The sequence below is a fragment of the Actinospineispora spinosispora DSM 44797 genome (assembly GCF_000429025.1).
Lineage (GTDB): Bacteria > Actinomycetota > Actinomycetes > Mycobacteriales > Pseudonocardiaceae > Pseudonocardia > Pseudonocardia spinosispora.
Genome location: NZ_KE386838.1, coordinates 162,029 through 219,004, shown reverse-complemented (window position 1 = coordinate 219,004; position 56,976 = coordinate 162,029). Strand labels below are relative to the sequence as shown.

Annotated in this window: 54 protein-coding genes (2 of these 54 only partly in view); 26 read left to right on the top strand and 28 right to left on the bottom strand. The window is 70.6% G+C overall.

Annotated features, from left to right (window positions below; translation table 11 throughout):
* From G406_RS0141690 to G406_RS0141680, 3 genes are all read left to right on the top strand, one after another.
* A protein-coding gene (locus G406_RS0141690; protein WP_028938493.1) for a dihydrolipoyl dehydrogenase family protein crosses the window boundary here: on the top strand, positions 1-1,274 show its 3' portion. 124 nt of this gene lie to the left of the window's left edge; 1,274 of the gene's 1,398 nt are visible here — the last part of the coding sequence; the start codon falls outside the window, past its left edge; the stop codon is at positions 1,272-1,274.
* 83 nt (positions 1,275-1,357) lie between these two features.
* Positions 1,358-2,809 carry an aromatic amino acid ammonia-lyase gene (locus tag G406_RS0141685; protein WP_028938492.1) on the top strand — a complete coding sequence of 484 codons (1,452 nt, stop codon included), beginning with the start codon at positions 1,358-1,360 and terminating at the stop codon, positions 2,807-2,809.
* Positions 2,810-2,901: 92 nt separating this feature from the next.
* Positions 2,902-3,720 (top strand): proline dehydrogenase family protein, encoded by an 819-nt coding sequence (locus tag G406_RS0141680; protein WP_245607416.1) that lies wholly within the window; start codon positions 2,902-2,904, stop codon positions 3,718-3,720.
* Between the two features lie 213 nt (positions 3,721-3,933).
* Here G406_RS0141680 and G406_RS0141675 read toward each other — a convergent pair whose 3' ends face one another.
* The 6 genes from G406_RS0141675 to G406_RS0141650 all read right to left on the bottom strand — a co-directional run bounded on the left by G406_RS0141675 (position 3,934) and on the right by G406_RS0141650 (position 8,141).
* Positions 3,934-4,773 (bottom strand): fumarylacetoacetate hydrolase family protein, encoded by an 840-nt coding sequence (locus G406_RS0141675; RefSeq protein ID WP_028938490.1) that lies wholly within the window; start codon positions 4,771-4,773, stop codon positions 3,934-3,936.
* Positions 4,774-4,858: 85 nt separating this feature from the next.
* Positions 4,859-5,395: a copper resistance CopC family protein gene (locus G406_RS0141670; protein ID WP_028938489.1), complete on the bottom strand. Its 537-nt coding sequence runs from the start codon at positions 5,393-5,395 to the stop codon at positions 4,859-4,861.
* Positions 5,392-6,171 carry a YcnI family copper-binding membrane protein gene (locus tag G406_RS0141665; RefSeq protein ID WP_028938488.1) on the bottom strand — a complete coding sequence of 260 codons (780 nt, stop codon included), beginning with the start codon at positions 6,169-6,171 and terminating at the stop codon, positions 5,392-5,394. Before G406_RS0141665 ends, G406_RS0141670 begins: the two co-directional genes overlap by 4 nt.
* A 77-nt stretch (positions 6,172-6,248) precedes the next feature.
* Positions 6,249-6,758 (bottom strand): hypothetical protein, encoded by a 510-nt coding sequence (locus G406_RS57645; RefSeq protein ID WP_051343386.1) that lies wholly within the window; start codon positions 6,756-6,758, stop codon positions 6,249-6,251.
* Positions 6,759-6,848: 90 nt separating this feature from the next.
* Positions 6,849-7,325 (bottom strand): DUF6474 family protein, encoded by a 477-nt coding sequence (locus tag G406_RS53055; RefSeq protein ID WP_051343385.1) that lies wholly within the window; start codon positions 7,323-7,325, stop codon positions 6,849-6,851.
* Positions 7,326-7,436: 111 nt separating this feature from the next.
* The gene (locus tag G406_RS0141650) at positions 7,437-8,141 is read right to left on the bottom strand and encodes a TetR/AcrR family transcriptional regulator (protein WP_028938487.1); all 705 of its coding nucleotides are present in this window, start codon (positions 8,139-8,141) and stop codon (positions 7,437-7,439) included.
* A gap of 81 nt (positions 8,142-8,222) precedes the next feature.
* Between G406_RS0141650 and G406_RS0141645 the strand changes: the two genes are divergently transcribed.
* From G406_RS0141645 to G406_RS0141635, 3 genes are all read left to right on the top strand, one after another.
* A complete protein-coding gene (locus tag G406_RS0141645) occupies positions 8,223-8,927 on the top strand; it encodes an NAD(P)-dependent oxidoreductase (RefSeq protein WP_211241423.1) in 705 nt (234 codons plus the stop codon).
* A gap of 523 nt (positions 8,928-9,450) precedes the next feature.
* The gene (locus G406_RS0141640; RefSeq protein ID WP_028938485.1) at positions 9,451-10,293 is read left to right on the top strand and encodes a helix-turn-helix domain-containing protein; all 843 of its coding nucleotides are present in this window, start codon (positions 9,451-9,453) and stop codon (positions 10,291-10,293) included.
* An 11-nt stretch (positions 10,294-10,304) separates the two neighbouring features.
* Positions 10,305-10,505 carry a DUF397 domain-containing protein gene (locus G406_RS0141635; protein ID WP_028938484.1) on the top strand — a complete coding sequence of 67 codons (201 nt, stop codon included), beginning with the start codon at positions 10,305-10,307 and terminating at the stop codon, positions 10,503-10,505.
* Here the strand turns inward: G406_RS0141635 and G406_RS0141630 are convergent.
* From G406_RS0141630 to G406_RS0141590, 9 genes are all read right to left on the bottom strand, one after another.
* Positions 10,479-11,321: a nitrilase-related carbon-nitrogen hydrolase gene (locus G406_RS0141630; protein ID WP_028938483.1), complete on the bottom strand. Its 843-nt coding sequence runs from the start codon at positions 11,319-11,321 to the stop codon at positions 10,479-10,481. The genes G406_RS0141635 and G406_RS0141630 overlap by 27 nt on opposite strands.
* Positions 11,322-11,342: 21 nt before the next feature.
* Complete coding sequence (locus G406_RS0141625; protein WP_156935446.1) at positions 11,343-13,403, bottom strand: serine/threonine-protein kinase; 2,061 nt, start codon at positions 13,401-13,403, stop codon at positions 11,343-11,345.
* A gap of 85 nt (positions 13,404-13,488) precedes the next feature.
* Positions 13,489-14,058, bottom strand: a complete 570-nt coding sequence (locus G406_RS0141620) for a hypothetical protein (protein ID WP_028938481.1) — start codon at positions 14,056-14,058, stop codon at positions 13,489-13,491.
* Positions 14,001-15,479 carry a hypothetical protein gene (locus tag G406_RS0141615; RefSeq protein ID WP_156935445.1) on the bottom strand — a complete coding sequence of 493 codons (1,479 nt, stop codon included), beginning with the start codon at positions 15,477-15,479 and terminating at the stop codon, positions 14,001-14,003. Before G406_RS0141615 ends, G406_RS0141620 begins: the two co-directional genes overlap by 58 nt.
* A gap of 53 nt (positions 15,480-15,532) precedes the next feature.
* The gene (locus G406_RS0141610) at positions 15,533-16,462 is read right to left on the bottom strand and encodes a glycine betaine ABC transporter substrate-binding protein (protein ID WP_028938479.1); all 930 of its coding nucleotides are present in this window, start codon (positions 16,460-16,462) and stop codon (positions 15,533-15,535) included.
* Positions 16,463-17,425, bottom strand: a complete 963-nt coding sequence (locus G406_RS0141605) for a glycine betaine ABC transporter substrate-binding protein (RefSeq protein ID WP_051343384.1) — start codon at positions 17,423-17,425, stop codon at positions 16,463-16,465.
* A 26-nt stretch (positions 17,426-17,451) separates the two neighbouring features.
* Positions 17,452-18,216, bottom strand: coding sequence for an ABC transporter permease (locus G406_RS0141600; protein ID WP_051343383.1), 765 nt, complete (start codon positions 18,214-18,216; stop codon positions 17,452-17,454).
* Positions 18,213-19,403: a betaine/proline/choline family ABC transporter ATP-binding protein gene (locus G406_RS53050; RefSeq protein ID WP_051343382.1), complete on the bottom strand. Its 1,191-nt coding sequence runs from the start codon at positions 19,401-19,403 to the stop codon at positions 18,213-18,215. The genes G406_RS0141600 and G406_RS53050 overlap by 4 nt, the downstream gene beginning before the upstream one ends.
* Positions 19,400-20,050 (bottom strand): ABC transporter permease, encoded by a 651-nt coding sequence (locus G406_RS0141590; RefSeq protein WP_245607414.1) that lies wholly within the window; start codon positions 20,048-20,050, stop codon positions 19,400-19,402. The genes G406_RS53050 and G406_RS0141590 overlap by 4 nt, the downstream gene beginning before the upstream one ends.
* A 597-nt stretch (positions 20,051-20,647) precedes the next feature.
* On the opposite strand from G406_RS0141590, the gene G406_RS0141585 reads away from it, so the two are divergent.
* Positions 20,648-22,309, top strand: a complete 1,662-nt coding sequence (locus G406_RS0141585) for a TM0106 family RecB-like putative nuclease (protein ID WP_037081318.1) — start codon at positions 20,648-20,650, stop codon at positions 22,307-22,309.
* Between the two features lie 85 nt (positions 22,310-22,394).
* Entirely contained in the window at positions 22,395-23,219 is an 825-nt protein-coding gene (locus G406_RS55095; RefSeq protein WP_051343381.1) for a hypothetical protein, read from the top strand.
* A gap of 52 nt (positions 23,220-23,271) precedes the next feature.
* On the opposite strand, the gene msrA is transcribed toward G406_RS55095, so the two are convergent.
* Complete coding sequence (gene msrA / locus G406_RS0141575) at positions 23,272-23,787, bottom strand: peptide-methionine (S)-S-oxide reductase MsrA (protein ID WP_028938474.1); 516 nt, start codon at positions 23,785-23,787, stop codon at positions 23,272-23,274.
* Between the two features lie 113 nt (positions 23,788-23,900).
* Here msrA and G406_RS0141570 point away from each other — a divergent pair, with 113 nt between their 5' ends.
* The gene (locus G406_RS0141570; protein ID WP_245607413.1) at positions 23,901-25,433 is read left to right on the top strand and encodes a GMC family oxidoreductase; all 1,533 of its coding nucleotides are present in this window, start codon (positions 23,901-23,903) and stop codon (positions 25,431-25,433) included.
* Here G406_RS0141570 and G406_RS0141565 read toward each other — a convergent pair.
* The gene (locus tag G406_RS0141565) at positions 25,414-26,892 is read right to left on the bottom strand and encodes a flavin-containing monooxygenase (RefSeq protein ID WP_028938472.1); all 1,479 of its coding nucleotides are present in this window, start codon (positions 26,890-26,892) and stop codon (positions 25,414-25,416) included. The two genes, G406_RS0141570 and G406_RS0141565, sit on opposite strands and share 20 nt — an antisense overlap.
* Positions 26,893-26,963: 71 nt before the next feature.
* Here G406_RS0141565 and G406_RS0141560 point away from each other — a divergent pair, with 71 nt between their 5' ends.
* The 7 genes from G406_RS0141560 to G406_RS0141530 all read left to right on the top strand — a co-directional run bounded on the left by G406_RS0141560 (position 26,964) and on the right by G406_RS0141530 (position 34,972).
* Positions 26,964-27,992, top strand: coding sequence for an AraC family transcriptional regulator (locus G406_RS0141560; protein WP_028938471.1), 1,029 nt, complete (start codon positions 26,964-26,966; stop codon positions 27,990-27,992).
* 146 nt (positions 27,993-28,138) lie between these two features.
* Positions 28,139-29,422, top strand: coding sequence for a glycosyltransferase (locus G406_RS0141555; RefSeq protein WP_028938470.1), 1,284 nt, complete (start codon positions 28,139-28,141; stop codon positions 29,420-29,422).
* Positions 29,419-30,279 (top strand): alpha/beta fold hydrolase, encoded by an 861-nt coding sequence (locus G406_RS53040; protein ID WP_084216819.1) that lies wholly within the window; start codon positions 29,419-29,421, stop codon positions 30,277-30,279. The genes G406_RS0141555 and G406_RS53040 overlap by 4 nt, the downstream gene beginning before the upstream one ends.
* Positions 30,276-31,517, top strand: a complete 1,242-nt coding sequence (locus G406_RS0141545) for a cytochrome P450 (protein ID WP_028938469.1) — start codon at positions 30,276-30,278, stop codon at positions 31,515-31,517. The genes G406_RS53040 and G406_RS0141545 overlap by 4 nt, the downstream gene beginning before the upstream one ends.
* A gap of 217 nt (positions 31,518-31,734) precedes the next feature.
* Complete coding sequence (locus G406_RS0141540) at positions 31,735-32,790, top strand: thiamine pyrophosphate-dependent dehydrogenase E1 component subunit alpha (protein WP_028938468.1); 1,056 nt, start codon at positions 31,735-31,737, stop codon at positions 32,788-32,790.
* Between the two features lie 10 nt (positions 32,791-32,800).
* On the top strand, positions 32,801-33,766 hold the full coding sequence (locus tag G406_RS0141535) for an alpha-ketoacid dehydrogenase subunit beta (RefSeq protein ID WP_028938467.1): 966 nt from the start codon (positions 32,801-32,803) through the stop codon (positions 33,764-33,766).
* Positions 33,767-33,769: 3 nt separating this feature from the next.
* Positions 33,770-34,972, top strand: a complete 1,203-nt coding sequence (locus G406_RS0141530; RefSeq protein ID WP_028938466.1) for a dihydrolipoamide acetyltransferase family protein — start codon at positions 33,770-33,772, stop codon at positions 34,970-34,972.
* On the opposite strand, the gene G406_RS53035 is transcribed toward G406_RS0141530, so the two are convergent.
* The 3 genes from G406_RS53035 to G406_RS0141515 all read right to left on the bottom strand — a co-directional run bounded on the left by G406_RS53035 (position 34,969) and on the right by G406_RS0141515 (position 36,841).
* The gene (locus tag G406_RS53035) at positions 34,969-35,445 is read right to left on the bottom strand and encodes an Lrp/AsnC family transcriptional regulator (RefSeq protein ID WP_051343379.1); all 477 of its coding nucleotides are present in this window, start codon (positions 35,443-35,445) and stop codon (positions 34,969-34,971) included. The two genes, G406_RS0141530 and G406_RS53035, sit on opposite strands and share 4 nt — an antisense overlap.
* Positions 35,446-35,685: 240 nt before the next feature.
* Entirely contained in the window at positions 35,686-36,024 is a 339-nt protein-coding gene (locus tag G406_RS0141520; RefSeq protein WP_156935444.1) for a hypothetical protein, read from the bottom strand.
* Positions 36,025-36,049: 25 nt separating this feature from the next.
* A complete protein-coding gene (locus tag G406_RS0141515) occupies positions 36,050-36,841 on the bottom strand; it encodes an alpha/beta fold hydrolase (protein ID WP_028938464.1) in 792 nt (263 codons plus the stop codon).
* A gap of 72 nt (positions 36,842-36,913) precedes the next feature.
* On the opposite strand from G406_RS0141515, the gene G406_RS0141510 reads away from it, so the two are divergent.
* A complete protein-coding gene (locus G406_RS0141510; RefSeq protein WP_028938463.1) occupies positions 36,914-37,921 on the top strand; it encodes a sigma-70 family RNA polymerase sigma factor in 1,008 nt (335 codons plus the stop codon).
* 12 nt (positions 37,922-37,933) lie between these two features.
* Here the strand turns inward: G406_RS0141510 and G406_RS59495 are convergent, their stop codons facing one another.
* Positions 37,934-38,056 carry a helix-turn-helix domain-containing protein gene (locus G406_RS59495; protein WP_281172628.1) on the bottom strand — a complete coding sequence of 41 codons (123 nt, stop codon included), beginning with the start codon at positions 38,054-38,056 and terminating at the stop codon, positions 37,934-37,936.
* Here G406_RS59495 and G406_RS0141500 point away from each other — a divergent pair.
* Complete coding sequence (locus G406_RS0141500; protein ID WP_028938462.1) at positions 38,055-38,315, top strand: hypothetical protein; 261 nt, start codon at positions 38,055-38,057, stop codon at positions 38,313-38,315. The two genes, G406_RS59495 and G406_RS0141500, sit on opposite strands and share 2 nt — an antisense overlap.
* A gap of 231 nt (positions 38,316-38,546) precedes the next feature.
* Entirely contained in the window at positions 38,547-39,332 is a 786-nt protein-coding gene (locus G406_RS0141490) for an ABC transporter ATP-binding protein (protein WP_028938461.1), read from the top strand.
* A gap of 569 nt (positions 39,333-39,901) precedes the next feature.
* On the opposite strand, the gene G406_RS0141485 is transcribed toward G406_RS0141490, so the two are convergent.
* Positions 39,902-40,339: an Lrp/AsnC family transcriptional regulator gene (locus G406_RS0141485; protein WP_028938460.1), complete on the bottom strand. Its 438-nt coding sequence runs from the start codon at positions 40,337-40,339 to the stop codon at positions 39,902-39,904.
* 148 nt (positions 40,340-40,487) lie between these two features.
* Between G406_RS0141485 and G406_RS0141480 the strand changes: the two genes are divergently transcribed.
* Both G406_RS0141480 and G406_RS0141475 read left to right on the top strand, forming a co-directional pair.
* Positions 40,488-43,943, top strand: a complete 3,456-nt coding sequence (locus tag G406_RS0141480) for an indolepyruvate ferredoxin oxidoreductase family protein (protein ID WP_028938459.1) — start codon at positions 40,488-40,490, stop codon at positions 43,941-43,943.
* A complete protein-coding gene (locus G406_RS0141475) occupies positions 43,940-45,031 on the top strand; it encodes a branched-chain amino acid aminotransferase (RefSeq protein ID WP_028938458.1) in 1,092 nt (363 codons plus the stop codon). The genes G406_RS0141480 and G406_RS0141475 overlap by 4 nt, the downstream gene beginning before the upstream one ends.
* A gap of 298 nt (positions 45,032-45,329) precedes the next feature.
* Here G406_RS0141475 and G406_RS0141470 read toward each other — a convergent pair whose 3' ends face one another.
* Positions 45,330-46,817: a CoA transferase gene (locus G406_RS0141470; protein WP_028938457.1), complete on the bottom strand. Its 1,488-nt coding sequence runs from the start codon at positions 46,815-46,817 to the stop codon at positions 45,330-45,332.
* Positions 46,817-48,589, bottom strand: a complete 1,773-nt coding sequence (locus tag G406_RS0141465) for an acyclic terpene utilization AtuA family protein (RefSeq protein WP_028938456.1) — start codon at positions 48,587-48,589, stop codon at positions 46,817-46,819. Before G406_RS0141465 ends, G406_RS0141470 begins: the two co-directional genes overlap by 1 nt.
* A 90-nt stretch (positions 48,590-48,679) precedes the next feature.
* Between G406_RS0141465 and G406_RS55090 the strand changes: the two genes are divergently transcribed.
* Positions 48,680-49,555: a LysR family transcriptional regulator gene (locus G406_RS55090; protein WP_281172635.1), complete on the top strand. Its 876-nt coding sequence runs from the start codon at positions 48,680-48,682 to the stop codon at positions 49,553-49,555.
* Positions 49,556-49,609: 54 nt separating this feature from the next.
* Positions 49,610-50,248 carry a rhomboid family intramembrane serine protease gene (locus tag G406_RS0141455; RefSeq protein ID WP_245607412.1) on the top strand — a complete coding sequence of 213 codons (639 nt, stop codon included), beginning with the start codon at positions 49,610-49,612 and terminating at the stop codon, positions 50,246-50,248.
* Here the strand turns inward: G406_RS0141455 and G406_RS0141450 are convergent.
* Positions 50,209-51,093 (bottom strand): SDR family NAD(P)-dependent oxidoreductase, encoded by an 885-nt coding sequence (locus tag G406_RS0141450; RefSeq protein WP_028938454.1) that lies wholly within the window; start codon positions 51,091-51,093, stop codon positions 50,209-50,211. The genes G406_RS0141455 and G406_RS0141450 overlap by 40 nt on opposite strands.
* Positions 51,094-51,164: 71 nt before the next feature.
* On the opposite strand from G406_RS0141450, the gene G406_RS0141445 reads away from it, so the two are divergent.
* From G406_RS0141445 to G406_RS0141435, 3 genes are all read left to right on the top strand, one after another.
* Positions 51,165-52,061, top strand: coding sequence for a LysR family transcriptional regulator (locus tag G406_RS0141445; RefSeq protein WP_028938453.1), 897 nt, complete (start codon positions 51,165-51,167; stop codon positions 52,059-52,061).
* 120 nt (positions 52,062-52,181) lie between these two features.
* Positions 52,182-53,198 (top strand): zinc-dependent alcohol dehydrogenase family protein, encoded by a 1,017-nt coding sequence (locus G406_RS0141440; RefSeq protein WP_028938452.1) that lies wholly within the window; start codon positions 52,182-52,184, stop codon positions 53,196-53,198.
* Positions 53,195-53,947: a GntR family transcriptional regulator gene (locus tag G406_RS0141435; RefSeq protein ID WP_037081231.1), complete on the top strand. Its 753-nt coding sequence runs from the start codon at positions 53,195-53,197 to the stop codon at positions 53,945-53,947. The genes G406_RS0141440 and G406_RS0141435 overlap by 4 nt, the downstream gene beginning before the upstream one ends.
* Positions 53,948-54,270: 323 nt before the next feature.
* Here G406_RS0141435 and G406_RS0141430 read toward each other — a convergent pair whose 3' ends face one another.
* The 3 genes in view from G406_RS0141430 to G406_RS0141420 are tightly spaced (at most 23 nt apart) and all read right to left on the bottom strand, a layout consistent with a single transcriptional unit that may run on beyond the window.
* Complete coding sequence (locus tag G406_RS0141430; RefSeq protein ID WP_037081229.1) at positions 54,271-55,221, bottom strand: phosphotriesterase family protein; 951 nt, start codon at positions 55,219-55,221, stop codon at positions 54,271-54,273.
* Complete coding sequence (gene xylB, locus G406_RS0141425; protein WP_028938449.1) at positions 55,218-56,699, bottom strand: xylulokinase; 1,482 nt, start codon at positions 56,697-56,699, stop codon at positions 55,218-55,220. The genes G406_RS0141430 and xylB overlap by 4 nt, the downstream gene beginning before the upstream one ends.
* A 23-nt stretch (positions 56,700-56,722) precedes the next feature.
* Positions 56,723-56,976, bottom strand: the 3' end of a protein-coding gene (locus G406_RS0141420) for an SDR family NAD(P)-dependent oxidoreductase (protein WP_028938448.1). Its footprint extends 484 nt past the window's final position; only the last 254 of its 738 coding nucleotides appear in the window; its start codon lies beyond the right edge, outside the window; the stop codon is at positions 56,723-56,725.

The window sequence follows — 56,976 nt, the reverse complement described above, 5'->3', positions numbered from 1 at the left end:
CCTACTGGGCGTGCATGCCGTCCAAGGCGTTGCTGCGCACCGGTCACGCGGTCGCCGCCGCCCGCCGCCTGCCGGGTGTCACCGCGACCTACGACCCGGCCGCCGTGCTGACCCGCCGGGACGAGATCGCGGCGCACTGGCACGACGACGGCCAGGTCCGCTGGGCCGAGGGCGCCGGGATCACGGTGCTGCGCGGCGTCGGCCGGGTGGCCGGGGAACGCACCGTGTCCGTCACCTCGGCCGACGGGACCGTGACGACCGTGACCGCCGAGCACGCGGTGGCCGTGTGCACCGGCAGCGTGCCGACGAGCCCGCCGATCCCCGGTCTGGACAGCATCCGGCCCTGGTACTCGCGGGATGCGACGTCGGCGCACGAGGTCCCGGGCAGCCTCGCCGTCCTCGGCGGCGGTGTCGTCGGGGTCGAGATGGCGCAGGCCTGGGCGCGGCTGGGTGCGAAGGTCACGATGCTGGTGCGGGACCCTCGGCTGCTGCCGAACCAGGAGCCGATCGCCAGTGAGCTGATCGTCGACGGACTGCGCGCGGACGGTGTGGACGTGCGGCTGGAAGCCGGTCTGGACTCCGTCGAGCCGGACGGCGACGGCGTGGTGCTGTCGGTGGGCGGTGAGAAGCTGCGGGTGGACAAGTTCCTGATCGCCACCGGACGGCGGCCCAACACTAGTGACGTGGGGCTCGCCTCGGTCGGGCTCGACGAGAAGGGGCCGCTGACCGTCGACGACTCCGGCCGGGTTGCGGGCCACGACTGGCTGTACGGCGCGGGTGACGTCACCGGGCGCGCACCGCTGACGCACCAGGGCAAGTACGAGGCGCGGATCGCCGCCGCGGCGATCGTGGCGCGCGCGAAGGGGCAGACCGCCGAACCGGAGCCGTGGAGCGAGTACGCCGCCACGGCCGACCACCACGCGGTGCCGCAGGTCGTGTTCACCGATCCCGAGCTGGCGTTCGTCGGACGCACCGAGGCACAGGCCACGCAGGAGGGCTTCGCAGTTCGGACGGTCGACCTGGACATCTCGACCGCGGGCAGCTACCTGCACGCCGAGAACTACACCGGCAAGGCGCGCATGGTCGTCGACACCGAGCGGGACGTGCTGCTCGGTGTCACGTTCGTCGGCCCGGACGTCGCGGAACTGCTGCACGCCGCGACGATCGCGGTCGTCGGCGAGGTGCCGCTGTCCCGGCTGTGGCACGCGGTGCCCGCCTATCCGACGATCAGCGAGATCTGGCTGCGGCTGCTGGAGACCTACCGGAGCGGCTGATCGAGCGCTGGCAGCGGCTGGGAGGCCTACCGCACACCCGTGAGTGTTGCGGCCGCCCATAGGCGGCCGCAACACTCACGGGTGTGCTTGATCGCAGTCGGATTCTGTTGGATGGGACGAGCCTCGGCTGTGCCGACGTGGCTCGGGTGGCGCGGCGCAGCGCGTCGGTGGAGCTGAGCTCGGACGCGGTGGAGCGGGCCGAGAAGGCGTACCTGCTCGCCGGTGAGATGGGTGCGAAGCGAGCCGTCTACGGGCGGACCACCGGTGTCGGCGCGAACCGGCACGCGGTGGTCGACCCGGAGTCCATCGACCAGCACGGGTTGCGGTTGCTGCGCAGCCACGCGGGCGGCAGCGGCGATCCGTTCCCGGACTCGACGGTCCGCGCCACGCTGCTGATCCGGCTGAACCAGCTCGCCGCCGCGGGCAGCGGCGTGCACCCGCGTTTACTGCTCGCGCTGGAGACGGCGCTGCGGGTCGGCGCCGTGCCGCACGTGCACTCCCGGGGCGCGATCGGTACCGGTGACCTGAGTGCGCTCGCCGAGATCGCGCTGACCATCGCCGGGCAACAGCCGTGGAGCGTCGGCTGGCTCGACCCGGTCCCGATCAGTCCCGGCGACGCGCTCGCGTTCATCTCCAGCAACGCCGCGACGCTCGCCGAGGCGACCCTGGCCTGGCACGAGCTGAGCAGGCTGCTGCGCGCCAGCATCGTGATCACCGCGCTGTCCTACTCCGCGCTCGGCGGTTCACCGGAGGCGTTCGCCGAGGTGGTGCACGCGGCGCGGCCGCATCCGGGCACGGTGCGTTGCGCCGCCGAGATTCGCCGGATCCTCATGCCGGACGGCGACCCGCCGCCGGGCCGTCGGCTGCAGGACCCATTCGGGCTGCGCGCGTTTCCGCAGGTCCACGGCCCGGCACTGGATGCCGTCGATGCGTTGGAACGCGTACTGACGATCGACCTCAACGCGGCCGCCGAGAACCCGCTGATCGACATCGGCACCGAACGGGTCTATCACCACGGCCAGTTCTCCACCGCCTACGTCGCGCTCGCGCTGGACAGCCTGCGCGCGGCGCTGCACCACGTCGCGGAGCTGGCGACGGCCCGGCTGAGCAACCTCGTCGAGCCGGAGCTGACCGGGTTGAGCCCGTTCCTCGCGTCCGGACCGGTCGGCAGCTCGGGGATCATGATCCTGGAGTACGTGGCGCACGACGCACTCGGTCAGCTACGGCATGCCGCATCGCCGGTGACGCTGGGCACGGCGGTCATCTCCCGGGGGCTGGAGGACCACGCGAGCTTCTCGACGCAGGCCGCGCGCAGCACGGCGGCCGCCGCGAAGGCCTACCGGACGGTGCTGGCCTGCGAGCTGCTGGGCGCGGTGCGTGCGCTGCGCCTCGCCGGTACGGAGCTGCCGGACGCGCCGGTCGCGCAGGCGTTGCGCCGCGCGACGACGCTGCTGCCGATGATTGAGGAGGACCATCCGCTGAGTGCGGAGATCGCGCGGGCCGAGCAGGTCGTCGACGAGTTCGCCGACTACTAGCGGCTACTTGTCCATACAAGTGGTTGACTGGTGGGGTGCGTGTTGACCGTGTGGTTTTGTTCCGTTTGGCAACCAATGATCGTGTCGAACAGGTGGCACGAGTCCTTCCCGGGGGAGAGCAGGCGGCGTGGCGGGCGGCGTCCCGGTACGTGGCGGGGCGGAACAGGCAGGACGCGTTGCGCGCGGCGGCCGACGTGCTGGCGCGGGGCCACGGGGTGAGCATCGACCTGTTCGGCGAGCGGGTCAGCGACAGCGCGCAGGCGGCGAGGGCCGGTCGGGACTATCTCGCGCTGGTCGAGGCGTTGCCGGAGGCGCCGGCGGACGTGTGGTTGTCGGTCGACCTGTCGCATTTCGCGGTGTCGGTCGACCCGGCCGGCGCCGCGGATCTGCTCGCCGAAGTGGCGAAGGCGCTGCCCGCCGGGCGGCGGATCCAGATCGGCGCCGAGGAGGCCGACCTCACCGATGCCGTGCTCGGGTGCGCGCTCGAGGTGGCCGGGCGTGGCCTTGCCGACCGGCTCGGTGTGACGGTCCAGGCGAACCTGATGCGCTCGCCCGGTGACATCGCGCGGCTGACCGGCACCGGGGTGCACGTCCGGCTGGTCAAGGGGGCCTACCTGGAGCGCGCCGGTTCCTACCGGTACGGGGAGCCGACCGACATCGCCTACCTGCGGCTGGCGCACCAGCTGGCCGAGGCCGACGTCCCCTGGTCGATGTCGACCCACGACGGCACGCTGCGCGAGGCGGTCCTGCTCGCTCACCCGACCGTGCCGGTGGAGCACCTCCTCGGCGTCCGCCCCGAGGTACTGGACGAGCTGTGCCGAAGAGGCGTCCCCACGAGGGTCTACCTCCCGTACGGCCCCGACTGGTTCCGCTACTGGATGCGCCGCGTCGCGGAGTCTCGAGGCGCCTGACGAATCCCTCGACTCGCCCTGACGAATCCCGCGACTCGCCGGCGGGTGCGCGCGCCCACCTCCCGCGAGTCGGGGTTCTGGGCACACTGAGTTGCGGGTTTCGGCACATCGGCGTGTGTTGTGGTGCCCGACTCGGTGTGCTGAGAGCCCCGACTCGCGGTGCTGTGGTGCCCGACTCGCGGTGCTGGGGTGCCCGACTCGCGGGGTGGGGGCCTAGGCGAAGGTCTGGCGGAGTTCGCCGATTCCTGTCACGTAGCTGACCAGCTCGTCGCCTGGCTGCAGCCAGCGCTGCGGCGTGCGGCCAAGACCCACACCGGCCGGGGTGCCGGTGAAGATCACGTCGCCTGGGAAGAGTGGCATGACGGCGCTGAGGCCGGCGATGACCTGGGGCACCGGGAAGATCAGCTGGCTGGTGCGGGCGTGCTGCACGGTCTCGCCGTCGATGGCGCAGCCGAGTTCCAGGTCGTCGGGGTCGGCGAACTCGTCCGGGGTGACCAGCCACGGGCCCATCGGGGCGAACCCGGGGAACGACTTGCCGACGCTGAACTGCGCAGCGGGTCCGGCGGTCTGCCGGATCCGCTCGGACAGGTCCTGGCCGACGGTGAGCCCGGCGACGTGGCCCCAGGCGTCCTCGGCGGAGACCTTCTCGGCGCGCCGGCCGATGATCACGACCAGCTCGACCTCCCAGTCGGTGTGCCCGCCGGGCGGCAGGTTCACCGTGCTGATCGGGCCGGAGATCGCGCTGCGGAACTTCGTGAACACCGGCGGGAACGAGTCCGGGATGCCGAGTTTCGACTCGGCCGCGTGGTCGGAGTAGTTCAGCCCGATGCCGAACAGCTGCGCGGGCGCGGGAGCAGGTGCGCCGAGCGCGGCCACGTCAAAGGACTGCGCCGCGCTCAGGTCAGCACCGCGTGCCCAGTCCAGGAACTCCGTCCAATCCTGGTAGACGCCCTGCGGGTCGGCGCCGAAGCGGCCACCGCTCGCCTTCTCGACGTCCACCGCGCCCTGCTCACTGAACAGCGTCAACCGGCCGGACAGATTCCCGATGCGCACAAAAGCTCCCTGACAGCTCGTGAGTGTTGAGTATGGCTATAGCCATACTCAACACTCACGAGCTGTTCGCTGCTACTCGTCCCGGTCAGTCGTCGCTGCCTCGGCCCATGCGCAGCGCGAACGCCGCACCCGCCGCCACCAGCAGCACCCCGCCGAGGATCCACGGCCAGGCCGGGATGCCGCCGGACTCGGAGTCCTGGCTGTCGGCGGAATCGCCCTCAGGCTGGGCCGCCGCGGCCGGAACGCCCTTGCCGGTGCCGGCCTGGGTCAGGGTGAAGCTGATCGACCCGCTGACCGGGTGCCCGTCATCGGACACGATCCGGTAGCCGACGGTGTACTTGCCCGCCGCGCCGAGCGGGTTGACCGGCGCGCTCACACTGTTGCCGTCGACCTGCGAAGGCCCGCCCTCGTAGTGCAGCCCGTCCGGACCGAGCACGGTGACCGTGCTGAACGACTGCTGCACCGGCAGGTCGAACTTCAACGTCACCTTCGCCGGCCCGGCCGCCACGCTCGACCCGTTCACCGGATCGCTGTTGACCAGCACGTTGTGTGCCCACGCGGTTCCGGTACCGATCAGCAGTCCGATGACGGCGACCGACCAGATCAGAAGCTGCCGTCTCACTTGGTGGCACCCGAGCGACGGTTGCGCGCGACCGAGCCGATCCCCAGACCGAGGCCGAGCGCACCGAGCACCAGACCGATGCCGCCGAGCCAGCGAGCGGTGTTGTCGGTCCCCTCGGAGGCCTCGTCGTGGCCCGCGTCCGAGCTGGTGGACGTCGCCGAACCGTGCGCGGCGGCGGACATGTCACCGTGGCTGTGCCCACCGTGCGCGCCACCGGCGGGCGGAACGAGCTTCAGGGTCGGCGCCGGGTGCTCCGGCTCGTCGGCACCGTCGGCCTGGACCTGGTCCCAGTTGACGACCGTGCCGTCGTCGTAGGTCTGTTGGGCGGGCATGACGAGCTTGTCGGTGTTGTCCGGCAGCGCGCCGAGGGACACCTCGAAGTCGGCGAACTCGGTCGGGCCGAGCCGGGTGCCGGGCTGCGCGGTCCAGGTGATGGTGCGGACCGCCTCGGTGATCTTCGTTCCGTGCGACTCGATCGGCGGGTTGATCGGGCCCTTCGTGACCTCGGCGGTCCAGCCCGGCAGCGGCGCCGTCCGGACGGACGCGATCGGATGGTCGGCGGGCAGTGTGACCTGCAGCTTCACCGTCCCGGCCGTGGGCAGCTCGGACGGCACCCGGAACGCGACCTTCGCGTAGCTGCCCTGCTCGGCGGTGCCGGGCTGGGCGGTGACGTGGGCGGAGGCGATGCCGGTTCCGGCGAGGGTGAGCGCGGCGGCCGCGGCGACGGTCGCGGCGGCGCGCACGAGGGCGCGACGGGTCGAGCGGGAGGTACTCATGGGGGGGTTCCTGTTCGGGACGAGGGCGCGCGGGAGGACCGCGCGAGAGGGGAGCGGCGCGAGCGCCGGTGGAGGTTTCAGGCGTGCACGACGGCGCGCGGTGGCCCTCGGCGCCGGTGGAACCGTCGCCCGAGCATTCCGCTCGGCCGGTCCTCCACGGGCGCATCGGGCAGTGCGGCCCGGCGCGGCGGCTGCGCGGCGGGCTGCCCGACCGGGATCAGTGCCACTCCGCTGACCAGCGCGGACGCGACGACGAAGACGGCGGACTCGGCGCCGGTCAGTATCGCGGCGGTGATCACCGTGGCCAGCGCGTGCGCGCAGAACATCGCCAGCGGCCGGCCGGTCGAGTGGTGCATCCCGGTGCCGAGCACCTGCAGCAACTCGTGCAGCGCCAGCTGCGATCCGCCGACCAGGGCGAGGATGGCGACGGGGCCACGTCTGCGGTCGGCGAGGCTGGTGAGGAACCCGGCGAGCAGCAGACCGAGAACGACGAGAAGGCCGAGGTTCGGTCGTGCGCCATCGGCGCTGACGTGCCCGGCGAACGAGAGAAGCGTGCACACGAACGCCGCTGTCAGACCACGAGCCACCCGAGGGGCTCCCTGATCCGGCGATGCGTTCACCCTCGGCAGCCTAGAGTGTCCACCTCGACTTGCTGTAGTGAGTCTCTTAACACCAGCTCACGGACGCGAATTCACACCAAGAAGCTCAAGAAGCTGAGGCTCGATCGCGTCCAGCTCGACCGCGACGGCCCGGTGCGCGGCCCGGCGACGCTCGGTGGGCATCTGCTCGGCGGCGTGCACGGCGGCCGACAGGTCGATCAGCCGGGGCTCGGTCGCGGTGATGAAGTTGGTGACCTGCAGCGCCCGGTCCCCGGTGACGCCGAGTGCCTGCAGCTGGGCCAGGGTCTGTGCGATGCCGGCGATCCGGGCGTGCAGCGCACCGCCCTTGCCGCTGAAGTTCTGCAGCTCACCGGGGGCGACACCCAGCCGGCGGGCCTTGCGTTCGTCCCATGCGCCGCGCGCCACCGCCGCCGCGCGCATCGCCACCGGGATGAGTACCGGCGCCAGCACCTTGCCCACCGCGATGGCCCGCTTGGCGTTGCTGGGCGTCACGAGCTGGCGAGGAACGTCGCCCGAGGTCTTCCGCAGCTTCATGCCGGGCACTCTAGTGCCCGACGATCACATCAGCTCGCACAGACCGACTACACGCCGCACAGAGGCTCCAGCCTCTGTGCGGCGTGTGGGCGCTCTGTGCGAGCTGCTCGGTCACGGACGGCCGAGGGAACTGATCAGGTCGACGAGCTCTGAGTCGTAGAGCTTCGCGGGGGTTGTCGTGAGGTTGCGCAGGTGGCCGTAGACCTCCAGGGTCACCAGGCCGTGCATGCGGCCCCAGACCCGGATGGCCAGGCCCACGGCGTCGGGGGGCAGCTCCGGGTGGTTCTCGCGGACGAGAGCCACCAGGCCGGGGTCGAAGTCCGACCAGCGGTACCGGCCGGTCGGTTGCACGGTCGACGCGTCGGCCCAGGTCGCGGCGACCAGCTGGGTCAGCATCGCACAGACCCGGTGCGCCGCGACCGTGATCGGACCGTCCTTCGGCTGCTCGTACCCGGGCACCGGGTCGCCGTACAGCAGCTGGAACTCCTCGGGGTTGCCGACCGCCCACGCCCGGTAGGCGAGACCGACGGCGACCAGCCTGCCCCATGGATCCTCGACCGGGACGGACCGGCGGGCCGCCTCCTCACGATCGGCGAGACGGTTGTACACGTCGGTGGCCAGCGCGGTGATCAGTGCGTCGCGCGTGTCGAAGTAACCGTAGATCGCGCCCGCGGTCATGCCCATGTCGCGGGCGATGGCGCGCAGCGAGATGGCCGAGGGTCCGGCTGCGGCCATCTGCCGGGTGGCGATGTCCTTGATCTCCCGGACCGTCTGCTGCCGGAGGCGCTGTCGCCGGCTCGCGATCTGGTCGGTCATCCCGGCAGGGTATCCGGGAATCAATCGCCGGCCCGGCGCGTATGACTACACGGCGTGTAGTTACTGAACACTGTGGAGGACATGATGCGTATCGGAGTCATCGGCGCGAGCGGCAACATCGGCCAACGCGTCGTCACCGAGGCCGTCCAACGCGGCCACCAGGTCACCGCGTTCACCCGTCCCACATCGGCGCTGCCGGACAGCACCGAGAACGTGCGGTGGCACCCGGTCGACGTGCTCGACACTCAGGACCTCACGGCGTCGATCGGTGGCCTGGACGTCCTGATCAGCGGTTACCAGCCGGGCAACGCGGCCACCGACCTCGGCGACACCCTCCGGCGCTCGATCAGCGACCCGACGGTCTACGTGACGGCGGCGAACGCCCTGCTGAAAGCCATGGAGAGCTATCCGGCACTGCGGCTGATCGTGATCGGCGGCGCGGGCAGCCTGGAGATCCGGCCGGGCGTCACCGGCATCGACTCCCCGGAAGAACTGCGGCAGGGCCTCGTCGCGCTGGGGCTGCCCGAGGAGTACGAGGCCGCGGTGCGCGGGCACCGCGACGCGCTGAACACCTACCGCCTGTCGAACCGGCTCTGGACCTACGCGAGCCCGGCGCTGCGCATCGAACCGGGAACCCGCACCGGACGGTTCCGTCTAGGCGGTGACCAGGTGATCGTCGACGCGAACGGGGAGAGCAGCATCTCCTACGAGGACTTCGCGGTCGCGCTGCTCGACGAGGCCGAGCTGCCCAGGTACGTCCAGCGCAGGTTCACCGTCGGCTACTGAGTCAGAGGTCCAGCAGCCAGTCGGCGTTCCCTCGGGGGACAGCAGTCGGCGCGCCTGGTCGAGCGTTTCGGACGGGAGGAAATCTCGCCAGGCGATGCCCGGCGCGGGGTCGGTGTCTGCGGCGTTGAGCATGATCTCGAGGGCTTGGGCGAGGCCGTCGACATGTCCCTCGTAGCGGGGCGGTAGGTAAGGGAGCGTCTGGTGCGCGCGGGCGGCCGTGACGCACAGGGCGTAGCGGATGGTGGGGGCGGCCTGCTGGTAGAGGGGTCTGCGCCGGTCGAGGGGATCCTCGACGGCGTTCACGAGCCGGCAGTCCTTCCCGATCACGAGCTTGCTCGCCCGGGTGATCGCGACGCTGAGCGCGAGGTTCGGGTAGCTGTACGGACGCGGATCCTCTGTGGGTCTACGACCCAGAAGGGTGACCGTTCCATTCGACCTGTGTAGGTAGACAGCCAAGTCCACGTAGACTTCCCCCTGAGATACAATATATCGTATCTATGTAATTTATCATGAGAAGGTACACATGGCGACTGCGGCACCTCATGTAGCTCCGATCCGCTGGCTGGTCGGCACCGAGCTGATCCGGGCCAGGAAGGAAGCGCGGCTCTCGGTGGCCAAGGCCGCCGCGCTGACCGGGATCAACAGCCCGAAGATCGGGCACATGGAGAACGGCCGGCAGCAGCAGACCGAGGAGGACATCACGACGTTGCTGTCTGCCTACGGCGCCGACGCGCGCAGCATCGGCCGATTGATCGAGCTGTCGGCCCGAGTCGAAGAGGCGAACTGGTGGAAACCGTGGTCGGACGTGGTCGATACCTGGTTCTCGTCGTTCGTGGGGCTGGAGCGGGTGGCGGATCGGGAATTCGCCTACGAGCGCGATGCTGTGCCCGGCCTGCTGCAGACGCCGGAGTACGCCACCGCACTCACTGAGAGGTCGATGCTGGTCAGAGCTGATCGAGTCCAGCGAGTCGTGGACTTTCGCATGGCCCGCGCGGAGAGACTGACGGAAGCGGGTAGACCGCTTCGGTTGCACACGGTGATCACCTCATGGGCACTGGAGGTCGCCATCGGCACCCGGGAGGTTCGGCGCGCTCAGCTGGAACATCTGATCCGAATGGCCGACCTGCCCAACGTGACGATCCAGATACTCCGGCCGGAGGACGGGATTCCGGCCGTCCACATAGGCAAGTTCACGCTGCTCAGCTTCAATGCGACGAGCCAGCTCTGCTACATCCAGCTCTTGGATGATGCCCTCTACTACTACGATGAACAGCGGCTCCGGACGTACCAGCACGGCGTCAGCGACCTTGAACGCGTCGCGGCCAGCCCGGAGCGCTCGGTGGAGCTGATCCGCAAGATGTTGTAGGAGGTGTCCAGGTGGCGGAGCCACGCTGGCGGACCAGCAGCTACAGCACTCACAACGGTGAGTGCGTCGAGGTGGCTGCGCTGGGGGACGACATCGTGGGCATCCGGGACACCAAGAACCGTGCGGCCGGGACTCTCGTGGTCACCCAGGCTGCGATGAGTGCTCTGATCGTCTCGCTGAGAGGGTCAGAGGTCGCCACCCTCGTCGACTAGCCGGGCCACCTCGCGCTGGATCAGGCCCAGCCGGGCTTCCTTGACCAGGGGGATTTCGCGGCGACGGCGGCGCACCTCGGCCAGGTCGACCTCGGCGGTCGACACGTGTTCGGTGACCAAGGGTGCTTCGGCGAGCACGTCGCCCCACGGGTCGATGATGTGCGAACCGCCCCAGAACCGCAGGCCGTCCTCGACGCCGACCCGGTTGACGAACACCACGTACAGCTCGTACATACGCCCGTAGAACCGGGTGATGCCGTGCCAGTAGCCCGCCGAGTCGTAGCGGCGCGGGAAGTTCGACTGGGCGCTCGCGGTGGGCACGAGCAGTACGCGGGCGCCGTCCTGGGTGGCGATGAACGCGAGCTGCGGCTGCCAGGCGTCGTTGCAGATGAGCGTCGCCATGCGGCCGTACTCGGTGTCGAAGGCGCGCAGCGACGGGCCGGGCGTGAAGTGTTTGCGTTCCTCGTAGGTACGGTAGGTCGGCAGGTACAGCTTGCGGTGCAGGTGCACCAGCTCACCGTCCTGGTAGTAACCCGAGCTGTTGTAGGTGTGCACCCCCTTGCCGGTCTCGACGAAACTCAGCAGCACACCGGCCTTGCCCGCCGCCTTGGACAGCCGGATGAGCCGCTCGTCGTCGGGCGTGATGGACAGGTCCTGGTCGACCCCGCCGATCGCGTAGCCGCTGATGTGCAGCTCGGGGAAGACGATCAGGTCGGTGCCCTGCGCGACCGCCTCGGCGATCACCCGTTCAGCGTGTTCCACGTTCGCGTCGATGTCGCCCAGCTGCACGTCGACCTGGGCCATGGTGATTCGCACCGGCACACGGTATCGGCTACGTCACTCCGGTCCGGCGCCCGAGCGCCACCAGGCGAGCAGCGCCCCACGATCCGGGCTGAACGCCATGACCCGGATGTCGGTGCGCTCGTCGGTCCAGGCCAGTGCGAACGTTGCGGCGTCGGCGACGGTCGGGCCGCACTGCAGCGTGCCGGTGGAGCCGTTCGGGCGGGTGTAGCGGGCCGAACCGAAGAACCCGGGTGGGTCGCTGAGACAGTCCGGCCCGCCGCTGGGGCCGCCGGCGGCGAGTAGCTCGTTGTGGTCGGCGTACTGGTAGTAGAAGACCGAGCCGCCGCGCAGGGTGGACACGAGACAGGCCGCCCCGACGACCCGTGCGCCCTTGACGTTCAGGCCAACCTGCTTCTCCGTCGGTCGGGTGCAGATGCTCGGCGAACCTGCCGGGATGTGGTCGAGGAGCTGGCGTTCCTGGGCGGTCGGGAACTGCGACCGCTGGTTGAGCGAGCCCACCAGCGGGGCCACGCGGGGGCTCGAGGCATGGCTGAGCCAGTTGACGAGTGCCGTCCGATCCGGACCGGAGGCGATGCCCATGAGCATGAGCGAGTCGATGCTCATGGTGAGCGTGGGTGCGCCGGGCCCCGGTCGGCAGGCGAGCCGGCCGAACGGAACGGACAGGACGTAGGTGACGGAGTCACCCAGGAACGTGGGTTCCTTGGGGTCGCTGCAGTCGACGCCGTCGTGGCCGCCTGCCTTCTCGACGTCCGAGCGGTAGGCGCGGTCCAGGTGCTCGGAGTCGGAGAACCGCAGGTAGCGGACCGTGCTCGCTCCGGTCCCGAGTGGTGTGCAGTCGACCGAGGCGACCGCGCCGTCCACCGCGTCGATCGCGCCGGCCGGGGCGCGGCGGCAGTCGGTCTCGACCAGCAGCGCCATCAGGTCCTTCTCCTGCGCGGCGGGGAAGGCCGGGATCTCGACCCAACGGGCCCAGGCCTGGTACAGCGCGAGCGCGTCGCCGTCGGACCTGGTGGCGGTCGACACCGTGCGGTCGGTCCGGTTCAGCCAGACCATGCGGGCGCCGGTGTTGTCCCGCACACACAGCACCCGCCCGGTCGGAGCGCCGACGCCGGGGTAGGAGTGCTCCCAGCCGGGGCTGTTCGAGCAGTCGCCGTCGCCGGTTCGCGCCGAGGGGGTGGCGGCGACCGCCGCGCGGTAACCGGCCTCGGCGTCGGCGGCCGAGTCGTACAGCCCGGCGGTCATGTCCTGACCGTCCGCGCCGTGGCAGCGCAGCTGCCGGTCGGAGCCAGGTGGCAGGCCCTCCGGCCCGGCGAGTGCGCACGCACCGCGGACGGCGGCTGGCATCCGGGTCAGCTCGCCGTCCGTCGGGCCGAACGACGCCACGATGTGCGGCGTCGCGATCACTCCGGCGGCGACCGCGACCACCAGCGCCAACGCGGCGCCGATCACGGTCCGGCGACGCCGGGTGCGCTTCGGGGACGGTGCGGGCGCCTCGGCGGGCAGCGCCGCTCTCGCCGCGTCGACGAGGGCGCGACACGTCGGGTAGCGCGCCGCGTACGCCGCCTGCAGCACGTCGGCGAGCGCGGGCCGGTGCGGCGGGAGGCAGTGCGCGAGCACCGCGCCGAGGCTGCGCTGGTCGTTCGCCGGGCCGACCGGGGTCCCCGGTGGGTACAGCCCGAACCCGGCCAGGCAGACGTGGCCGGTGCGCACGTCGACCAGCGCGTCCTCCGCGCGGAGGTCCCCGTGCACCGCCCCGACCCGGTGAGCGGCGTCCAACGCGTCCGCGACCTGCGTCAACACCGCGAGCTCTGCGGACGGCGACCCGCCGTTCGGGGCGAACGCGACCAGGTCGGCGCCGTCCGGTACCTGCGCCGACAACATGCCCGGCCCGGCCGTACGCAGCGGCAGGATGTGCGGATGGCCGAGCGCGGCGACCGCGTCGCTCGACGCCGGGCTCAGCTCCGGCCCGAACGTGACGAACACCGACCGCTTCCCCGTCTGCCGGTGCTCGGCCAGCACGGTCAGCCGGGTCGGCCCCGCCGCCAGTCGGCGGACCACCCGCTGGTCGGCCGGCAGCTCGCGCACCTCGTCCACACCCATCCCCCTCGACCGAACCGCGACACCTGTGGATCAACGGTAAGCGGTGGACGGCGTCGATGGGTATGAAACGGCGGATCCGCTAGTTGACGTTCGCTGTCCACCAGGCGATCAGCTCGGCCTGCTTCGCGGGGTTCGCCGGGACCGCCGTGGCGGCCAGGACCCCGGTTCGGTCGTCCGACCAGACCAGCACGGACACCTTCGACTCGGTGGTGAAGCAGGTCAGTACACCCGTCGCGCCGCTCGGCTTGCTGTAGCGCGCGGTGCCGAGGAAACCAGGCGGGTTCGTCTCGCAGCTGCGGGCGCCGCCGCTGCCCACATCCTTAGCGAGTCGCTGGGGATCGGCGTACCGGTAGAAGTAGACCGGTGTCGGCGTCTTGTCGTCCCAGCAGGCGACCGCGACGACCTGCGCGTCGAGAACATCGTTGCGGATCTTCTCCTCGGAAGGCCGCACGCAGATCTTCCCGGTGCTCAGCGTCAGTCCGGCGATGATCGCGGCCTCGTCCGGAGTGGGGAACGGCGGCGTCGCCTGCCGGTTGAGCTCGGCGAACAGCACAGCGGGATTCGGCTGGCCCTCGTCCACGAACCATCTGTTCAGCTGGCCCCGGTCGCTCGCGGTGGCGACACCCAGGAGCCGGAGCGGATCCAGCATCCAGACGAATGTCGGCTCGCCAGCGGTCTGGCCGCAGGCGAGCTTGCCCACCTTGGCGGTCCCGCCCTTCCAGTCGTCGTCGCCGACATCGGTCGGCAGCGCACAGGACGAGGCGCCTGCTGATCGATGACCGCCTTCTCCTCCGAGGTCGGGAACTCCGGGATCTGTACCCAACGGGCCCATGCCTGGTACAGGGCGACGGCGTTGCCGTCCGGTCTGGTCGCGGTGGACACCGTGCGGTTGGCCCGGTCCAGCCAGACCACCCGCGCACCGGTGTCGTTGCGCACGCACAACACCCGCCCGGCCGCCGCGCCGACACCGGGGTAGACGTGCTCCCAGCCCGGGCTCGCGGCGCAGTCACCGTCGCCGTTGCGCGCGCCGGGAGTCGCCGCGACCGCGGCGCGGTACCCGGCCTCGGCTTCCGGCTCGGAGTCGTACAACCCGGCGATCAGCTCCTGACCCGCCAGGTCCTTGCACCGCAGCTGACGCGAGGCGTTCGGGACCGGGCCCTTCGGGTCGGTGAGGTCACAGTCGACCCGGACCGTGGCGGGCATCCGGGCCAGCTCGGCGCTGGTGGGACTCCAGTGGGACAGCCCCCAGGCACCGCCCGTCACGGCGACGACCAGCAACAGCACGACCGCCAGTACGGATCCGAGGATCAGCCGGAAGCGTTTCGTATCCCGCGGATCCCGGGGCCGCGCCGGGGCGGCGGCAGGCTGACGCGGGGGCGGCAGCAGGATCGCGGCGGCCGCGTCGATCATGGCCCGGCAGCTCGGGTAGAGCTGCTCCGGATCCTCGGCCACGGCGCGGTCCAGCACCTCGGCCAGCTCAGGTGGCGGCGGTGCGCTCGTCGGCGACAGCCCTTCGACGCACTGGACCAGCAGCGCCCCCAGCTCCTCGACGTCCAGCGTCGCGCCGTCCTCGGCGGACTCGGCGGCGGGCGAGACCCCGAACCCGGACAGGCACGCGTGTCCGGTGCGCAGGTCGATCAGGACGTCCTCGGCACGCAGGTCACCGTGGTAGCACCCGACCCGGCGGGCGGCGTCCAGCGCATCGGCGATCCCGGCCAGCACCGGCAGGAACCCGGCGGGAGGGCTGGCGCCCGGGATGAGCGCGGCCAGCTCGGCGGCGGCCGGAACGCCGGCGACCAGGTGTGTCACCGCATCGTCCCGGGCACGCACCGGCATGACGTGCGGGTGGTTCAGCGCCGCGACGGCATCGGTGTGGCGGCGCAGCCGGTCCCGCTGCTCGACGTGTTCGATCAGCTCCGGCGCCGGCACCACGACGACCACCCGGTCGCCCGACTCGCGGTGCTCGGCCAGGACGGTCCGCCGCATCGGCACCCGGGCCAGCTCCCGGACCGGCACATGGTCCGCCGGGAGCAGCGTCGCCAGATCGTCCATGCCGTCCCTCTCGATCAAACCAGTGCGATAACACTAGATCGACGGGCGCCGCGCAACTCAGCTGGACGGGCTCACCTGAGGAAACCGTTGTCGGTCAGGAACTTCTCCGCGACCTCTTCTGGTAGCGCGCCGTCCACGTCCACCTGTCGGTTCATCGCCCGCACCGTGTCGTCGGTGAGCTTCGCGGTGATCGGCCCGAAGATCCGCGCGAGCTGCGGATACCGCGCGGCGACGTCCTCCCGGACGGTCAGCGCGGCGTTGTAGCGGACGAAGAACTGCCTGTCGTCGTCGAGGACCAGCAGGTCCTGCGCGGCGATGCGGCCGTCGGTCGAGCCGACCTCACCGAACGTGCACTGCGTCCCGCTCGGGATCTGGGTGTAGATGACCCCGGCGTCGACCGTCCTGACCAGGGCGGCGGGCAGCGCGAAGCCGTACGCCTTCTGTACGCCCGGCCAGCCGTCGTCGCGGCTGAGGAACTCCGAGGCGACGCACGTGCTCGCCTGTTCGGGCGCGGTGTTGGCGAGGCGCGCGTAGTCGGAGATCGTGTGGATGTTCAGCTGCTGCGCCCTGGCCCGGGACGTGGCCAGCGCGTAGGTGTTGTTCAGCGGCGCCATGTCCAGCCAGCGCACGTGGTTGCGCCGCAGGTCCTCCTCGGCGACCAGCCGGTACAGCGCGGTCGGGTCGCGCGGCGCCTCCGCCGGGGTGTGGCCGAGCAGCGCGGTCCAGCCGGTGCCGGTGTAGTCCCAGTACATGTCGAGCGCGTTCGAGGTCAGCGCGGTGCGGACGTTGGTGGTGCCCTGGATGCCGGTCTTGTCCTCGACGCTCGCGCCTGCCGCCTCCAGTGCCTTGACGGTGATCTGGCCGAGGATCAGCGACTCGGTGAACTCCTTCGACCCGACCCGGAAGCTCGCGCCGTCCAACGAACCGCCGGTCGACTGCGGGCTTGCGCACGCGGCCAGTGCGAGGACGGCCACCAGCAGTACGGCTCTGACCCGGCGCATCTACTTGATGAAGCCGTTCTCCTTCAGGAAGTTCTGCGCCACTTCCTCCGGCAGCGCGCCGTCCACGTCGACCTGCTGGTTCATCGTGCGCAGCGTGTCGTCGGTGAGCTTCGCGCTGATCGGACCGAACACCTGGGCCAGCTGCGGGTACTTCTGGAACACGTCGTCGCGGATGGTCATCGCGCCGTTGTAGAGGACGAAGAACTTCTTGTCGTCGTTCAGCACCTCGAGGTGCTGAGCCGCGACCCGGCCGTCGGTCGCGGTGACCTCACCGAAGTTGCACTGCTGGCCGCTCGGCACCTGCGTGTAGATGACGCCCAGGTCGACGGTCTTGACCAGGTTGCCGGGCAGCGCGAAGCCGTAGGTCTTCTGCACGCCGGGCCAGCCGTCGTCCCGGCCGAGGAACTCCGACGCGACGCAGATGCTCGCCTTCGCCGGGTCGGCGTTGGCCAGCCGTGCGTAGTCCGACAGCGAGTGGACGTTCAGCTCCTGCGCGCGGCTCTGCGCGGTGGCGATCGCGTAGGTGTTGTTGAGCGGTGCCGGGTCCAGCCATTTGATCTTGTTCTTCTGCAGGTCCTCGTCGGCGACGGCCTTGAACAGCGCGGCGCTGTCCTTCGGCGCCTCGGCCGGGGTGTGGCCGAGCAGCGTCGTCCAGCCGGTGCCGGTGTAGTCCCAGTACATGTCGATCGCGCCGGAGGTCAGCGCGGTGCGGACGTTCGTGGTGCCCTGGATGCCGGTCTTGTCCTCGACGCTCGCGCCGGTCGCCTTCAGCGCCTGCACGGCGATCTGACCGAGCACCAGCTGCTCGGTGAACTCCTTCGACCCGACCTTGAACGACGCACCCTCCATGCGCACCGCGCCGAGCGAACCGCCACCGGCGTCACCGCCGCCGCTCCCACCGCCGCACGCCGCGGTGGTGAGCGCGATTCCGGCCACGACCAGACCGGCCAGTGCACGTCGCATGTGTCGCACAGTTGCTCCTTCAGCAGTCACAGGCCCCGGGGACGTAGCACGTCCTCGGCGATCCCCGCGAGGTAGTCGACGAACAGGGCGAGAACGGCGGTCAGCACACTGCCCACCACGATGACCAGCTGGCGGTTCGACACGAGCCCGCCGTCGATGATGTTGCCGAGACCGCCCGCGCCGACGAACGTGCACAGCGCGGCGGTGCCCACGTTGATGACCAGCGCGGTGCGCAGGCCGGTCAGGATCACCGGGACCGCGAGCGGCAGCTCGATCCTGGTCAGCACGGCGAGCTTGCTCATGCCCATGCCCCGGCCGGACTCGATGACCGCCTGGTCGACCTGGCGAAGCCCGATCATGGTGTTGCGCAGCACCGGCAGGATCGAGTACGCGACCAGCGCGACGATCGACGGCCAGAAGCCGATGTCCCAGACGATCGCGAAGATCACCAGCAGCCCGATCGACGGGACCGCCTGGCCGATGTTGAACACCGCCATGGTGGGCCCGGTGATGCGCGCGGCGAACGGCCTGGTCAGCGCGATGCCCACGGGGATCGCGATGATCAGCACGCCGATCGTGGACACCGCCGTCAGCGCCAGGTGCTGCCCGGTCGCCTGGAGCAGTTTCGGGCCGTTGACCAGGCGTTGCTCGATGCTGTCCAGCGTGCGGGAGTGGACGACCACGTACAGCACGAGCAGCACGGCGAGCAGCGCGGCGGGTAGCCCGAGGTAGCCGGCCACGGACCGACGGCCCGAGGCTGCCCGTTCCTGCTTGGCGAGCGTGTACGTCATGCCGGTTCGTCCTCGACCAGCCCGGATGCGGGGTCGGCGCCCGCGCGCAGCCGGTCGCGTTCGGCCGTGCGCATGCCCCGGATGGACTCGTTGATCGTGTCGATGTCGACGATGCCCTGGTACTCGCCTGAGCGGTCCACCACGACCGCGGTGCAGTACCGCGCGGTGAGCATCTCGTTGAGTGTGTCGGACAGGGTCGCCTGCGGTTCGACCACCGCGAGCGGCAGCCCGATCTCGGCGAGCGACCGGCCGTTGTCCCGTCCCAGGTGATCGGAGTTGACCCAGCTGCGGGGTTTGCGCTGGTCGTCGAGCACCAGCAGACAGCCCCGGTCGGTCGCCTCCAGGTCTCGGTAGGCCTGGGCGCGATCCGCGTCGGCGGCGATCGTCGGCCACTGGGACAGCTCGATGTCGCGGACCCGGCTCAGGCTCAGCCGCTTGAGCGAGGCGCCTCGGCCGATGAAGTCGGCGACGAACTCGTCCGCCGGATTGACCAGAATCCGCTCGGGGGTGTCGAACTGGGCGATGTGCGAGTGTTCGCGCAGGATCGCGATGCGGTCACCCATCTTGATCGCCTCGTCGATGTCATGGGTGACGAAGATGATCGTCTTCTTGATCTCGGCCTGCAGCCGGAGGAACTCGTTCTGCAGCCGGTCGCGGGTGATCGGGTCGATCGCGCCGAACGGCTCGTCCATCAGCATGACGTCCGGGTCGGCGCTCATCGCCCTGGCCACCCCGATGCGCTGACGCTGGCCGCCGGACAGCTCCTTCGGGTAGCGGCCCCGGTAGGTCTCCGGGTCCATGCTGACCGTGCGCAGCAGCTCGTCGATCCGGGCCTCGATGCGGTCCGGCTTCCAGCCCAGCATCTTCGGCACGGTGGCGATGTTCTGCGCGATCGTCTGGTGCGGGAACAGCCCGATCTGCTGGATGACGTAGCCGATACGGCGGCGCAGCTGGTCGGCGTTGACCTTCGTGACGTCCTCGTCGTCCAGGAAGATGCGGCCCGAGGTGGGCTCGATCAGCCGGTTGACCATCTTCATCGTGGTCGTCTTGCCGCAGCCCGACGGACCCACGAAGATCACGATCTCGCCCTCGGGGATCTCCATGGACAGCTCGTCCACCGCGGCCTGCTTCTGACCGGGGAACGTCTTGGTGAGCCGGTCCAGCCGAATCTTGATCTTCTGGGTCATTGGATCCCCCGGGATGTCGTGATTCGGTTGACCAGCACGAACAACAGGTCGAACAGGATCGCCAGCAGCACGATGCCGAGGACCCCGCCGAGCACGTAGTTGATCGCCTGGGGGCTGCCGATGCGGGCCAGCCCGGTGAAGATGTCCTGACCGAGGCCCGGACCCCGAATGTAGGCGCCGATCGCCGCGATGCCGATCGTCAGCAGCGTCGAGACCCGGATGCCGGTGAGGATGACCGGCCAGGCGAGCGGCAGCTCGATGCGTAACAGCCGCGCGTTCCTCGGCATGCCGATGCCCTGCGCCGACTCGACGATGGCCGGGTCGACGCTGCGCAGCCCGACGATCGTGTTCGCCAGGATCGGCAGCAGCGAGTACATCACCAGCGCGATGATCACCGGCACGATGCCGAGCCCGATCAGGCCGATGAACAGGCCGAACAGGGCCAGCGACGGGATGGTCAGGAAGACCGAGGCGATGCCGAGGACGAGCTGTCTGGCGCGGTCGGTGCGGTACGTGGCGACGCCGACCGCGACACCGATGACGGTGGCGATGGCGACCGTCGTGATCGTGACCAAGGCGTGTTCGATTGTCAGTTCAAGCACGTGCGCCCAGCGGAACTGGAGGTAGTTGAGGAACCGCAATTCCACCTCCTGAGTCGATCACGAACTGTGACACAGCGTGCCGAAGATTTCTAGCGGAGGCGCAATTGCCTGGGGCCGGTGTTGGGGGAGGGTTCAGTCCCTGCCGGCTTTATGCCGTGAGTGATTTGGGCTGCTATGGCAGCCCAAATCACTCACGGGTGTCTTGGTGTGGTGTCCCCGCTGGCTTGTGAGTGTCTTGGCGTGGGCGGGCGGTATCAACCCCCGGCTTCGCCGGCCTCGCGCTGGTTCGTGGTTGCGCGGGTTCGGGGGCGAGGGTTCCGGGTTGACACCGCCCGCCTTCGCGGGGTTGGTGGGACTTTGCACACCTACGTGCTGCGTCGCACACGTCCGGACATATGCGACGCAGCACGTAGGTGTGCAAGGTGTTCCAGCGGCGAGGTGCGGGGGCGGCCGCAGCGAGCCTTGGAGGCGGCGCGGCGCGGCGCGCTTCAGGAGCCGCGGGCGTCACGCCTCGCAGAGGTTCGGGTTGTGTCGCAGATGCTGCAGTGTCTGCGATGCGACGTGAGGGTCTGCGACGTGACGTCGGAGGGTGTGGGAAAGGCCGAACGAGAACTGTCGGACCCTGTCTCTACAGTGCTGGGCATGGCGGTGATTGCGGGACAGGTGACGCTCGATGCGTCCGCGGTGTCCCGGTGTCGTCGCCGGGTGCATCTCGAGCATGATCCGTCGGCTGTGGGAGCGCCTCGGGCTCAGCCTGATCCGGCGCTGGAGCAGCGGCGCGACGATGCATTGGCGCATCGGGCCGAGATCGGGGATCGGCTGGCCTCGCTGGTCGGGCCCGCGCAGTGGGTCGCGGTGCCGAGCGGTCCGGCTCGGGAGCGGGAGCAGGCCACCGTCGCCGCGCTGCGGGCGGGCGCCGAGTACGTGTGGAACGCGGTGTTGCCGCTCGATCCGGCCGCCGCTCGCAGCGGTGACGTCGATCTGCTCGTTCGGGGCGCCGACGGCGGTTACCGGCCGTTGATCGTCGTGCGTCATCGGGTCACCGATCCGGGGTCGGGGGCGTTGACCGGGCCGTTGGGGCCGCCGCATGCCGAGCTGGCCTCGGCGGATCCGTCCCGGAAGGCTCGGTCGCACACGCGTGACCAGCTGCGGCTCGCGCATCTGGTGCGGATGTTGCAGTCCGTCGGGTTCGCCGATCCCGAATTGCCCTCGTTGGGTGGGGTGATCGGGCTGGACGCCGACGTGGTGCTGTGGCACGACCTGTCGGTGCCCAGCTGGCCGGGCGGGCACAGCACGCTGCAGGAATACGACAGCCGGTTCGCGGATCGGTTGGCCATCGCGCAGGCTGCCGCCGCCGGCCGGCCCGCGCTCGCCCAGCCGTCGCGGATCACCGAGTGCCGGCGGTGTCCCTGGTGGCCGACCTGCGAGACGGTGCTCGCCGACCGCCGCGACGTGAGCCTCGTGCTGCGCGGTGAGCATGCGGTGGCCCTGCGCGATGCCGGTGTCGCCACCGTCGCCCAGCTGGCCGCGCTCGATCCGGCCGCCGAGCCGCCGGTGCTGTTGCACGGCATGCCGTTCGCCGACGCGATCGCACTGGCCAAGGCGTACCTGCGGGACCTTCCGCTGGTCCGCAGGGTCGCGGAGGTGCCGGTGCTGCGGGCCGACGTCGAGGTCGACATCGACATGGAGAGCTTCGGTGAGGGCGGCGCCTACCTGTGGGGGTGCCTGCTCACCACCCCGGGCGGCGCCGACATCGGGGAGCCGACGGGGTACCGCGCCTTCGCCACCTGGACGCCGCTGCCCACCGACGACGAGGCCCGGTCGTTCGCCGAGTTCTGGGGCTGGCTCAGTGCGCTGCGCCGCCGGTGCGCCGAGCGCGGGCTGACCTTCGCCGCCTACTGCTACAACGAGCAGGCCGAGAACCGCTGGCTGCTCGGTTCCGCCGACCGTTTCGTCGGATACCCGGGCATCCCGCCGCGCGCCGAGGTCGAGGAGTTCATCGTCTCCGACCGCTGGGTCGACCTGTTCGCCGTGGTCAGCCAGTGGTTCCTGTGCGCACAGGGCAAGGGGCTCAAGCGCATCGCACCCGCGGCGGGGTTCGCCTGGCAGGACCCGGAGGCCAGCGGGGAGAACTCGATGCGCTGGTACCGCGACGCCGTCGGCATGGACGGCGAGCCGCCCGACGAGACGCAGCGGGAACGGCTGCTGCGCTACAACTCCGACGACGTGCACGCGACCCAGGTGCTGCGCGCCTGGATGACGTCGCCGGCACTGGCCGAGGTTCCACTGGCCGCCGATCTCTGACGGCGCCGGACCGGCTGGACTGTCGCGTATGCATCCGAGCGGCGCGGCGATGGAATGACCCGGTGCCGAAGGCTTGACTTGCCAGGTGAGAAACGCGGAAGAGTCGACGACGGGGACGCTGCGCGGCCTGACCGCGTTCTACGTCCTGATCAGTGTGCCGGGGATGCTGCTGCCGCCGGTCTTCCCGACCACGGATCCCTGGCGGGCGGGGTACTGGGCGGCGGGAGCCGTGATCTGCCTGGGGGTCCTGGTGTCGACCGTGCGGCAGCCGTCACGGCCGCTGTCGCTCGGCGCGGGCTGGCTGGTGTTCCTGCTCGCCGTGTACCTGGGGTTCGTCGTCGCCGACCTGCTCGCGGCGGTGACCGTCATGCCGCTGTCGGTGGCGGTTCTGAGCCTGCTCGCCGGGCAGGTGGCTCCCCGGACCCGCAAGGTGCTGCTGACCCTGCACGTCGCGCTGTCCGGCGTCTTCCTCGGGCTCGCGGCGGTCATGCTGACGCTCGCGGTTCTCGCCGCCGACACCCGCGACGCGGCCGTGGCTCAGTCGCACTACGTCCTGCTGGCCGGCTTCGAGGTCACGATCCTGCCCTGGGTCAGCCTGTCGTCGATCATGTCCGGCCTCGCGGTGAGCCTCACCGGCAAATGGGGCCTGGTGAAGCACTACTGGGTGCTGGCCAAGTTCGTGCTGGCGGTGCTCGCCGTGGCCAGCGGACTCGTGTTCGTCCAGGGCTGGGTGGCCTCGGCGGCCGAGAAGCCCGGGGCCGACCCGGTGTGGCTGATCGGCGGCTTCGGCGTCGGCGGCGCGCTGGTGCTGGCCGCGACCGTGCTGTCGGTGTACAAGCCGTGGGGCCGCACCCGCTTTGGACGCACGACACCGCGCACCCCACGTCCACACCGCGCTATGAGCACATAGCGCGGCGTGGAGCGGAGGTGCGCGGTGTCGGTGGCGCGACCTGGCCGAAGGGTCAGCTGCTGGTCTGCTCCTGGCGGCGCGGGAGCTTCCAGTCGGGACGGACCCAGTGGCAGGTGTAGCCGTTGGGGTAATGGATCAGGTAGTCCTGGTGCTCCGGCTCGGCCTCCCAGAACGGGCCCGCCTCGGTCACCTCGGTGACGACCTTCCCTGGCCACAGACCCGCGGCGTCCACGTCGGCGATCGTGTCCTCGGCGACCTTGCGCTGCTCGTCGCTGGTGTAGAAGATCGCCGACCGGTAGCTCAGGCCCCTGTCGTTGCCCTGGCGGTTCTTCGTCGACGGGTCGTGGATCTGGAAGAAGAACTCCAGCAGGTCCCGGTAGCTGATCTTGGCGGGGTCGAACAGGATCTCGATCGCCTCGGCGTGCGTTCCGTGGTTACGGTACGTCGCGTTCGGCACGTCACCGCCGGTGTACCCGACGCGGGTCGACTCGACGCCCGGCTGCCTGCGAATGAGGTCCTGCACACCCCAGAAGCAGCCACCGGCGAGGATCGCCTTCTCTGTGCTCATCTGTAGTCTCGCTCCTTCGATCGGCCACATGCGATAACGCTCGGTCGCTCCTCAACCTTCCCATCTTCCGGCGGCCCTTGCCCGAACCTTCACCGGTGACCCACGATGGCCCGGTGGCGTGGGATCTCATCGTGGTCGGTGCCGGGTCGTCGGGGGCCGCGCTGGCCGCGCGTTGCGCCTCGGCCGGCAGGCGAGTCCTGCTGCTGGAAGCGGGGATCGACTTCCGATCGGCCGCACTGCCCGAGGAGTGGCGCTCGCCCAACCCGATGAACGGCCTGCTCAGCCCCACCATCGGCGACTACCTGTGGCCCGGTCTCGACGCGACCCGCACCGAGTGGCAGGAGCCCTACCTGTACTGGCGTGGACGCGGCGTCGGCGGCAGCTCGACGGTCAACGGGCAGATCGCGATCCGCCCGCCGATGGACGACTTCGACTCCTGGCCGGCCGGCTGGCGACCGGCGGACGTGCTGCCCCACTTCGTCGCGCTGGAGTCCGACCAGGACTTCGCGGCCGAGACCTACCACGGTGGCGACGGGCCGACGCCGGTGTACCGGGCGCCGGTTGCGGCGTGGGGCGCGGTCGACGAGGCGTTGCGCGGCGCCGCGCTCGCGCACGGGTTCGAGTGGGCGCCGGACGTCAACGCGCCGGGCGCGACCGGGGTGTCGCCGTACCCGATCAACTCCCGCGACGGGCGCCGCGTCTCCACCAACGACGCCTACCTTGAGCCCGCGCGGGAGTTGGCCACGCTCGAGGTCAGGGGCGGGTGCCTGGTCGACACCGTGGTGTTCGACGGGACCCGCGCGGTCGGGGTCCGGCTGGCCGGCGGTGAGGTGCTGCACGCCGACCAGGTCGTGCTCAGCGCCGGAGTGATCGCCTCGCCGACGATCCTGCTGCGTTCCGGCATCGGTCCGGCCGACGCGCTGCGGGCACTGGGTGTCGAGGTCCGCGCCGACCTGCCGGTCGGGCGGGGTATGCAGGACCATCCGATGGTCATGGCCGGCGTACCGCTGCTGCCCGGGCACGCTGCGGGTCCTGAGGACCGGCACACGAACTGCTGCGTGCGCTACGACAGCGGGACCGGCGGTCTCGGCAACGACATGATGCTGGTCGCGCTCAACCAGAACCTGCTGGCCATGAGCAGCGCCGACATGCGCGCCGGCGCCGGCGGCATCGGGGTGTGGGTCAACCAGGTGTTCTCCCGCGGTTCGGTCGAGCTGACCGGTCTCGACCCGGCCACGCTGCCGGTCGTCCGGGAGAACATGCTGTCCGACGAGCGTGACCTGGCGCGGCTGCGCGACGGCGCCCGGCTGCTGGCGAAGCTGATCGACTCCGCACCGGTCCGCGCCGTGTGCGGCGACGACCCGTGGCAGGCGCCGGTCAACCATCCGCTGCGCGCGGCGCTGGACGGCTCGGACACCGACCTCGACCGGCACCTGCGTGCCACCGCCGTCGACACGCAGCACGGCACCAGCACCTGCCGGATGGGTTCGCCGTCCGACGCCACGACCGTGGTCGACCCGGACTGTCGGGTGCTCGGCGTCGAGGGTCTGCGGGTGGTCGACGCGTCGATCTTCCCGTCGGTGCCCAGGGCGAACACCAACCTGACCGCGATCATGGTCGGCGAGCTCATGGCCGATCGGCTGTGACCCGCAGGTCGTAGCCGGAGGTGTCGGTGCTCAGCCGGGTGCGGTGCGCGCCGGGCGTCCACGGCCACAGCTCCGGCACACCGTCCTTGCCGAGGTACCAGCTGGTGCAGCCGGTGGTCCAGACGGTGCCGGGCATCGCCGAGCGCATCTCGGTGTTGAACGCGTCGGTCGCCTGGCGGGTGGGCGCGACGGTGGCGAACTCGCCGCGCCGCCAGCGGTCGACCCAGCCGAGGATGTGGTCGGCCTGGGTCTCGGCGATCGCGGTCAGCGAGTAGTTGCCGACCGGGCTGTGCGGGCCCATCAGCATGAAGAAGTTCGGGAAGTCGGGCAGCGCGACGGTCAGGTGCGCGCGCGGGCCGTCGCTCCACGCCTCGTCGATCGTCCGGCCGTTCTCCCCGACCAGGTTCATCGGCCGCAGGAACGCGTGTGCGTCGAAGCCGGTGGCCAGCGCGATCACGTCGACCTCGTGCAGACGTCCGTCGGTGGTCACGATGCCGTTCGACGTCACGTGGTCGATGTTCTCGGTGACCAGACCGACGTCGGGCCGTTGCATCGCGCGGTAGAACCGGCCGGAGAAGATGAGCCGCCGGCACATCGGCTGGTAGTCGGGGGTGAGCGCCTCGCGCAGCTTCGGGTCGCGGACGGTGCGCAGGTTCGCGCGGCACAGCGCGCCGATGAGCCGCCGACGCTTGCCCGGCTTGATCAGCGCGCCGGCGAGGAACTGGAAGCCCGCGCGGTAGGACTCGTAGATGCGCGCGCCGAGCTTCGGGAAACGCCGGTGCAGCGTCTTGCCGAACCGGGTGTAGCTCGGGTTCGGGACCGGCAGGACCCACTGCGCGCTGCGCTGGAACAGCTCGACCCGACCGGCGGTCCCGGCGAGACCGCAGACGATCTGGACGCCGGTCGAACCGGTGCCGACGACCGCGACCCGCTTGCCCCGCAACGGGACGCTGTGATCCCAGCGCGCGGAATGGAACACCGCGCCACCGAAGTCGTCGAGACCCTGGATCGTCGGATAACGGGGATGGTGCAGGATGCCGGTCGCCGAAATCAGGAAGTCGACCTCCTGGGTGTCACCGTGAGAGGTGCGCAGCCGCCAGTGGCCCTGACCGAATTCGGCGTGCACCACCTCGGTGCCGAACCGGATGTGTTTCTCCAGATCGTGGTCACGCGCGACCGAGGTGAAGTAGTCGCGGATTTCCGCGCCGGGGGAGAAGACGTGGCTCCAGTCCGGTTTCGGCGCGAACGTGAACTGGTAGAAGCGCGACGGAACGTCGCAGCTCAGGCCGGGGTAGGTGTTGTCGCGCCAGGTGCCGCCGACCGAGTCGGCCTTCTCGTAGATCGTGATGTCGGTGATCCCCGCGCGGCGCAGGACAAAGGCCATGCACAACCCGGACATGCCGGCGCCGATGATCGCGATGCGGGGATTCCGTGGTGGCTGCTGTGCTGGCTGAGTCATAGGAGAACGGTAGGAACATTCGGTTCGCGGATGAATGTCCGTTCCCGACGATTTGTTGATATTTTCGGACAGTGCTGGCCGATGAGCGTCCGGTGTGGGACTTCCCGCGCAGCCCGACGGGCGCCGCCGGGATCGTCGAGGCGGCGGTGGCGCACGGGCTGTCCGAGGCCGACTGCGTACGCGGGACCGGGCTGTCCAGGGCGGAGCTCGACGACGACGATCGGATCATCGAGGCGCGTCAGGAGCTCGAGGTAGCGCGCAACGTCGTCGGTCGCTCGGGTGGCCTGCCGGGTCTCGGGGTCGCGGCCGGCCTGCGCTACACGCTCGGCAGCGCGGGCGGTCTCGGGTTCGCGATGCTCTCCAGTCCGACGTTGCGGGATGCCATGGCGGTGGCGACGCGCTATCTGACGCTCAGCTCGGCGTTCGTCCGGATCACCGTCGAGGAGGCGGGCACGCGGGCGGTGACGGTGTTCGACGGGACGGAGATCCCGGCGGATGTCCGGACGTTCCTGGTGAAGCGGGATGTGGCCTCCGCGTGGCAGATGATCCGGCTCGTGCTCGGCGACGAGTTCCCGTGGGCCGATGTCGTCGTCGGGCTGACTCCCGACACCGAGGGCTGCCGGGCACTGGCGGAGGTGTTCGCCGGAACCGAACTCGTCGCGGCGCGGCGGGCCGTCACGGTCAGCATTCCCCACGAGCTGTTCGACAAGCCGCTGCCGCAGGCCGATCCGCGCACCGCCGCGATGTGTGAACGGCAGTGCCTCGACCTGCTCGACCGGCGGCAGCGGCGGCGTGGGACGGCGGCCATGGTGCGGGCGCTGCTGCTGCGTGACCCGTCGGCGATGCCCACGATGGACGCGGCGGCGCAGTCGCTCTCGGTGGACCCGCGAACCCTGCACCGCCGTCTGGCCAGGGAGAGCACGTCGTATCGCGCGCTCACCGCCGAGACCAGGCAGTCGCTGGCGATCGAGCTGCTCGCGGCGACCGGGCTGACCGTGTCCGAGGTCGCCAGGCGGCTCGGCTACTCCGAGGTCGCCGCGTTCAGCCGCGCGTTCACCCAGTGGACCGGCACACCGCCCAGCAGCTACCGCCGCGCGTGACGGTGGGGCCGGTAAAAGCCACACTAATATTGCTATAAGAGTGCCCTAAATTACCTCAAGTGCACTCGATGATCATTTAGATTCCCCGCTGCGCCTCATTGCGCGCTCAAGCAATGAAGGTCTGATCGAAGCGGGGTTCAACACGCATGCGGGTTCTGCTGCTCGCGGTGGGTTCACAGGGCGACGTGCGCCCTCTGGTGGCCCTCGCCGAGCGATTGCAACGGGACGGACACGAACCGACCGTCGCGGCTCCGCCGCTGTTCAGGCCGCTGGCGATCGCCGCGGGTGTGCCGTTCGCCGCGCTCGACGTCGGGATGATGGCACTCGCCGCGACGATGTCGGACAGCCACGGCCCGCTGCACTTCGCGCGGCTCGCCCGCTCACTCGGCGGGCTGGCCGGCGAGGCGATCACCAGCGCGTGGGCCGTGGCCAGGAACAGCGGCGCCGACGTCGTCGTGCACCACCCGGTCCTGCCACTCGGCCAGCACCTGGCCGAACGGCTCGGCGTGCCCGCCGTCATCGCGACCCCACTACCGGCGTTGACCCCCACCGCCCTGTTCGCCGCTCCGGTCTGGTCCAACACGGTTCGGTTGCCGGCGTCGGTCAACCGGGCGTCGTACCGGATGGCGAGCCTGCAGGCCGGACTGTGGGCGCGCGGCGCGATCGACCGGTGGCGGTCCACCTCGCCGGAGCTCCCGCGCAGGCCGGGCAGGCACGATCCGACGCGTTGTCCCTCGGATTCCGCGACGGTCCCGGTGCTGCACGGCTTCAGCCCCCGGGTGCTGCCCCGGCCGGCGGACTGGCCGGACACCGCGCACGTGACCGGCTACTGGAACCTCGCCACGCGGGCGAACTGGACGCCGCCCCGCAAGCTCGCCGCGTTCCTCGACGACGGCGAACCGCCGGTGTACATCGGGTTCGGCAGCATGCCGATCCGCGAACCCGGCGGGCTCGGCGCGTTGGTCGAACGCACCATGTCGCGACTGGGACGCAGGGCGATCGTGGCCTCGGGCTACCACGGGTTGCGCGGGATGGCGTCGACCGACGACATGCTGATGCTGCGCCACGTGCCGCACGACTGGCTGTTCCCCCGGGTCGCCGCTGTCGTGCATCACGGAGGCGCGGGCACCACCGGCGCCGCCGCATCGGCCGGCCGCCCCCAGGTGATCTGCCCGGTCGGGACCGACCAGCCGTTCTGGGCCGACCGCATGCACGGACTCGGTGTGTCGGCCAGGGCACCGAGGCTGCGCTCATTGACCGGGCCGTCGCTGGAGCGGGCGCTGTCGGAGGTCCTCGAGGACGAGGAGCTGCGCAGACGGGCCCGGAAGCTGGGCCGCCACCTGCGTGCCGAGGACGGCACCGGGCGCGCGGTGCGGCTGTTGACCCAGATCGTCGCCCGACCCGACCGGAAGGAAAGCCCTCAGCCATGACTCTGCCGTTGCCTGCTGGAATCGAGCGGCGGGTGCTGCACACCGGCAGAGGCCCGGTCGTCGCGTCCTGTGCCCGGCCCCGCCCGGAGCGCGATCTCGGGGTCGCCGTGCTGATGGTGTCCGGGTACGTCGGGTCCAAGGAGGACTTCTGGCCGCTGCTGCCCGGGATCGCCGACGCCGGGTACCACGGATGGGCGTTCGACCAGCTCGGTCAGTACGAGTCGACCGGACCGGACGAGGCGGCGGCGTACAGCATCGACCTGCTCGCCAAGGACGTGCGCGAGGTCCTCGCGCAGGTCGGCGGCGGCTCGGCGGTCCACCTGCTGGGCCACTGCCTCGGCGGGTTCATCGGCAGGGCCGCCGCGGTGGCCGAACCGGGCGCGGTGCGCAGCCTGACCCTGCTCGCCTGCGGCCCCAGCATGGCGGAACCGAAACACGACGCGATGCTCACCGACCTCGACCGCAAGCTCGACATGGGCAGCCTGGAGCTGCTGTGGCCGCTGGTCAAACGGCTGGTGCCGGAACGGGACGCGGCGCTGCGCGACTTCTGGCACCTCAAGCTGCGTACCGCGAACGCCGGGTTCATGCGCGGCACGGCACGGGCCATGCGCGCCGAGCCGGACCGGACCGACGAACTGATCGCCTCGGGGCTTCCGGTGCTGGTCATGCACGGCAGACGGGACCGGAGGCTGTGGTCGCGCGCGGCGTTCGCGGAGATGGCCGGACGGCTCGGCGCCGAGCACGTGATCATCGACGGCGCCGCGCACAGTCCGAACTCCGAGCAGCCGGACCGGACCCTCGACGCGCTGCTCGGGTTCTGGGCGGACCGCCGCGCGCTGTCCGGAGTGGCCTCGTGATCCCGGCCGAACCGCCCGGCGGCCAGGCGAGCGCGAACCGGCTGTTCCTGCGGCTGATCCGGCCTCGCGGCAACCCGAACCCGTACCCGCTCTACGCGCAGCTGAGGGAGATCGCGCCGATCGTGCCGGTGCGGTTCCCCCACGCGTCGCCTCGGTTCCTGGCGACGACGCTCGACCAGTGCGCGGCCGTGCTGCGGCACCCGGACATCGGGCCGCTCACCGGGCGGCACTTCGACGAGACCTACCCGGGGTGGCGGGACCGGCCGTTCACCAAGGGGCTGTTCCAGACCATGGCGTTCCGCTCCGGCGCCGAGCACCGGTTCGAGCGGTCCATCCTGGCCAAGCACTTCACCCCGCGCGGGATCGCGGCGCGGCGCGAGGACTGCGCGCGCCTCGCGGAGTCGCTGTGCGACCGGCTCGCCAGACGTGCGACGGCGGGGGTTCCGGTCGACATCGAGACCGACCTCGCCGTCCCGTACGCGGCGGCGGTCATCGGGCGGCTGCTCGGCATCGCCGATGCCGAGGCGCGGCAGCTCGGGATGCTGGTCCGGCAGGGCAGCCCCGCGCTGGAGCTCGCGCCGTCTCCCGCGCAGCGCCAGCGGGCGGCGCAGGCGGGTGAGCGGCTCTGGCTGGAGCTGGCGGGGCTGGTCGCGCGGCGCCGCCGCAGACCGGGTTCGGACCTGGTGAGCGAGCTGGTCACCCGGTACGGCGACGAACAGGAACGGCTGATCGGCAGCCTGTTGTTGCTGTTCAGTGCCGGTTTCGACTCGCCGACCAGCATGGTCGGGCTCGGCATGAAGCTGTTCATCGACCATCCGGAGCAGGCTCGCGTGCTGCGTGGACAGCCCGGCCTCGTCGCGTCCGCGGTCGACGAGGTGCTGCGGTGCGAACCGCCGGTCCAGGTGATGTTCCGGGCCGCGCGGCGCGACACCGAGCTGGACGGCATGCCGATCCCCGGTGGGTCGGTGGTGCTCGCGCTCGTCGCGGGCGCCAACCGGGACACCGCGGTGCTGGCCGACCCGGACGAGTTCGACGTGCGGCGCACCCCGATGAGCTCGTTGAGCTTCGGTGGCGGCGCCCATTACTGCCTCGGCGCGCACCTGGCGAAGCTCATGGGTGCGGCGTTGTTCTCGACCCTGCTGGAGCGGTTCCCGAGCCCTCGGATGGGCGGCATCCCGATCTTCCGGGCCCCTGGCCTCGCGCTGCGCGGCTTCGAGCACCTCCCGGTCCTGCTCTGACGAACTCCCCGACTCGCGAAACAGTGCGGATTACGAATGTTCGGTGCTCCAACAGTCGGCCGACCGTCTGTTTGGAATAGTGGCCATGGACTGTACAAATGAAAGATGCGCGGTAGGGTTGGGCGGTCGGCTCACCACCCTGTAGCCGATACCAGCCACGGCGACGGCGCCCTCACCAGGGCGTTTTCGCCTGGCCGTGACCCGGTGGAGGAACCGCATGGAACCCGTGCAGCTGCTCGAACCGTCCGGCGCGCTCCGGGATGACAACGAGTGGGAACTTGAGGTCACCCCCGAGCTGTGCCGAGGCTTCTACCGTCAGATGCGCAGGGCCCGCGCGCTCGACGACGCGGCGCTGAACCTGCAGCGCCAGGGCGAACTGGGCCTGTGGCTGCAGTCGATCGGCCAGGAGGCCGCGCAGGTCGGCTCGATCACCGCGCTGCGTGAGGACGACTACGTCTTCCCCAGCTACCGCGAGCACGCCGCCGCGCTGTGCCGGGGCATCACCCCGGCCGAGCTGCTGATCCAGTGGCGCGGCAACGCCCACAGCGGCTGGGATCCCGCCGCGTACCGCTTCCACATCTACACACTCGTGCTGGCCGCTCAGCTGCCACACGCCACCGGGTATGCGATGGGTGTGCAGCGCGACGGCACCGACGAGGTCGTCGCTGCCTACTTCGGTGACGGCGCGAGCAGCGAGGGCGACGCGAACGAGGCGTTCAACTGGGCGGCCGCCGCCGACGTGCCGCTGCTGTTCTTCTGCCAGAACAACCAGTGGGCGATCTCCACACCCACCGGCACCCAGATGCGGGCTCCGCTGCACCAGCGCGCGACCGGCTTCGGGCTCGAGTCGCACTTGGTCGACGGCAACGACGTGCTGGCCGTGCACGCGGTCACCCGGTCCGTCGTGGAGCGCATCCGCGCTGGCGGCGGGCCCGCGCTGATCGAGGCGACGACCTACCGGCTGGCCGGGCACAGCACCTCCGACGACCCTGGCCGCTACCGCAGTGACAGCGAGCTGGACAGCTGGCGCGCGCGGGACCCGCTGACCCGCCTGGAGACGCTGCTACGCACGCGCGACTGGTCCGACGACGCGTTCAGCACCGAGGTCGACGAGGAATGCCGCGACCTCGCGGCGCAGACCCGCACGGTGTGCCGCGAGCTCCCGCTCGGCGACATCAGCGAACTGTTCGGCACGGTCCTCGCCGAAGAAACACCGTTGCTGGCCGACGAACGTGGCCGCTACCAGGAGCTACTCGCGTCCTTCGTAGATTAGGAGCGCAGCCATGCTCACTCTCTCCAAAGCGCTCAACTCCGGACTGCGCTCGCTGCTCGAAGACGACGCCAAGGTCATCGTCATGGGCCAGGACGTCGGGCAGCTCGGTGGCGTGTTCCGGGTGACCGACGGGCTGCAGAAGGACTTCGGCCGGGACCGGGTCATCGACACCCCGCTCGCCGAGTCCGGCATCGTCGGCACCGCGATCGGGCTCGCGATCAGGGGCTACCGGCCGATCTGCGAAATCCAGTTCGACGGGTTCGTCTACCCGGCGTTCAACCAGATCGTGTCCCAGCTGGCGAAGATGCGCGCCCGCACGGCCGGCCGGATCACGCTGCCGATCGTCATCCGCATCCCGGTCGGCGGCGGGATCGGCGCGGTCGAGCACCACAGCGAGTCCAACGAGGCCTACTTCGCACACACCGCCGGGCTGCGCGTCGTGTGCTGCTCGAACCCGGCCGATGCGCACTGGATGCTGCGCCAGGCCGTCGAATGCGACGACCCGGTCATCTTCTACGAGCCCAAACGCCGCTACTGGACGAAGGCCGACGTGCCGGCGTCCCCGGAGCTGCCGCTCGACCGGGCGCACGTCGTCCGCCCCGGCCGGGACCTCACGCTGCTGACCTACGGCGGCATGGTCGCCACCTGCCTGAGCGCCGCCGGGGCCGCCGCCGAGGAGGGGCGCGAGCTGGAGGTCATCGACCTGCGGACACTGTCCCCGCTCGACCTGGACACGATCGCCGAATCGGTCGACCGGACCGGCCGTTGCGTCGTCGCGCACGAGGCACCGACGTTCGCCGGTCTCGGCGCGGAGATCGGCACGGCGGTCAGCGAACGCTGCTTCTACCGGCTCGAAGCGCCTGTGCTGCGGGTCGGCGGGTTCAACACGCCCTACCCGCCGGCGAAGTTCGAACACCAGTACCTGCCCGACCTCGACCGCGTGCTGGACACCGTCGACCGATCACTGGCCTGGTGACCCATGAGCACCCAGAACTTCCTTCTCCCGGACGTCGGTGAGGGGCTGACCGGCGCGGACATCGTCTCCTGGCGGGTCAAGGTCGGTGACACGGTCGAGATCAACGACGTGCTGGTCGAGGTCGAGACGGAGAAGTCGCTGGTCGAGCTGCCCTCCCCGTTCGCGGGGGTGGTCGCTGAGCTGCTGGTCGCCGAGGGCGACACGGTCGCGGTCGGCACGCCGATCGTGGCGGTGACCGATCCGGCGGCCGAACCCACGCCGACCGTGCTGGTCGGCTACGGGCCCTCGGAGAGCGCCACGAAACGCCGCGCGAAACGGACGCCGTCGCCGGCCATCCCCCCGGGGCCGGGTGTCCGGACCAAGCCCCCGGTGCGCAAGCTCGCCAAGGACCTCGGCGTCCGCCTCGACGAGGTGGCCGAGGCGACGGGTGAGCAGCTGGTCACCCGCGAACACGTGGTGAACCACGTGCGGCCGGCACCGGCGGCGGCGGTGGGCGAGACGCGAGCGGGCGAGATTCGGGAGGCGGTGCGTGGCGTCCGTAAGGCGACCGCGTCGGCGATGGTCGCCAGCGCGTTCACCGCGCCGCACGTCACCGAGTTCCTGACCGTCGACGTGACCCGCTCGGTGAAGCTCGTCGACAGGCTGCGGCGGGACAGCGCGTTCGACGGGGCACGCGTCACGATCTTGCTGCTGGCCGCGCGGGCGTTGCTCGCCGCGATGCGCGAGTACCCGGACATCAACGCGTCCTGGGACGACAAGACCGAGGAGATCGTCCGATACCAGCAGGTCAACCTCGGTATCGCGGCGGCGACACCGCGCGGGCTGCTGGTGCCGAACATCAAGGACGCGGGCTCGTTGACCCTGCCGGGGCTGGCGAAGTCACTGACCGAGCTGGTCGACACGGCGCGGACCGGAGCCACGACACCCGCCGACATGAGCCGGGGAACCGTCACGATCACCAACGTCGGGGTGTTCGGCGTGGACACCGCGACACCGATCCTCAACCCCGGTGAGGCCGCGATCCTGTGCCTGGGCGCGGTCCGGCGACTGCCCTGGGAGCACAAGGGCAAGGTGGCGCTGCGGCACACCACGCAGCTGGCGCTGTCGTTCGACCACCGGCTCGTCGACGGTGAGCTGGGCAGCCGGGTGCTGGCCAGGGTCGGGGCGATCCTGGAGAACCCGAGGTGGGAGCTGCTGCTGAGCTAGTCCTCTTCCTCACCGACGTGCGGTCTGGCGGACGACCAGGTCTGCAGGATGATCATCGATTCGCTGTGCTGGAAGTCGGCGACCGACCACACCGAGCCGAGCAGCAGCTCCCGCAGGTGGTCCTGGTCGCGCACCAGGAACGTCAGCAGCAGGTCCCAGCTGCCGGTGACCAGCGAGATGTTGCGGACCTCCGGGATCGACCGCAGCGCCTCGACGGTCTCGACGACCGGTTTGCCCTGCCGCAGCTGGATCGCCACGACCACCTCGAGCGTGTAGCCCAGCGCGGTCGGGTCCACGTCCAGCACGAACCCTCGGATGATGCCGCGCTTCTGCAGCCGGTCCAGCCGCTCCCCGACGGCGCTCGCCGACATGTGGATCGCGCGGGCCAGCGCGCGGGTCGACATCCGGGGATCCGCGCTGAGCAGCTCCAACAGGCGTCGGTCGACCGCGTCGACAGTGCTGTCCCGCTCCATAGCCCCATCACTTTACGTGAGTGGCAAGGGTGTCTACCGCGAAGCGGCGCCGCAGGCGTAGGCGCTCGGAGCACTCACGACACGCTTTTCGTCGTGAGTGCTCCGGGCGCCTATAGGCGCCCTTGCCACTCACGAGTCGACGGCGAAGCCGAGATGCCTTGGTCGCAACCACGGACCGCACGTAGTAGGAGCTGCACAGTCCCGGGGCCCCCGTGAGTGCTGAGGCCGCCTATAGCCGGTCTACGCACTCACGACGGAAGAGCTGTCGTCGACGTTCGAGTACGCGAGCGGCTGCATCGCCGTGTCGTCGATCTCGACCGGGCCGTCCAGCGCGATCACCGCGCCGGTGACCCCGACCCCGAGCACCAGGTCACCGACCTGGATCGTGATGGCGCCGACGCCGTCCCAGATCACCGCCGTGCGCACCGGCGAGCCGAGCCTTCGCGGCGCGCTGAACACCTCCAGCCGATCGGTCCCGAGCTGAGCCAGCAGCGCCGCGAGCGACGGCCGACCGACCTCGGTGTCCCACGCCACTGGATGGCGGGCCGTCGCCGGCAGGGAGGTCCGGGTGAAGCACAACGGTGTCGCATCCCGCTCACCGGGCTCAGCGCAGCAGCGGACGCAGCTGACCGGCGAACGCCTCCGGGATTTCGGTGAAGGCGACGTGCCCGCCGGGGAACATCACCGGTTCGATCCCCAGCTCCGCGGCGAGCGCACGGGAGGTGTGGTCGCACAGCTGATCGGTCGAGTCGTGGCCGATGCCGATCACGATGCGTGGTGGACCGGTGCGCAGCGCGGCGATCTCCGGCTCGTACCCCGAGCTGCCGCGCATCTCATGGGCGAACCAGAACCGCTCGTCGGCCAGCTGCTGCGCGCTCTGCTCGGGCGGAGGGCCCTGGACCTGCGGGAGCGGGATGCCGGCGAGCGCACAGAACTTCGTCCAGGCGCCGATCGGGTCCCCGGCCAGGTAGGTGGCGGTGATGTCCTCGGTCGCGGCGCGCCGTTCCTCGCGGTCGGGCAGCATGGTGATCAACGGCGGCTCGTGCGCGACCACCGTGTGCACCAGGTCGGGATGGGCGGTGGCCAGCGCGAGCGCGGTCACCGCGCCACCGCTGGATCCGAACACCGCGGCAGGCCCGGCGGCCAGGTGGGACAACAGGTGGGCCACGTCGTCGGCGCGCAGCCCCGGCGTCGAGTCCTGGCCCGGGTCGTCGACCGAACTGCGGTTGATACCTCTCGGGTCGGTGGTGAGCACCGTGTGGTCGGAGCCGAGGTGCTCGGCCAGCGGCGCGAAGTGCTCGGCGTGCATCGGCGCGCCGAGCAGCACCACCAGCGGTCCGCTGCCGCGAACCTCGTAGTGCAGTCGTGCGCCGGGAACTGTCAGGGTGGCGGTCACGGTGACTCCTCCGAGGGTGGGGTCGCTGCCGGGTCGGGTAAAAGACTCCCCATCCGCGGCAGACTCATCGGTGTGACCGAGATTTCCGCGCGCGGCACCGAACCCGGTGCTGACCTGGCCTTGGCCCGGGACGGTGACGACGCCGCGTTCACCCGGCTGGTCGCGCCGTTGCGGTCGGAGCTGCACGCGCACTGCTACCGCATGCTCGCCTCCGCGCACGACGCCGACGATGCGTTGCAGGATGCGCTGGTCCGGGCCTGGCGTGGGTTCGCCGGTTTCCAGGGGCGGGGTTCGCTGCGGTCCTGGCTCTACACCGTGGCGACGCGTACGTGCCTGGACGTCGTGGAGGCACGGGGCAGGCGTGCGCTGCCGATGGACCTCGGTCCGTCCAGCGAACACGCGGTACACGGCGACACGCCGTTGACCGAGATCGCCTGGATCGGCCCGTACCCGGACAGCCGGGGTCCCGCCGGTCGCTACGAGCAGCGGGAGTCCGTCGAGCTGGCGTTCGTCGCGGCGCTGCAGCACCTGCCGGGCAACCAGCGGGCGGCGCTGCTGCTGTTCGAGGTGCTGGGCTTCTCGGCGGCGGAGATCGCCGAGATGATGGACACCTCGACCGCGTCGGTCAACAGTGCGCTGCAGCGGGCGCGGCGCATCGTCGCGGAGAAGGTCCCTTCCGAACCCGGGCGGCGGCGGATCGACGACGCCCGCTTCCGGGAGGTCATCGCCGGCTACGCGGACGCCTTGGAACGCGGCGACGCGGATGCGCTGATCGCGCTGCTCACCGAGGACGTCACCTGGTCGATGCCGCCGCTGCCGCACTGGTACCGGGGAATCGCGGCGGTCGCCGACTTCGCCCGCGCCGTGCCGTTGAACAGCTGCGGCTCCTGGCGGCACGTCCCGACGAGCGCGAACGGCCAGCCCGCCGTGGGCTGCTACCTGTGGGACACCGACGCCGAGGCACACGTGGCCTGGTCGCTCAACGTCCTGACCTTGAGCGGCGACCGAATCGCCGAGGTCACCACGTTCATCGGCCCCGAACACCTCACCCGAGCCGGCCTCCCTCCGGCATGGCGCTGACTCTCGTCTGCTTCAGGCGGACGAGCGCAGGCCCGAGCCGGCCACCCACGCGGCCACCTGGGTGCGAGAGGTGAAGGCCGGCTTGGCCATCACGTGCTGCACGTGCGCTTCCACGGTCCGGCGGGAGAGAACCATGCCGCGTTCGGTCGGCGCCGGCACGGAAGGGACCGCGAAGCCGGTCGCGGCACTGTTCGACGGCCTCGGTGAGCTGGGCGGCGACGGTAGTACCGCGGTACTGGCGATCGCCGCGCAGTCCGAGCAGCTCACGCAGCTCGGCAACGACACCGGCACGCTGCTGGACGCACGACGACGCCCGCGAGGTGATCGACCCGACACACGAGCTGTTGCGCGACGTCGACCCGATGCTGCGCTACATCCGGCCGTATGGCCGTGACCTGGCCGGATATCTTGCCAATTTTAATGGGGTTCTTGAGAACCGTGATGAGCGTGGTGTGCATTACGCTCGTCTGATGCCGGTAGTTGATGCGCGTTCACTACAGACTCCGGTCGCGCCTGGGCTACCGGCGAGCCCGCTGGCGTACACCAACCCCTATCCGAAGCCCGGTTCTCTGCCGAACCCCGGCCCGTTCACCGGCGCCTACCCCAGAGTGGAGCGGCTACCGAAATGAGTGCCACACCGACGGAATCCCGCGTGGGCCAACACAGCATGGAGACCAAGGGCCTGCACAAGGCCTTCGGCTCGTTCAAGGTGCTGCAGGGCCTTGACCTGCAGTTCCAGGACGATGCGATCACCACGATCCTCGGCCCGTCCGGTACCGGTAAGTCGGTGCTGATCAAGCACCTGGTCGGGTTGCTGGAGCCGGACGACGGTGAGGTGCTGATCTTCGGCAGGGACATCTGGAAGATCACCGAGAAGGAGCGCTACGAGCTGCGTACCCGCATGGGTGTGCTGTTCCAGGACGGCGCGTTGTTCGGTTCGCTGAACATCTACGACAACACGGCGTTCCCGCTGCGCAAGCACACCGACAAGTCCGAGGACGAGATCCGCGAGATCGTCATGAAGCGGCTCACCGAGGTTGGCCTTGAGAAGTCCTGGAGCAAGCTGCCCAACGAGGTGTCCGGCGGTATGCGTAAGCGCGCCGGCTTCGCCCGCGCCCTGGTGATGGACCCGTCGATCGTGTTCTTCGACGAGCCCGACTCCGGTCTGGACCCGGTGCGCACGAGCTTGCTGAACGACCTGATCCTCGACATGCACAGCGAGCACAAAGGCACGTACCTGCTGGTCACGCACGACATCCGCACCGCGCGCAAGGTGTCGGACTACGTCGGGTTGATCTGGAAGGGCAAGGTCGTGCACTACGGCGAGGCCGAGGAGGCGTTCGCCTCGGAGGACCCGTTCGTCCGTCAGTTCCTCTCCGGAGAGTCCGCTGGCCCGCTCGGCATGGACTGATCGGGCACCTGGTTCACCTCGAGCGCTCGTTCCCCGCTGGCCGGCGAGTGTTCTCGGCGTGAGGGTGCGTCCTCGCTGGCCAGCGAGTGTCTTGGCGTGGTCGGGCGGAGTCAACCCCCGGCTTCGCCGGCCTCGCTAGCCGCAGCGGCTGTCCGACGTCCGGGGGCGAGGTTTCAGGGTTGACACCACCCGACCACGCCAAGTGCGGGCCAGGATCGCGGGGAACGGGGCAGTGTGCGTGTCCGCCGCAGGTGGCGGCGGGTTCGTACCTCTGGCCCCGCTGGTCACTTTGGTACCGCTTCGCAGAGCTACGTGTGGCGTCGCAGACGCTGCAGTGTCTGCGACGCGACATGACGCTCTGCGAAGTCCTCCGACAGGCCCGCGCGTGGGGCTGGTGATTCACATGTGGCTGCAGAGGTCGATGGCTGCGTGCACCAACGGTATGTGGGCCACACTGCGCACCTGACGTCCACACCGCGCCACGTGCACAGCGCGCGGTGTGACCACGAGGTGCGCGGCGTGCCAAGAAACGACCTTGATGGCCAGCGGGGATGAAACCGGCGGACAGCCTAATCGCGGGTCCAGGAGCCGAGGACCATCAGGGTCTTCGTGCCGGTGACCGTGCCGGAGCGGCGCAGCTTGTCGATGATCTGCTGCAGGTGGCTGATGTCGCGCACGCGCAGGTGCATCAGCGCGTCCGGGTCGCCCGCGATCGTGAACACCGCCTGGACCTCGGGCAGCTGAGTCGCGGTCTGCACGATCTCCCGCACTCCGGTGGTCCCGGTGAAGCGCATCTCGGTGAACGCCTCGATACCCCAGCCGAGTTTCGCGTGGTCGATCTGCGCGGTGAACCCGGTGATGACGCCGATCTCGCGCATCCGGTCCACGCGCCGTTTGACCGCCGCGACGGACAGTCCGACCTCCTTCGCCATCTCCGAGTAGGTGCGCCGGCCGTCCTCGCGCAGCGACCTGAGCAGGCGGTGGTCCGTCTCGTCTACCTCGGGCACGACTTCCTCCTGGCGCAAAGACTTGAAGATCAATAGCGGAACCTCGACAAGAGTTTGCGTGTTAATGGCGAGTTCTCTGAGGTTACTTGCGTGCAAGAATGCGTCACGGTCTCCTGTGTGGCAACCACCACTACCCCGGAGGCCCGTCGTGAGCGTGTCACTCGAGGACAAGTACGCAGCCGAACGGGGCCGCGTCGTCATGTCGGGCATCCAGGCGTTGGTGCGGCTGACCCTGCAGCAGCGTCGGCTCGACACCGAGCGCGGGCTCGACACTCGGGTGTTCGTCAGCGGCTACCAGGGCTCGCCGCTGGGCACCGTGGACATGGAGATGGGGCGCGCGGCCAAGCGGCTCGACGACGCGGGCGTGGTCTTCCAGGCCGGGCTGAACGAGGAGCTCGCCGCCACCGCCGTCGCCGGCACCCAGCTGATCGACCAGATCCCGGGCCGACGCCACGACGGCGTCACCGGGTTCTGGTACGGCAAGAACCCCGGACTCGACCGCGCCGCTGACGCCATCCGGCACGCCACGGTCGCCGGCACCGCGCCGCTCGGTGGCGCGGTCGCCTGGATCGGCGACGACCCGAACAGCAAGTCCTCGACCCTGCCGAGCGCGTCCGAGCAGATGTGTCAGAGCCTGGCGATCCCGCTGCTCGCGCCCGGTTCGGTCGCGGACATCATCGAGTTCGGGCTGCATGCCGTCGCCATGTCCCGCGCGTCCGGCCTGTGGACCGGGCTGAAGATCGTCACCGAGATCGCCGACGCCTCCGCCACCGTCGACCTGGCCACCCTGGGCGTCGGCATCCCGGTGCCGAAGAACCGCGACCGAGGCTCCCTGCCGATCCTGGTCGGCCCGTCCGCCGTCGACGCCGAGCACGACATGCTGACCCGCAGGCTCAACCTGGCCCGCGACTACGCCCGCACCGCCGGCCTCAACCGGATCACCTTCGACGCCCGGCGGGCCACGCTCGGGCTGGTCTCCTCCGGCACCACGTACGCGACGCTGCTGCGCGCGCTCGACGACCTCGGGCTCGACGACGCCGCGATGGACACGCTCGGGCTGCGCATCATCCGGCTCGGCATGCCGTTCCCGTTCGACGGCGAGCACCTCGCGTCGCTGACCCAAGGACTCGACGAGGTGCTGGTCGTCGAGGACAAGACCGCGTTCCTGGAGGACGCGTTCAAGGCCGCGCTGTACCGGCGCGCGGGCGCACCGAACGTCATCGGGCGCCACGACGAGACCGGCAGGCCGCTGCTCACCGCACGCGGCGCGGTCAGCGCCGAGGACGTGGTCCGCGCGGTCACCTCCCGAATCGGGCGCGACCGGCTGCCCCGCTCCGCGACCGAACGGCTGGAGCTGCTCGCGCCGAAGCGCCGCTCCCGCATCGAGCTGCCGACGGTCGCCACCCGCAGCCCGTTCTTCTGTTCCGGCTGCCCGCACAACACCTCCACCCGCACCAGCGACGACACCCTCGTCGGCGTCGGCATCGGCTGCCACGCCATGGTGGCGCTGGACCAGAACGGCCGCGGCAACCAGATCGGCATCACCCAGATGGGCGGCGAGGGCGCCCACTGGTTCGGCCTCGCGCCGTTCACCTCCGAACGCAACTTCGTGCAGAACCTCGGCGACGGCACGTTCCACCACTCCGGCTCGCTGGCCATCCGCGCCGCGGTCGCCGCCGGCGTCACGATGACCTACAAGCTGCTGTACAACGACGCGGTCGCGATGACCGGCGGGCAGCGCGCCGAGGGCCGCCTGAACATCCCCTCGCTGACCCAGGAGCTGGCCATCGAGGGCGTCCGCCGGATCGTGATCACCACGGCCGAGCCGTCGACCTACAAGGGTGTGACGCTCGCGTCGATCGCCTCGGTGCGCCACCGCGACGACTTCGCCGACGTCGAGAAGGAACTGTTCACCGTCGACGGGGTCACCGTCCTGATCCACGACGACCGGTGCGCCGCCGAGGAGCGCCGCCTGCGCAAGCGCGGCCGGCTGCCAACGCCGGTCGAGAAGGTCGTCATCAACGAGCGGGTCTGCGAGGGGTGCGGCGACTGCGGTGACGTCTCGACGTGTCTGTCGGTGCAACCGGTGGAGACCGAGTTCGGCCGCAAGACCCGCATCCACCAGGCGTCCTGCAACTCCGACCTGACCTGCCTCAAGGGCGACTGCCCGTCGTTCATGCTGGTCGAACCGGGTACTCGCCGTCGCCGTACCGGCATTCCCGAGCTGCCGTTCGAGCTGACCCAGCCGCACAGCCTGTTCTCCAGCGACGAGACGCTCGTGCGGATGCCCGGCATCGGCGGCACCGGTGTGGTGACCGTGTCGCAGATCCTGCAGATGGCCGCGCACCTGGACGGCATGTACACCGCCGGACTCGACCAGACCGGTCTCGCGCAGAAGGGCGGACCGGTGATCAGCGACGTACGCATCTCCAAGCGCCCGATCACCGGCGCGCTGCGGGCGTCGCGCGCCGGCAGCGACGTCCTGCTCGGCTTCGACCTGCTCGGTTCGGTCGCCGACGACACGCTCGCCGCGTGCCACCGCGACCGCACCATCGCCGTGCTCAACACGACCATCACGCCCACCGCCGCGATGGTCACCAACCGGGTCGTCCTTCCCGGTTCGTCGGCCGACTCGATCGAGCGGGTCGAGTCCGCCACCCGCGCACAGGACAACCTCTACCTGGACGCCGCCGGTCTGTCCGAGCAGCTCTTCGACGACCACATGCCGACCAACATGCTGCTGGTCGGAGCCGCGTTCCAGCACGGCTGCCTCCCGGTGTCCGCCGAGTCCATCGAGCAGGCGATCCGGCTGAACGGCGCCGCCGTAGACAAGACCCTCGCCGCGTTCCGCTGGGGCCGCGCGGTCGCCCAGGACCGGGCAGCGGTGCTCGCCGTCGTCGAGACCCCGGCGCAGCCGACCGTGTCGATCGACCCGGCGGCGACGGCCCTCGCCTCGCGCGCCTCGGCTGACCTGCGGCCGGTGCTGGAGACCCGCATCGCGGACCTCATCGGCTACCAGGACGAGGGCTACGCGCGCCGCTACGCCGAAGAGGTCATCCGGGTCGAGGCGGCCGCGCGGGCGCGGGTCGACGCCGAGGCCGGTTCGTCGATCGCCGTCGCCTACGCCCAGGGCCTGCACAAACTGATGGCGTACAAGGACGAGTACGAGGTTGCGCGGCTGCACCTCGACCCGGTCGAACAGGCGCGGCGCGACGAGCAGTTCGGGCCGGACGCGCAGGTCTCGGTCATGCTGCACCCGCCGCTGCTGCGCGCCATGGGGATGAAACGCAAGCTGCGTCTGCGCCGCACCGCGGGCCCCGCGTTCCGGGCCCTGCGTGCCGCCCGCAAGCTGCGCGGCACGAAGCTGGACGTGTTCGGCTACGCAGAGGTCCGGCGCGTCGAGCGTGAGCTGATCGCCGAGTACCGGTCGCTGATCGACACCGCGCTGGGCCTGCTGACCTCGTCGAACGTCGACGCGGTCGTCGAGCTCGCCGCACTGACCGACGGCATTCGCGGCTACGAGGACATCAAGCTGACCCGCGTCGCCGACTTCCGCGCCAAGGCCCAGGCCGCACTGGCGGCCCTGACCCCGGAGAGCTCATGAGCACGCCGTTTCCCGTCACCCCCAACCCGGCGCCCACATCTGAGCAGCGTCGGCGGGAGATCCTGGCCGACCCGGGGTTCGGCCGGTACTTCACCGACCACATGGTGACCATTCGCTGGTCGGTGCAGCAGGGCTGGCACGACGCGAAGGTGCAGCCCTACGGTCCGCTGACGCTGGACCCCGCGTCGATGGTGTTGCACTACGCGCAGGAGATCTTCGAAGGCCTGAAGGCGTACCGGCAGCCGGACGGGTCGATCGCCTCGTTCCGCGCCGAGGTCAACGCCGCTCGGTTCCGGTCGTCGGCGGCGCGGATGGCGATGCCCGGTCTCCCGGACGAGCTGTTCCTCGGCTCGTTACGCGCGTTGCTGGCCGTGGACGAGGCGTGGGTGCCCGCCGCGGGCGGTGAGGAGTCGATGTACCTGCGGCCGTTCCTGATCGGCACCGAGGTCGGGCTGGGCGTCCGGCCGGCGGCGGAGTACCTGTACCTGCTGATCGCCTCACCGGCCGGACCGTACTTCAGCGGCGGGCTCACGCCGGTCGACGTGTGGCTCGCTCACGACTACACCCGTGCGTCCCCCGGCGGGACCGGCGCGGCGAAGTGCGGCGGCAACTACGCGGCATCGCTGCTCCCGCAGCAGCAGGCGACCACGAACGGCTGCGCCCAGGTCGTCTATCTCGACGCGGCGGAGCGGCGATGGATCGAGGAGATGGGCAGCAACAACATCTTCTTCGTGCACCGCTCCGGAGAACTGGTGACACCCGAGCTGTCCGGCAGCGTCCTGCCCGGCGTCACCCGCGACTCGGTGCTGACCCTGGCCAAGGAGCTGGGCCTGCAGGTCGTCGAACGCAAGGTGTCCGCCCAGGAATGGCTCGACGGCGCGGCCGACGGGACGATCACCGAGGTCTTCGGCTCCGGCACCGCGGTCGTGATCAGCCCGATCAGCGGCCTGAAGCACGCCGGCGGTTCGGTCCGGATCGGCGACGGCACAGCGGGCCCGGTCACCCTCCGCCTGCGAGAGCTCCTCACGAACATCCAACGAGGCGCATCCCCCGACCCCCACAACTGGATGCACAAACTCCATCCGTGAGTGGCAAGTGGTTCTACCCCGAAGGGGCGCCGAAGGCGTAGCAACCCTGGGCACTCACGACACGCTTTTCGTCGTGAGTGCCCAGGGTTGCTATAGGACCACTTGCCACTCACGAAAGCCGGGTACGAGCGGATCAGCACGTCAGGGCTGCACGCAGCTCGGAGTGCACAGTCCCGGGGTACCTCGTGAGTGCTGAGGCCGCCTATAGCCGGTCTGCGCACTCACGACGAAAAGCGTGTCGTGAGTGCGTAGACCGGCTACCGCTTCGCGGCCCCTGCGGGGTAGACGGCCTCATCACTCACGAGGGAGGGAGCCAGGCGGGGCGGGAGGAGCCCTGGGGGACCAGGATTGTTCTGTAGCGGCCTGGGGTTGCTGACATCGTGACCTGGTCCGTCACGCCCTGGTACGAGCCAAGGGGCGTCTCGGCGGTGAACGTCTCCGGGTCGTGGTAGGCGTGCTCCACTCCGGTGTCGGCGATCGAACGGGCGTAGTCGCGGTCGAAGATGCCGAGGCTCAGGATCCACAGCGCGGCGCGGGTGAGCGAGACGTGCACCCGGTAGCTGCCACCGTCGACGGCCCGCCGGCACAGCGCCTCGACGATCCCGGCGGTCATCAGCCAGGACACGATGTAGTCGTTGACCACCAGGATCGGCGGCAGCGCGGGCTTCGAGCCGTCACCCTCCAGGTTCATCATGCCGACCAGGCTCCCGGCGGTCTGGTCGAAGCCGACCCGGTCGGCCCACGGCCCGGTGAGCCCGTTGAGCGATGCGGTCGCGTACACGATGCCCGGCCGTGCTTCGGCGGCCTCCGAAGCGGACAGCCCGATCTTCTCCAGGTAGCCGGGCCGCCGGTTCGCGTAGAACACGTCCGCACCCTCCAGCAGCGTGCGCAGCCGCCGTGCGCCGTCGGTCGAGCGGGGATCCAGCATCGAGGACCGCACGCCGACGTTGGCGGTGATGTAGGTGACCGGGTGCTCCAGTTCGAGCGGGCGCCACAGGTTGAGCACGTCGGCGCCGTGCAGCGCCAGCGCCCGGCCGACGCCGGCACCGGCGATCACGTGCCCCATGCCCAGCGCGCGCACCCCGGACAGCGGATCCTCCGAACCGGCCTGCAGCGGCTCCGGCGAGCTGTCGCCGATGCGGGTGATCGAGATCAGCGGCATCGACGCCAGGTGGTCGCGGTAGTGCGGCTCGTCGAGCAGCTCGGTCGGCGTGCGCAGCAGCGGCAGTACGCAGCCCGCCTCGACGGCGGCGTCCTCCAGGTCGGCGCCCTTCCAACGGGCGACCGCCTCGGTCACCGCCGCCGGATCGTCCGGGACGTTCAGCAGCTTCTGCGCGGCGATCTTGATCTTCGGGTACGGGTTGAGCGGCATCACCCAACGCTCGTCCTCGGTGCGGTAGAAGGAGAACCCGAGCGCGTTGCTCGCGTTGGCCGGCGCGCCCTGCGGATACCCGTTGAGCAGCTCCCAGCGTGCGTCGTAGAACGGGCACAGCCGGTGCGGCGCGGACCGCAGGTCCACCCCGATGTCCTGGCCGTCGCCGCCACGCAGCCGCCACAGCTTCGCCATCGCCGCCGACTTCGCGGCCAGCGCCAGCGCGGACGCCCCGCCGAGACGCAGCGTGCTCGGCACGACCGGGTCGGCGCCCGCGAAGTCGATCCGGCCGCCGGTGTCGGCCGGTGACATCCCGATCCCACCGAGCAGGTCACGCAGCGCACCCGCGATGTCGAAGGAGTCGTGCGTGAGCGGGGCGGCGACCGACGCGGTCACCTTCTCGGTGAGTGCCATCAGGACTCCTTGACCAGCGCCGACGGCACCAGCACGTGTTTCGCCCTGATGTACTCACCGACCGCCTTGCCGACCTGGTCGATGCGCTGGTTCGCCGAGCCGCCAGTGCCGAGCAGGCCGCGCAGCACGAAGTGCACCGCGCGCAGGTTCGGGAACTCGTGCCGCACGACGTCCAGCTCCTTGAGCTCCGGCAGCAGCGCCCGCAGCCCCTCGGTGGACAGCTCGGCGCGCAGCCACGGCCAGGCCTCCTGGGAGATCGCCCAGATGCCGACGTTGCTGTTGCCGCCCTTGTCACCGCTGCGCGCATAGGCGACGGTCCCCAGTGGAACCCGGCTGACCTGGGCCGACAGCGGCACGGGTGTCGGCTCGGGGTGTACCGGCTGGGCGGTGACCGCCGCGGTGGCCGAGGGCGCCGGGACGTCGACGACGTGACCGCCGGCGAACACCGCCCGGTGCCCGACCTTGTCCTGGGTGAGCACGGCCGGCCAGTAGTCGATCACCGGCCTCGGGGTGGCGCGCAGCGTCGAGGCGCCGTCGTGGAAGTAGCCGGGAATGCTCTGCAGGTACAGGCTGCCGACCCGGCCGGCGAGGTTGTAGCGGTCCAGCGGCTCACGCTCGCGGCTGGTCGCCATGATCCGCAGGCCGACCGTGGCGTCCCACTGCGACTCGGGGTCGACCGCGGCCGTGCCGATGCGGGTGATGTCCAGCGTCACACCCTCGGGCAGGTCGCGGTGGAACTGCGCGGTCAGCAGCTCGACCTTCGCGTCGAGCTCCGGCGCGGTCACGTAGACCATGTTCATGATCTGGTGTCCGACCTGGCCGAACACCGCGACCTTCGTGGTCGGCGGCGCCGGTGTGCCCTTGGCACCGGACACCAGCACCCGGTCCGGCTCCAGCTCGGTGACCGCAACGTCGTCGAGGTGCACCGTGACGTCGGGGTTGAGGTAGCGCGGGCCCTGAATCTCGTACAGCAGCTGCGCGGTGACCGTGTCGGTGGTGACCGCGCCGCCGTCGCGGCCGTGCTTGGTGATCACGGCGGTGCCGTCGGCGTCGATCTCCCCGATCGGGAAGCCGGGCACCAGCATGTTCGGGATCGTCGTGAAGCCGGAGAAGTTGCCGCCGGTGGCGTGCGGGCCGCATTCGATGATGTGCCCGGCGAGCACCGCGCCGGCCAGCTCGTCCCACTGGTCGCGGCGCCAGCCGTGCCACCAGGCGGCCGGTCCGACCGTCAGCGAGGCGTCGGTGACCCGGCCGCACACGACGATGTCGGCGCCCTCGGCCAGCGCCGCCGCGACGCCCCAGCCGCCCAGGTAGGCGTTCGCCGCGATCGGGGTGCAGCCCCAGTCGGACAGCGCGGCGCCGGTGTCCATGTTGGACAGCGTCTCGCCGCTCGACTGCAGGTCGGGCAGCTCGGCGAGCAGGTTGTCGCCCTCGATGTGGGCGATGTTCACCGTGACACCGTCTGCCGCGGCCGCGTCACGCAGTGCGATGGCCAGGCCGGCCGGGTTGAAGCCGCCCGCGTTCGCCACGACCTTGATGCCGCGCTCGGCGATCGTGGCGAGGTGCGGTCGCAGCTGGTCGACGAAGTAACCGACATAGCCACCGCTGCCGTCGCGCCGATACCCGGCGGACAGCGCGGCCAGGGTGATCTCCGCGAGGTAGTCGCCGATCAGCACGTCGACCGGGTCACCGGCGAGTGCCTCGTCGAGCGCGGTGAACCGGTCGCCGAGATAGCCGGAGAAGTTGCCGATCCTGATCGGACGTTCACTCATGATCTCGACCATAGAACTGGTTCCGCCGGAGCACCACGACCAATGTGCTCACCCGATCATGACGCTGTACGTCACAATGTCGGAGTGGAGATGTCGCACCTGCGGTACTTCGTCGCGGTCGCCGAGGAGCTCAACTTCACGCGCGCCGCCGAACGGCTACGGATGGCGACCTCGCCGCTCAGCCAACGGATCAAAGGCCTGGAGCGCGAGGTGGGCACCGCGCTGTTCGAGCGGACCAGCAGAAAGGTGACGCTGACCGAAGCGGGGGAGCGGCTACTGCCCGAGGCGCGGGATGTGATCCGGCGCTTCGACGCGCTCGTGACGGTGACGGGCGCGCCTCGGTCGACCGCGACGGTCGGTATCGCGCCGGACGTGTCGGCGGCGTTGCGGACGCGGTTCCTCAATGCCGTTGCGGACGCGCATCCCGAGCTTCGGGTGACGCTGCGCCCGGCGAGCAGTGAGCCGTTGCTGCGCGCGCTGCGCGCCGGTGACGTGGATCTGGCAATCGTGCACGGCCCGGTCGACGGCCGTCGACAGGTCCATCTGGAGACCCTCGACGTGGTCGCGGTCCTCGGCGCCGGCACCGGTTTCGACGGACGGACCTCGGTGCGCCTGACCGAGCTCGCGCACCTGCCGTACGCGTCGATCGGTTACGACGCCGCACCCGAGCTGTATCGGCGCACCGACGAGATCCTGAACCGCCACGGCATCCGAGGACGCCTGGTCGTGGAGGACCACAACCTGGCCGGTCTCGCGCACGTGGTGGCGAGCGGGCAGGCGTTCGCGCTGGTCAGCAAAGGAACCGGGGCGACGGGCCGCGCCTTCACCGGCGAGCCGGTCGTGCTGCTGGACGTCGAGGACGCGCGCCTGCGGATCAGCACGGTGGCGGTCTGGAACGACGACGATCCCGACTCGACCGGCCCCGCGGCGGCCCTCGCCGAGATAGCAGCCACCCTGGCCTCGTGAGTGTTGAGTGTGGCTATAGCCATACTCAACACTCACGAGCCGTACCGTGCTCTGGTGTCGGACGAGAACCTCGGGCAACGGCTGATGGACGTGACCGGACGGCGGCCCCGGCTGCCGGTGGCCACGCCGGTGGTGTGGCTGATCACCGCGACGACCGGCATCGCGCAGCTCATCCACCCGCCGCTGTACGACCTGTTCCGCCGGGACCCGCGCGCGCTGCTCGCGGGTGAGTGGTGGCGCCTGGTCACGCCGCTGTTCTTCCAGGACGGCTGGCTGATCGGCACGGTGTGCAACCTGACGGCGCTCGCGATGATCGGGGTCGTCGCCGAGGTGGTGCTCGGGCCGGGGCGCTGGCTCGCCGTCTACTCCGGTTGCGGCCTGTTCGGCCACCTCCTGAGTTACCTGTGGCTGCAGCCGGTCGGCGCGGGCAACTCGATGGCCACGGTCGGGCTCCTCGGCGTGCTGGCCACCGGCGCACTGCTCGCGCGTCGCCGCTACGACGTCCGCCTGCCGCTACCCGTGCTCGGCATGGCCGCCGCGCTGCCGGTGCTCGCCGTCGTGGACACCGTGCTGCACGACAATCACGGCATGCCCGCGCTGCTCGGCATGGCGCTCGGCCTGTTCGTGGGGCCTGTTCCGCGCGCTTGGGTCGCTCAGCGGGGAACGATGGTGCGCGGAACAGACGGGGACTGAGCCGACCAGGGCAGGACCTCGCCGAAGCGGACCAGTTCGCCGTAGGTCGCCGGGTCCACCGTGTCGGCCAGGATCAGGTCGAGCAGCGGGAGGACCGCCTGCTCGGGGGTCCGGGCCTGGCTGAAGTCGTCGAACCAGGGCCGCGACGTCGGGGTGTCGACCAGGCCGGGGCAGACCGCCGCGACGAGTGTCCCGTCGTGCAGATCGGTCTCCCGGCGCTGCGCCGCGACCGCCCGGACCGCCGCGACCTGCGCGACCTTGGACGGCACGTTGATCCAGCCCGGCCAGCCCAGCTCCCGCTCGGTGCCCGCGTGCACGGCGGCCCGCCACGACTCGACGATCGCCTCGACGTCGTCGAGCGACGCGTCCTCGAACAGCGGGTGCAGCCGGGGATCGAGCCGGCCGAGGGTGCCGAGTGAGCTGGCCACGACGATCAGGCGACCACCGGGGCGCAGCACCGGCGCGAACGAGCGGAGCACCGCGTGCGTCGCGCCGTTGGCGACGTCGATGAACTCGTCAGCCTGTTCGGTCTGTGGCCGGTCCGGGGTGAGCCGGGTGATCGCGTTGGACACGACGATGTCGACGCGGCCGTGGCGCTCGGTGAGCTCGGCGGCCATGGCGGCGATCGCGCGCGGGTCGCTCACGTCGAGCACCCGGCCCTGCACGTGACTCGTGGTTGCGGGGTCGGCGGAGACTCGGGCGGCCGCCTCGGCGACCCGGTCCGGGTTGCGGCCGGTGAGTAGAACCAGGTCGTCGGGCGCCAGCCGGGCAGCCAGGCCCTGGACCAGCGCGAAGCCGATTCCCTGGTTGGCGCCGGTGACGACGGCGATGCGTGGAGCTGTCATGTCACCGAGAGTAGGAACGCGTCAGGTATGCGGGCAACGAGAGTTCGGAACACCTGGTATGCGTAATAGTCATGGACTTCTCGGTGGTCGGGCTACGGGTACTGCGCGAGGTCGTCGACCGGGGCACGCTCACCTCGGCGGCCGAGTCCCTCGGCTACACCCAGTCGGCCGTGTCGCGGCAGATCGCTGCGCTGGAGAAGACGGCCAGGGCGACTCTGCTGGAACGACGCCGTGACGGTGTCCGGCTGACCGCGGCCGGGCACGTCGTGCTGCGGCACGCCTCGGCGGCTCTCGACGAGCTCGATGCAGTCGCCGGAGAGCTGGCCGGGCTGCCCAGCGCGACCGGCACGGTGCGGCTCGGCACCTACCCCAGCGCGGGCGCGGTCCTGCTGCCCAGAGCGCTCACCGCGCTGCGCCGGGCATATCCCGGCGTCACCGTGACAACGCGGGAAGCGAGCACGTCCGCGCTGGTCAGAGCGTTGCGGGCGGGCAGTATCGACCTGGCGGTGCTGTCCTCGGGTCCACCGTTCCGGGCGCCGGACACCGAGTCGCCGGCACTGCGGCTGGAGACCCTCGCCGAACGCAACCTGTGCCTGGCGGTGCCCGCCGGTCATCCGCTCGCGCAGCGGGACTGGGTCGACGTCACGCAGCTCGCCGGCCAGCGGTGGATCGCGGGCCGGTCGTCCGCCGACGAACAGCTCATGGGGGTCTGGCCCGGCCTCGATGGCAGGCCCGAGGTCGCTCACGTGGCACGCGACTGGCTGGCCAAGCTGAACCTCGTCGCCGCCGGGTGCGGCGTGACGACGGTCCCCGTCTCGCTGCTGCCCGTCATGCCGTCCGGTGTGCGGGTGCTGACGGTGCGCGGTGGCCCGGAGGAGCGTCGACGGGTCGTCCTGGCAACGCTCCCACGCCCCCTGTCGGAGCCCGCGACCCGCCTGGCCGAGGCCCTGCGCGCCGCGGCCGAGTAAGACCCCCACACCGCGCACCCCGCGTCCACACCGCGCCCTGTGCACACCGCGCGGTCTGGACGAAACGTGCGCGGTGTGGTCTCCTGACATCCTGTCATGACAGGTTAGGGAGGCAGCCGGGTGAAGGCGGTCAGGTACGACGAGCCACGCAGTTTCGCGGTCACCGAAGTCGCCGAGCCGCACGCCGGCGACGGGCAGGTGCGGCTCAGGGTCGTGCTGGCCGGGGTGTGCGGCACAGACGGGCACCTGCACGAGGGCGAGTTCGACCCGATCTATCCGCTGATCCCCGGCCACGAGATCGTCGGTGTCGTCGACGAGGTGGGTGCGGGTGTCACCGAGCTCGCGCCGGGGCGGCGGGTGGTGCTGGACAACATGCAGTCCTGCGGCGTGTGCACCAGCTGCCGCAGGGCCCGGCCCGCGTTCTGCCGGTCGCTCGTTGCGCAGGGGATCAACGCACCCGGCGGGTTCGCGCAGTTCGTCGTCGCCCCCGCCGGCAAGTGTCACCCGGTGGACGACCTGGAACCCGAGGTCGCGGTGCTCGCCGAACCGATCGCCTGCGTCGTGCACGGGCTCGACGTCCTCGACCTGCCACCCGGCTCGGACGTGCTGGTGTTCGGCGCAGGACCGACCGGGTTGCTGCTGGCCCAGCTGCTGCGGTACGTCGGCGCCAGCCGGGTCACGGTCGCCGCGCCGACCGAGTTCAAGCTGCGGCTCGCGGCGACACACGGCGCCGACGAGACCGTCCGCATCGACCGCGCCGACCCGACGGCGGCGAATGCCCGGCTCCGTGAACTGGCGCCGGAGGGATTCGACGTGGTGGTCGACGCGACCGGCTCGGTCGGAGTCCTCGACCAGTGCGTTCCGCTGACCCGCGACGGCGGGACCGTGTTCGTGTACGGCATGGCCGAGGAGTCCGCGCGGATGACCGTGTCGCCCTACGAGATCTTCCGCAGGGAGCTCGTGATCAAGGGCTCGTTCTCCCAGGCGTACAGCTTCGACCGGGCGATCGCGGCGCTGCGCGCCGGCCGGGTCCGCACCGAGGGCATCATCACCCACCGCTTCGGCCTCGACGACTACTCCTCGGCGCTCGACGCGCTGGCCGACAGTGGCTGCGTCAAGGCGGTCATCGCGCCGTGAACTGGATCGACCGGTCGTCGCCGCTCCCGCTGTACCACCAGCTGAAGCAGGCGTTGATCACCGACATCGCCACACGCCGGCTCGCGCCGGGTGACGTGCTGCCCGGCGACCACGCGCTGTGCGCCGCCTACGACGTGTCCCGCACGGTCGTCCGCCAGGCGCTCACCGAGCTGGAGTACGAAGGTGTCGTCGTCCGGGTGAAGGGCAAGGGCACGTTCGTCGCGGCGCCCAAGACGTCGGCGGGGCTGGTGCAGTCGCTGACCGGGCTGTTCGAGGACGTCGCCGCGCACGGCGGACACCTGCGCAGCGAGGTGCGTGACCAGCGGGTCGTGCCGTCGGACGCGCAGGTCTCGGCAGACCTGGGGCTGCGGATGCAGACCCCGGTCGTGCGGGTGGAGCGGCTGCGGTTCGTCGGAGCGGAGCCCTGGGTGCTGACCGTGACGCACCTGCCGCACGAGCTGGTCGCGGGGCTGGAACACGAGGACCTGACGGAGCAGTCCCTGTACGCCGTGCTGGCCCGCGACCACGGTGTGGAACCGGTGCGCGGCCGCCGCTCGGTGGAGGCGACGTCCGCCGGTCAGCTGCTGGCCGAGGCGTTGGGGATCCCTGTGGGCGCCGCGGTCCTGACCCTGCGCAGCCTCAGCTACGACGCGTCCGGCCGCCCCCTGGAAACGTTCGTCGCCCACCACAGAGGTGACCGAAGCCGCTTCGAGGTAGACCTGCTCCGCACACCACCCGCGAGTCGCTAGATTCCGTGGCGCGAGTCGCTACATTCTGCCGCGCGAGTCGCCGGATCTCGCCGGGTGAGTCGCGGGCGAGCCCGACCGATTCCCCGACTCACCCTGACAAATTCCCCGACTCGCGCGGCACAATCTCCCGACTCGCGCCGCGGAACCTAGCGACTCGCGGTGCATGGAGACCGGCAGGTTCGCTCACACGGCAGTGCTCGCGCGCCTGGGGCCCGTGCGGTCCGCGAGTCGGGGATTTCATCAGGGTGAGTCGGGAGTTCCGTCAGCGCGAGTCGCTGGATTCCGTGGCGCGAGTTGCTGGATTTGGTAGGGCGAGTCGGGGGTCAGGGGCGCAGGGTGAGGAGTGTGGCCGGGTTGGTCACCAGTAGTTGGGTCAGGGTCTTCTCGCCCAGCTCGCGGGCGACCCTGGGCAGGAAGCGCGTCGGCAGGTAGTCCAGGCCGGGCATGCCGCCGTAGGCCCGGTAGCGGGTGCGGCGGGCGACGTCGCCGCCGAGCAGGAGCCGGGACGGATCACCGAGAGCGACGGTACGCGCGAGACAGTCCAGCACCGCCGAGTCGGGTGCTTCCCGGTGCCGGGCCATGCCGTCATAGCCGAGGTACACGCCGGCGCGGGTCAGCTCCGCGTGCAGGCCGGGGTCGAGGTTACGGTCCGCGTGCGCCAGCACGACCCGGTCGGCGGGCAGACCCGACGACTCCAGCGCCGCCAGCACCTCCCAGGCCGCCGAGCCGTGCTCCAGGTGCACCATCACCGGCGCGCCGACCCGCAAGGCCGCGACCGCGACCGCCGCGAGCACCCGCCGTTCGAACTCGTCGATCCGCCAGTACCCGACACCGGCCTTGACCAGACCCGCGCGCACCGGCGACCCGTCCGGCGCACGAGCCACGGCGCCCCTCGAAGCCGTATCGACCACGGGCAGGCCGTCGGTCAGGTCGGCGGTGAACCGGTCGGCCAGCTCGTCGGAGGACAACGCCACCAGCCAGTGCCCGGACGGATAGTGCTCGCGGCGATGTGCCCCGGTCGCGTGCACGACGGCCAGCCCGGTCGCCGCGCTGATCCGGGCCACCGCGTCCGGGCGGCGGCCCAGCCCGGTCGGCGTCGCCTCGACCATCGACGCGATACCCGCGGCGCACAGCGTCGCGGCCTCGGCGCCGCTGGCCGTCTCGTCGTCCAGCTCGTCCCCGACCAGCAAGGGCGAGACCTGGAACAGGTGCTCGTGATAGTCGCAGCGACCCAGCGCCGACGCCGGCACGTCACCGAGAACCGTGCGGATCACAGCGTGTCGAACCACGGTTCGAGCCGTCGGTAGGCATCCAGGAACACCTGGTACTCATGCAGGTAGCGACGGTGTGCGACCTCGTTCGGCAGGTGTTCACCGGTCCGGGACGACAGGCGCTTCGCGATGTCGAACCCGTCGTAGAGACCGACCCCGACCCCGCCGACCACGGCGGCACCGAGCGCGGTCGCCTCGTCCACCAGGCTGCGCGGCCGGACCGTCTTGCCCCACTGGTCGGCGAAGATGCGCAGCGCGGCCGCCGAGTTCGCGGCGCCGCCGATCGCGTCGATCGAGGAGATGCTCGCGCCGTTCTCCTCGAACGCCAGCAGCCCGGTGTACAGGTTGAAGCCGACCCCCTCCAGCACCGCGCGGCTCAGGTGCGCCGGCCCGTGATGGCGGGCAAGGCCGGCGAACACCGCGCGCGCCCGGGGGTTCCAGTACGGCGACCGTTCGCCGAGCAGGTGCGGCAGGAAGTACAGGCCGTCGGCGCTGGCCGGGACTTCGGCGGCCGCATCGAGCAGCCGCACGTACGCGGTCGGCTCGTCCGGCGCGAGCGTCTCCATGATCCACTGCAGGGACGCGCCGCCCGCCTGCATCGTCGCGGTCGGGACGAATCCGCCCGGCACGACGTGGTTGAACGTCATCGTGCGCATGTCCGGGTCGTGCAGCGGCCGGTCGGCGGCCAGCGACACCCAGGACGACGAGCCGAGGTAGCAGTACGCGCCGTCCGCCTCGGTCACGATGCCGGCGCCCAGAGCACCCATCGGACCGTCACCACCGCCCAGCACGACCGGGGTCCCGGCGAGCAGCCCGGTGAGCGACGCGGCTTCCGGGGTCACCGTGCCGACGACCGTCGTCGACGCCGCCACCTCGGGAAACAGTGACCGATCGAGGCCCGCGGCGTCGATCAGCTCCTCCGACCAGGCCCCGGTCGACTGGTCGAACGCGTTGGTGCTGCTGGCATCCGACGGATCGGTGACCAGCCGGCCGGTCAACCGGTGGACGATGAAGTCCTTCGCCAGCAGCAGGTGCCGCACCCGGGAGAAGACCTCCGGCTCGGTGTCGCGCACCCACATGACCTTCGACAGCGAGTAGGTCGGGTTGATGCGGTGGCCGGTGATCCGGTAGCCACGCTCCATCCCGACCCGCTCGACCAGCGCATCGGACTGCGCGGTGGACCGGGTGTCCGCCCAGATGATCGCCGGTCGCACCGGGGCGCCGGACCCGTCCATCAGCACCGCGCCCATCATCTGCCCGGAGAACGAGACGCCCGCGATCTGCCGGGCGTCGACCGTCTCCAGGAGCCTGCGGGTCGCCACACACACCGCTCGCCACCAGGCGAGGGCGTCCTGTTCGGCCTTCCCGCCGGAGCCGAAGTCGACGCCGTAGCTCTCTGTCGCGGTGGCCACCACCGCGCCGTCGGCGTCCACCAGGGTCGCCTTGTCGCCGGTTGTGCCGAGATCGTGCGAGATGATCACGAAGCCACCCTCCTAAAGTGCGATCAACGCAGGGAGAAGCCGCCGTCGATGAGCAGCTCCGTGCCACAGCAGAAGGCGGCGTCCTCGCTGAGCAGGTACTCCACCGCACGGGAGATCTCGAGAGGCGTGGCGAACCTGCCCAGCACGGTATCGGCCAGCCAACCGGCGTGCATGTGTTGCTTGAGACCGTTGAGCGGCGTGTCGACGTAGCCGGGCGACACCGCGTTCACCCGCACCCCGCGCGGTCCCCACTCGACGGCGAGTGACCTGGTCAGCG

What these genes read in the sequence shown, in the direction of transcription:
- G406_RS0141665 (WP_028938488.1), bottom strand. Translation starts at nt 6,171, where the DNA reads ATGAGTACCTCCCGCTCGACCCGTCGCGCCCTCGTGCGCGCCGCCGCG.
- G406_RS53055 (WP_051343385.1), bottom strand. Translation starts at nt 7,325, where the DNA reads ATGAAGCTGCGGAAGACCTCGGGCGACGTTCCTCGCCAGCTCGTGACG.
- G406_RS0141650 (WP_028938487.1), bottom strand. Translation starts at nt 8,141, where the DNA reads ATGACCGACCAGATCGCGAGCCGGCGACAGCGCCTCCGGCAGCAGACG.
- G406_RS0141645 (WP_211241423.1), top strand. Translation starts at nt 8,223, where the DNA reads ATGATGCGTATCGGAGTCATCGGCGCGAGCGGCAACATCGGCCAACGC.
- G406_RS0141640 (WP_028938485.1), top strand. Translation starts at nt 9,451, where the DNA reads ATGGCGACTGCGGCACCTCATGTAGCTCCGATCCGCTGGCTGGTCGGC.
- G406_RS0141620 (WP_028938481.1), bottom strand. Translation starts at nt 14,058, where the DNA reads ATGCTGGATCCGCTCCGGCTCCTGGGTGTCGCCACCGCGAGCGACCGG.
- G406_RS0141610 (WP_028938479.1), bottom strand. Translation starts at nt 16,462, where the DNA reads ATGCGCCGGGTCAGAGCCGTACTGCTGGTGGCCGTCCTCGCACTGGCC.
- G406_RS0141605 (WP_051343384.1), bottom strand. Translation starts at nt 17,425, where the DNA reads ATGCGACGTGCACTGGCCGGTCTGGTCGTGGCCGGAATCGCGCTCACC.
- G406_RS0141600 (WP_051343383.1), bottom strand. Translation starts at nt 18,216, where the DNA reads ATGACGTACACGCTCGCCAAGCAGGAACGGGCAGCCTCGGGCCGTCGG.
- G406_RS53050 (WP_051343382.1), bottom strand. Translation starts at nt 19,403, where the DNA reads ATGACCCAGAAGATCAAGATTCGGCTGGACCGGCTCACCAAGACGTTC.
- G406_RS0141585 (WP_037081318.1), top strand. Translation starts at nt 20,648, where the DNA reads ATGGCGGTGATTGCGGGACAGGTGACGCTCGATGCGTCCGCGGTGTCC.
- msrA (WP_028938474.1), bottom strand. Translation starts at nt 23,787, where the DNA reads ATGAGCACAGAGAAGGCGATCCTCGCCGGTGGCTGCTTCTGGGGTGTG.
- G406_RS0141565 (WP_028938472.1), bottom strand. Translation starts at nt 26,892, where the DNA reads ATGACTCAGCCAGCACAGCAGCCACCACGGAATCCCCGCATCGCGATC.
- G406_RS0141555 (WP_028938470.1), top strand. Translation starts at nt 28,139, where the DNA reads ATGCGGGTTCTGCTGCTCGCGGTGGGTTCACAGGGCGACGTGCGCCCT.
- G406_RS53040 (WP_084216819.1), top strand. Translation starts at nt 29,419, where the DNA reads ATGACTCTGCCGTTGCCTGCTGGAATCGAGCGGCGGGTGCTGCACACC.
- G406_RS0141540 (WP_028938468.1), top strand. Translation starts at nt 31,735, where the DNA reads ATGGAACCCGTGCAGCTGCTCGAACCGTCCGGCGCGCTCCGGGATGAC.
- G406_RS0141535 (WP_028938467.1), top strand. Translation starts at nt 32,801, where the DNA reads ATGCTCACTCTCTCCAAAGCGCTCAACTCCGGACTGCGCTCGCTGCTC.
- G406_RS0141530 (WP_028938466.1), top strand. Translation starts at nt 33,770, where the DNA reads ATGAGCACCCAGAACTTCCTTCTCCCGGACGTCGGTGAGGGGCTGACC.
- G406_RS53035 (WP_051343379.1), bottom strand. Translation starts at nt 35,445, where the DNA reads ATGGAGCGGGACAGCACTGTCGACGCGGTCGACCGACGCCTGTTGGAG.
- G406_RS0141500 (WP_028938462.1), top strand. Translation starts at nt 38,055, where the DNA reads ATGCCGCGTTCGGTCGGCGCCGGCACGGAAGGGACCGCGAAGCCGGTC.
- G406_RS59495 (WP_281172628.1), bottom strand. Translation starts at nt 38,056, where the DNA reads ATGGTTCTCTCCCGCCGGACCGTGGAAGCGCACGTGCAGCACGTGATG.
- G406_RS0141490 (WP_028938461.1), top strand. Translation starts at nt 38,547, where the DNA reads ATGAGTGCCACACCGACGGAATCCCGCGTGGGCCAACACAGCATGGAG.
- G406_RS0141475 (WP_028938458.1), top strand. Translation starts at nt 43,940, where the DNA reads ATGAGCACGCCGTTTCCCGTCACCCCCAACCCGGCGCCCACATCTGAG.
- G406_RS0141470 (WP_028938457.1), bottom strand. Translation starts at nt 46,817, where the DNA reads ATGGCACTCACCGAGAAGGTGACCGCGTCGGTCGCCGCCCCGCTCACG.
- G406_RS0141465 (WP_028938456.1), bottom strand. Translation starts at nt 48,589, where the DNA reads ATGAGTGAACGTCCGATCAGGATCGGCAACTTCTCCGGCTATCTCGGC.
- G406_RS55090 (WP_281172635.1), top strand. Translation starts at nt 48,680, where the DNA reads ATGTCGCACCTGCGGTACTTCGTCGCGGTCGCCGAGGAGCTCAACTTC.
- G406_RS0141450 (WP_028938454.1), bottom strand. Translation starts at nt 51,093, where the DNA reads ATGACAGCTCCACGCATCGCCGTCGTCACCGGCGCCAACCAGGGAATC.
- G406_RS0141445 (WP_028938453.1), top strand. Translation starts at nt 51,165, where the DNA reads ATGGACTTCTCGGTGGTCGGGCTACGGGTACTGCGCGAGGTCGTCGAC.